59 protein-coding genes (1 of these 59 only partly in view) are annotated in these 54,349 nt (G+C 61.3%); 27 read left to right on the top strand and 32 right to left on the bottom strand.

Going from position 1 to position 54,349, the window contains the following annotated elements; translation table 11 throughout:
• The 12 genes from napA to ubiT all read right to left on the bottom strand — a co-directional run.
• A protein-coding gene (gene napA / locus ACQZ5N_RS14905) for a periplasmic nitrate reductase subunit alpha (RefSeq protein ID WP_448733330.1) crosses the window boundary here: on the bottom strand, positions 1 to 1,317 show its 5' portion. The gene continues 1,188 nt to the left of window position 1, outside the view; only the first 1,317 of its 2,505 coding nucleotides appear in the window; it begins with the start codon at positions 1,315 to 1,317; the stop codon falls past the left edge of the window.
• Positions 1,292 to 1,579, bottom strand: a complete 288-nt coding sequence (locus tag ACQZ5N_RS14900; RefSeq protein WP_060724395.1) for a chaperone NapD — start codon at positions 1,577 to 1,579, stop codon at positions 1,292 to 1,294. Before ACQZ5N_RS14900 ends, napA begins: the two co-directional genes overlap by 26 nt.
• Entirely contained in the window at positions 1,572 to 2,072 is a 501-nt protein-coding gene (locus ACQZ5N_RS14895; RefSeq protein ID WP_448733329.1) for a ferredoxin-type protein NapF, read from the bottom strand. The genes ACQZ5N_RS14900 and ACQZ5N_RS14895 overlap by 8 nt, the downstream gene beginning before the upstream one ends.
• A gap of 7 nt (positions 2,073 to 2,079) precedes the next feature.
• Positions 2,080 to 2,265: a periplasmic nitrate reductase, NapE protein gene (gene napE, locus ACQZ5N_RS14890; protein WP_031234042.1), complete on the bottom strand. Its 186-nt coding sequence runs from the start codon at positions 2,263 to 2,265 to the stop codon at positions 2,080 to 2,082.
• 201 nt (positions 2,266 to 2,466) lie between these two features.
• Positions 2,467 to 3,654 (bottom strand): NnrS family protein, encoded by a 1,188-nt coding sequence (locus ACQZ5N_RS14885; protein ID WP_448733328.1) that lies wholly within the window; start codon positions 3,652 to 3,654, stop codon positions 2,467 to 2,469.
• Complete coding sequence (locus ACQZ5N_RS14880) at positions 3,651 to 4,403, bottom strand: ATP-binding cassette domain-containing protein (protein ID WP_448733327.1); 753 nt, start codon at positions 4,401 to 4,403, stop codon at positions 3,651 to 3,653. The genes ACQZ5N_RS14885 and ACQZ5N_RS14880 overlap by 4 nt, the downstream gene beginning before the upstream one ends.
• A complete protein-coding gene (locus ACQZ5N_RS14875) occupies positions 4,400 to 5,209 on the bottom strand; it encodes an ABC transporter permease (RefSeq protein WP_448733326.1) in 810 nt (269 codons plus the stop codon). Before ACQZ5N_RS14875 ends, ACQZ5N_RS14880 begins: the two co-directional genes overlap by 4 nt.
• Positions 5,210 to 5,214: 5 nt before the next feature.
• Positions 5,215 to 6,198 carry an ABC transporter substrate-binding protein gene (locus tag ACQZ5N_RS14870; RefSeq protein ID WP_448733325.1) on the bottom strand — a complete coding sequence of 328 codons (984 nt, stop codon included), beginning with the start codon at positions 6,196 to 6,198 and terminating at the stop codon, positions 5,215 to 5,217.
• A gap of 148 nt (positions 6,199 to 6,346) precedes the next feature.
• Entirely contained in the window at positions 6,347 to 6,703 is a 357-nt protein-coding gene (locus ACQZ5N_RS14865; protein ID WP_448733324.1) for a hypothetical protein, read from the bottom strand.
• Positions 6,704 to 6,726: 23 nt separating this feature from the next.
• Positions 6,727 to 7,665 (bottom strand): ubiquinone anaerobic biosynthesis protein UbiV, encoded by a 939-nt coding sequence (ubiV, locus tag ACQZ5N_RS14860; protein ID WP_448733323.1) that lies wholly within the window; start codon positions 7,663 to 7,665, stop codon positions 6,727 to 6,729.
• Between the two features lie 5 nt (positions 7,666 to 7,670).
• Entirely contained in the window at positions 7,671 to 8,648 is a 978-nt protein-coding gene (ubiU, locus tag ACQZ5N_RS14855) for a ubiquinone anaerobic biosynthesis protein UbiU (RefSeq protein ID WP_448733322.1), read from the bottom strand.
• Positions 8,639 to 9,154, bottom strand: a complete 516-nt coding sequence (ubiT, locus tag ACQZ5N_RS14850; protein ID WP_448733321.1) for a ubiquinone anaerobic biosynthesis accessory factor UbiT — start codon at positions 9,152 to 9,154, stop codon at positions 8,639 to 8,641. The genes ubiU and ubiT overlap by 10 nt, the downstream gene beginning before the upstream one ends.
• Before the next feature lie 149 nt (positions 9,155 to 9,303).
• Between ubiT and ACQZ5N_RS14845 the strand changes: the two genes are divergently transcribed.
• The 3 genes from ACQZ5N_RS14845 to ACQZ5N_RS14835 are packed head-to-tail and all read left to right on the top strand — an operon-like array spanning position 9,304 to position 11,811.
• Entirely contained in the window at positions 9,304 to 9,654 is a 351-nt protein-coding gene (locus ACQZ5N_RS14845; RefSeq protein WP_003520958.1) for a DUF488 domain-containing protein, read from the top strand.
• Positions 9,655 to 9,709: 55 nt separating this feature from the next.
• Positions 9,710 to 11,224 (top strand): UbiD family decarboxylase, encoded by a 1,515-nt coding sequence (locus ACQZ5N_RS14840; RefSeq protein ID WP_448733320.1) that lies wholly within the window; start codon positions 9,710 to 9,712, stop codon positions 11,222 to 11,224.
• Positions 11,221 to 11,811: a UbiX family flavin prenyltransferase gene (locus tag ACQZ5N_RS14835; RefSeq protein ID WP_448733319.1), complete on the top strand. Its 591-nt coding sequence runs from the start codon at positions 11,221 to 11,223 to the stop codon at positions 11,809 to 11,811. The genes ACQZ5N_RS14840 and ACQZ5N_RS14835 overlap by 4 nt, the downstream gene beginning before the upstream one ends.
• A gap of 4 nt (positions 11,812 to 11,815) precedes the next feature.
• Here ACQZ5N_RS14835 and ACQZ5N_RS14830 read toward each other — a convergent pair whose 3' ends face one another.
• Both ACQZ5N_RS14830 and ACQZ5N_RS14825 read right to left on the bottom strand, forming a co-directional pair.
• Positions 11,816 to 12,493: an NnrU family protein gene (locus tag ACQZ5N_RS14830; RefSeq protein WP_448733318.1), complete on the bottom strand. Its 678-nt coding sequence runs from the start codon at positions 12,491 to 12,493 to the stop codon at positions 11,816 to 11,818.
• Positions 12,494 to 12,505: 12 nt separating this feature from the next.
• A complete protein-coding gene (locus ACQZ5N_RS14825) occupies positions 12,506 to 12,661 on the bottom strand; it encodes a hypothetical protein (RefSeq protein ID WP_003504656.1) in 156 nt (51 codons plus the stop codon).
• A gap of 137 nt (positions 12,662 to 12,798) precedes the next feature.
• Here ACQZ5N_RS14825 and ACQZ5N_RS14820 point away from each other — a divergent pair, with 137 nt between their 5' ends.
• The 8 genes from ACQZ5N_RS14820 (at position 12,799) to ACQZ5N_RS14785 (ending at position 19,524) form a co-directional block, all read left to right on the top strand.
• A complete protein-coding gene (locus ACQZ5N_RS14820; RefSeq protein ID WP_338808718.1) occupies positions 12,799 to 13,332 on the top strand; it encodes a cytochrome c oxidase subunit 3 in 534 nt (177 codons plus the stop codon).
• Between the two features lie 4 nt (positions 13,333 to 13,336).
• Positions 13,337 to 13,627, top strand: a complete 291-nt coding sequence (locus tag ACQZ5N_RS14815; protein ID WP_448733317.1) for a hypothetical protein — start codon at positions 13,337 to 13,339, stop codon at positions 13,625 to 13,627.
• A gap of 166 nt (positions 13,628 to 13,793) precedes the next feature.
• Positions 13,794 to 14,246 carry a c-type cytochrome gene (locus ACQZ5N_RS14810; RefSeq protein ID WP_035263673.1) on the top strand — a complete coding sequence of 151 codons (453 nt, stop codon included), beginning with the start codon at positions 13,794 to 13,796 and terminating at the stop codon, positions 14,244 to 14,246.
• A 24-nt stretch (positions 14,247 to 14,270) separates the two neighbouring features.
• Positions 14,271 to 15,617, top strand: coding sequence for a nitric-oxide reductase large subunit (locus ACQZ5N_RS14805; protein WP_020811069.1), 1,347 nt, complete (start codon positions 14,271 to 14,273; stop codon positions 15,615 to 15,617).
• 64 nt (positions 15,618 to 15,681) lie between these two features.
• Complete coding sequence (locus ACQZ5N_RS14800) at positions 15,682 to 16,494, top strand: CbbQ/NirQ/NorQ/GpvN family protein (RefSeq protein ID WP_174058660.1); 813 nt, start codon at positions 15,682 to 15,684, stop codon at positions 16,492 to 16,494.
• Between the two features lie 70 nt (positions 16,495 to 16,564).
• A complete protein-coding gene (locus ACQZ5N_RS14795) occupies positions 16,565 to 18,463 on the top strand; it encodes a VWA domain-containing protein (RefSeq protein ID WP_448733316.1) in 1,899 nt (632 codons plus the stop codon).
• A 143-nt stretch (positions 18,464 to 18,606) separates the two neighbouring features.
• On the top strand, positions 18,607 to 18,912 hold the full coding sequence (locus tag ACQZ5N_RS14790; RefSeq protein ID WP_448733315.1) for a DUF2249 domain-containing protein: 306 nt from the start codon (positions 18,607 to 18,609) through the stop codon (positions 18,910 to 18,912).
• Between the two features lie 78 nt (positions 18,913 to 18,990).
• Positions 18,991 to 19,524, top strand: coding sequence for a DUF2249 domain-containing protein (locus tag ACQZ5N_RS14785; RefSeq protein ID WP_448733314.1), 534 nt, complete (start codon positions 18,991 to 18,993; stop codon positions 19,522 to 19,524).
• 84 nt (positions 19,525 to 19,608) lie between these two features.
• Here the strand turns inward: ACQZ5N_RS14785 and ACQZ5N_RS14780 are convergent, their stop codons facing one another.
• A complete protein-coding gene (locus ACQZ5N_RS14780) occupies positions 19,609 to 20,841 on the bottom strand; it encodes an NnrS family protein (protein WP_448733313.1) in 1,233 nt (410 codons plus the stop codon).
• 236 nt (positions 20,842 to 21,077) lie between these two features.
• Between ACQZ5N_RS14780 and nirK the strand changes: the two genes are divergently transcribed.
• From nirK to ACQZ5N_RS14765, 3 genes are all read left to right on the top strand, one after another.
• Complete coding sequence (gene nirK / locus ACQZ5N_RS14775; RefSeq protein ID WP_448733312.1) at positions 21,078 to 22,220, top strand: copper-containing nitrite reductase; 1,143 nt, start codon at positions 21,078 to 21,080, stop codon at positions 22,218 to 22,220.
• Between the two features lie 109 nt (positions 22,221 to 22,329).
• Positions 22,330 to 23,247: an SUMF1/EgtB/PvdO family nonheme iron enzyme gene (locus ACQZ5N_RS14770; RefSeq protein WP_448733311.1), complete on the top strand. Its 918-nt coding sequence runs from the start codon at positions 22,330 to 22,332 to the stop codon at positions 23,245 to 23,247.
• A 149-nt stretch (positions 23,248 to 23,396) separates the two neighbouring features.
• Entirely contained in the window at positions 23,397 to 24,098 is a 702-nt protein-coding gene (locus ACQZ5N_RS14765; RefSeq protein WP_448733310.1) for a Crp/Fnr family transcriptional regulator, read from the top strand.
• A 58-nt stretch (positions 24,099 to 24,156) separates the two neighbouring features.
• Here ACQZ5N_RS14765 and ACQZ5N_RS14760 read toward each other — a convergent pair whose 3' ends face one another.
• The 11 genes from ACQZ5N_RS14760 to ACQZ5N_RS14710 all read right to left on the bottom strand — a co-directional run bounded on the left by ACQZ5N_RS14760 (position 24,157) and on the right by ACQZ5N_RS14710 (position 35,822).
• Positions 24,157 to 24,552: a c-type cytochrome gene (locus ACQZ5N_RS14760; RefSeq protein ID WP_026363635.1), complete on the bottom strand. Its 396-nt coding sequence runs from the start codon at positions 24,550 to 24,552 to the stop codon at positions 24,157 to 24,159.
• Between the two features lie 70 nt (positions 24,553 to 24,622).
• Entirely contained in the window at positions 24,623 to 25,183 is a 561-nt protein-coding gene (locus tag ACQZ5N_RS14755; protein WP_448733309.1) for a gluconate 2-dehydrogenase subunit 3 family protein, read from the bottom strand.
• On the bottom strand, positions 25,183 to 26,868 hold the full coding sequence (locus ACQZ5N_RS14750; protein WP_448733308.1) for a GMC oxidoreductase: 1,686 nt from the start codon (positions 26,866 to 26,868) through the stop codon (positions 25,183 to 25,185). Before ACQZ5N_RS14750 ends, ACQZ5N_RS14755 begins: the two co-directional genes overlap by 1 nt.
• A gap of 149 nt (positions 26,869 to 27,017) precedes the next feature.
• Positions 27,018 to 27,872: a sugar phosphate isomerase/epimerase family protein gene (locus tag ACQZ5N_RS14745; RefSeq protein ID WP_448733307.1), complete on the bottom strand. Its 855-nt coding sequence runs from the start codon at positions 27,870 to 27,872 to the stop codon at positions 27,018 to 27,020.
• A gap of 129 nt (positions 27,873 to 28,001) precedes the next feature.
• The gene (locus tag ACQZ5N_RS14740; protein ID WP_448733306.1) at positions 28,002 to 29,171 is read right to left on the bottom strand and encodes a Gfo/Idh/MocA family protein; all 1,170 of its coding nucleotides are present in this window, start codon (positions 29,169 to 29,171) and stop codon (positions 28,002 to 28,004) included.
• Positions 29,172 to 29,182: 11 nt separating this feature from the next.
• Positions 29,183 to 30,232 (bottom strand): sugar phosphate isomerase/epimerase family protein, encoded by a 1,050-nt coding sequence (locus tag ACQZ5N_RS14735; protein ID WP_448733305.1) that lies wholly within the window; start codon positions 30,230 to 30,232, stop codon positions 29,183 to 29,185.
• Positions 30,233 to 30,265: 33 nt separating this feature from the next.
• On the bottom strand, positions 30,266 to 31,288 hold the full coding sequence (locus ACQZ5N_RS14730; protein WP_448733304.1) for a LacI family DNA-binding transcriptional regulator: 1,023 nt from the start codon (positions 31,286 to 31,288) through the stop codon (positions 30,266 to 30,268).
• A 3-nt stretch (positions 31,289 to 31,291) separates the two neighbouring features.
• Positions 31,292 to 32,260: an ABC transporter permease gene (locus tag ACQZ5N_RS14725; RefSeq protein WP_137087700.1), complete on the bottom strand. Its 969-nt coding sequence runs from the start codon at positions 32,258 to 32,260 to the stop codon at positions 31,292 to 31,294.
• A 1-nt stretch (position 32,261) separates the two neighbouring features.
• Positions 32,262 to 33,206: an ABC transporter permease gene (locus ACQZ5N_RS14720; protein ID WP_448733303.1), complete on the bottom strand. Its 945-nt coding sequence runs from the start codon at positions 33,204 to 33,206 to the stop codon at positions 32,262 to 32,264.
• Positions 33,203 to 34,696: a sugar ABC transporter ATP-binding protein gene (locus tag ACQZ5N_RS14715; protein ID WP_448733302.1), complete on the bottom strand. Its 1,494-nt coding sequence runs from the start codon at positions 34,694 to 34,696 to the stop codon at positions 33,203 to 33,205. The genes ACQZ5N_RS14720 and ACQZ5N_RS14715 overlap by 4 nt, the downstream gene beginning before the upstream one ends.
• A 103-nt stretch (positions 34,697 to 34,799) precedes the next feature.
• Positions 34,800 to 35,822 (bottom strand): substrate-binding domain-containing protein, encoded by a 1,023-nt coding sequence (locus ACQZ5N_RS14710; protein ID WP_003522041.1) that lies wholly within the window; start codon positions 35,820 to 35,822, stop codon positions 34,800 to 34,802.
• Positions 35,823 to 36,126: 304 nt separating this feature from the next.
• Here ACQZ5N_RS14710 and ACQZ5N_RS14705 point away from each other — a divergent pair, with 304 nt between their 5' ends.
• Both ACQZ5N_RS14705 and ACQZ5N_RS14700 read left to right on the top strand, forming a co-directional pair.
• The gene (locus ACQZ5N_RS14705) at positions 36,127 to 36,522 is read left to right on the top strand and encodes a (R)-mandelonitrile lyase (RefSeq protein WP_448733301.1); all 396 of its coding nucleotides are present in this window, start codon (positions 36,127 to 36,129) and stop codon (positions 36,520 to 36,522) included.
• 157 nt (positions 36,523 to 36,679) lie between these two features.
• Complete coding sequence (locus ACQZ5N_RS14700) at positions 36,680 to 37,639, top strand: LysR family transcriptional regulator (protein WP_020811089.1); 960 nt, start codon at positions 36,680 to 36,682, stop codon at positions 37,637 to 37,639.
• A 143-nt stretch (positions 37,640 to 37,782) separates the two neighbouring features.
• Here the strand turns inward: ACQZ5N_RS14700 and ACQZ5N_RS14695 are convergent, their stop codons facing one another.
• Positions 37,783 to 39,033: a Zn-dependent hydrolase gene (locus ACQZ5N_RS14695; RefSeq protein WP_448733300.1), complete on the bottom strand. Its 1,251-nt coding sequence runs from the start codon at positions 39,031 to 39,033 to the stop codon at positions 37,783 to 37,785.
• Between the two features lie 547 nt (positions 39,034 to 39,580).
• On the opposite strand from ACQZ5N_RS14695, the gene ACQZ5N_RS14690 reads away from it, so the two are divergent.
• Both ACQZ5N_RS14690 and ACQZ5N_RS14685 read left to right on the top strand, forming a co-directional pair.
• Positions 39,581 to 40,897, top strand: coding sequence for an MFS transporter (locus tag ACQZ5N_RS14690; RefSeq protein ID WP_233283611.1), 1,317 nt, complete (start codon positions 39,581 to 39,583; stop codon positions 40,895 to 40,897).
• A 61-nt stretch (positions 40,898 to 40,958) separates the two neighbouring features.
• Positions 40,959 to 41,597 carry an RraA family protein gene (locus ACQZ5N_RS14685; protein WP_448733299.1) on the top strand — a complete coding sequence of 213 codons (639 nt, stop codon included), beginning with the start codon at positions 40,959 to 40,961 and terminating at the stop codon, positions 41,595 to 41,597.
• 88 nt (positions 41,598 to 41,685) lie between these two features.
• Here ACQZ5N_RS14685 and ACQZ5N_RS14680 read toward each other — a convergent pair whose 3' ends face one another.
• The 3 genes from ACQZ5N_RS14680 to ACQZ5N_RS14670 form a co-directional block, all read right to left on the bottom strand.
• The gene (locus ACQZ5N_RS14680; RefSeq protein ID WP_448733298.1) at positions 41,686 to 42,090 is read right to left on the bottom strand and encodes a RidA family protein; all 405 of its coding nucleotides are present in this window, start codon (positions 42,088 to 42,090) and stop codon (positions 41,686 to 41,688) included.
• Positions 42,087 to 43,049 carry a bifunctional Delta(1)-pyrroline-2-carboxylate/Delta(1)-piperideine-2-carboxylate reductase gene (gene lhpI / locus ACQZ5N_RS14675; protein WP_448733297.1) on the bottom strand — a complete coding sequence of 321 codons (963 nt, stop codon included), beginning with the start codon at positions 43,047 to 43,049 and terminating at the stop codon, positions 42,087 to 42,089. The genes ACQZ5N_RS14680 and lhpI overlap by 4 nt, the downstream gene beginning before the upstream one ends.
• A 119-nt stretch (positions 43,050 to 43,168) precedes the next feature.
• Positions 43,169 to 44,068, bottom strand: coding sequence for a LysR family transcriptional regulator (locus ACQZ5N_RS14670; RefSeq protein ID WP_448733296.1), 900 nt, complete (start codon positions 44,066 to 44,068; stop codon positions 43,169 to 43,171).
• Positions 44,069 to 44,204: 136 nt separating this feature from the next.
• Between ACQZ5N_RS14670 and ACQZ5N_RS14665 the strand changes: the two genes are divergently transcribed.
• Both ACQZ5N_RS14665 and ACQZ5N_RS14660 read left to right on the top strand, forming a co-directional pair.
• The gene (locus ACQZ5N_RS14665) at positions 44,205 to 44,978 is read left to right on the top strand and encodes an SDR family oxidoreductase (RefSeq protein WP_020811096.1); all 774 of its coding nucleotides are present in this window, start codon (positions 44,205 to 44,207) and stop codon (positions 44,976 to 44,978) included.
• 164 nt (positions 44,979 to 45,142) lie between these two features.
• Positions 45,143 to 46,021 carry a hypothetical protein gene (locus ACQZ5N_RS14660; protein ID WP_448733295.1) on the top strand — a complete coding sequence of 293 codons (879 nt, stop codon included), beginning with the start codon at positions 45,143 to 45,145 and terminating at the stop codon, positions 46,019 to 46,021.
• Positions 46,022 to 46,040: 19 nt separating this feature from the next.
• Here the strand turns inward: ACQZ5N_RS14660 and ACQZ5N_RS14655 are convergent, their stop codons facing one another.
• On the bottom strand, positions 46,041 to 47,075 hold the full coding sequence (locus tag ACQZ5N_RS14655; protein ID WP_059761019.1) for a LacI family DNA-binding transcriptional regulator: 1,035 nt from the start codon (positions 47,073 to 47,075) through the stop codon (positions 46,041 to 46,043).
• Between the two features lie 139 nt (positions 47,076 to 47,214).
• Here ACQZ5N_RS14655 and ACQZ5N_RS14650 point away from each other — a divergent pair, with 139 nt between their 5' ends.
• From ACQZ5N_RS14650 to ACQZ5N_RS14620, 7 genes are all read left to right on the top strand, one after another.
• Positions 47,215 to 48,249, top strand: coding sequence for a Gfo/Idh/MocA family protein (locus ACQZ5N_RS14650; protein WP_174022340.1), 1,035 nt, complete (start codon positions 47,215 to 47,217; stop codon positions 48,247 to 48,249).
• Positions 48,250 to 48,261: 12 nt separating this feature from the next.
• Entirely contained in the window at positions 48,262 to 49,164 is a 903-nt protein-coding gene (locus ACQZ5N_RS14645; protein ID WP_080820441.1) for a sugar phosphate isomerase/epimerase family protein, read from the top strand.
• A gap of 62 nt (positions 49,165 to 49,226) precedes the next feature.
• A complete protein-coding gene (locus tag ACQZ5N_RS14640; protein ID WP_078053305.1) occupies positions 49,227 to 50,459 on the top strand; it encodes an ABC transporter substrate-binding protein in 1,233 nt (410 codons plus the stop codon).
• 115 nt (positions 50,460 to 50,574) lie between these two features.
• The gene (locus ACQZ5N_RS14635; RefSeq protein ID WP_020811101.1) at positions 50,575 to 51,477 is read left to right on the top strand and encodes a carbohydrate ABC transporter permease; all 903 of its coding nucleotides are present in this window, start codon (positions 50,575 to 50,577) and stop codon (positions 51,475 to 51,477) included.
• A complete protein-coding gene (locus ACQZ5N_RS14630; RefSeq protein ID WP_065655228.1) occupies positions 51,474 to 52,301 on the top strand; it encodes a carbohydrate ABC transporter permease in 828 nt (275 codons plus the stop codon). The genes ACQZ5N_RS14635 and ACQZ5N_RS14630 overlap by 4 nt, the downstream gene beginning before the upstream one ends.
• Positions 52,298 to 53,383: an ABC transporter ATP-binding protein gene (locus tag ACQZ5N_RS14625; protein ID WP_448733294.1), complete on the top strand. Its 1,086-nt coding sequence runs from the start codon at positions 52,298 to 52,300 to the stop codon at positions 53,381 to 53,383. The genes ACQZ5N_RS14630 and ACQZ5N_RS14625 overlap by 4 nt, the downstream gene beginning before the upstream one ends.
• A gap of 60 nt (positions 53,384 to 53,443) precedes the next feature.
• Positions 53,444 to 53,659: a hypothetical protein gene (locus ACQZ5N_RS14620; RefSeq protein ID WP_448733293.1), complete on the top strand. Its 216-nt coding sequence runs from the start codon at positions 53,444 to 53,446 to the stop codon at positions 53,657 to 53,659.
• A 19-nt stretch (positions 53,660 to 53,678) separates the two neighbouring features.
• Here the strand turns inward: ACQZ5N_RS14620 and ACQZ5N_RS14615 are convergent, their stop codons facing one another.
• Positions 53,679 to 54,305: a dual specificity protein phosphatase family protein gene (locus ACQZ5N_RS14615; RefSeq protein WP_020811105.1), complete on the bottom strand. Its 627-nt coding sequence runs from the start codon at positions 54,303 to 54,305 to the stop codon at positions 53,679 to 53,681.
• Positions 54,306 to 54,349 lie beyond the last annotated feature (44 nt).

The following is a 54,349-nucleotide window of genomic DNA, read 5'->3' as shown; positions in this document are numbered from 1 at the left end:
GGTCACCGTCATGTCGGCCGGCAGGCGATGGGCGAAGGTGCCCACCTCGCGCGCCGTGCCGCAGGCCGATGGCTGGCCGGTGAGCGAGAACGGGCTATTGCCCGGCTCGGAAATCTTTCCGGTCAAAAGATGGATGTTGTAGACCATCTGGTTGGCCCAGACGCCGCGCACATGCTGGTTGAACCCCATGGTCCACAGCGACATGACCTTGCGGTTCGGGTCCGCATAAAGCTCGGCCAGCTCCTCCAGGAAACCGGCCTCCACGCCGGTCATGGCGGCGGTCTTTTCCAGCGTATATTCGGAGACGAATTCCTTGAAGGTCTCGAAATCGATCGCTTCGGTCTTGGTCGGATCGGCGGAATTGGCGGCATTCATCTCCGCCGGATTGTCGGGCCGCAGGCCATAACCGATATCGGTGACACCGCGCACGAATTTCGTGTGGTTCTTCACGAAGTCTTCGTTGACGCGCCCGGTCTTGATGATGTGGTTGGCGATATAATTGAGGATGACGAGATCCGTGCCCGGCTTGAAGACCATCGGAATATCGGCAAGGTCCATGCTGCGATGGGTGAAGGTCGAAAGCACCGCCACCTTCACATGGTCGAAGCCCAGACGCCGGTCGGCAATGCGCGTCCACAGAATGGGATGCATCTCCGCCATATTCGAACCCCAGAGCACGAAGGCATCGGCATGTTCGAAATCATCGTAACAGCCCATCGGCTCGTCCATGCCGAAGGTGCGCATGAAGGCGTAAGCGGCGGACGCCATGCAGTGGCGAGCATTGGGATCGAGATTGTTGGAGCGGAAGCCGGCGCGCATCAGCTTGGTCGCCGCATAGCCCTCGAAGATCGTCCACTGGCCGGAGCCGAACATGCCGACGGCGGTCGGTCCCTTCTCCCTCAGCACCCGCTTGCACTGCTGCGCCATCACGTCGAAGGCCTCATCCCAGCTCACCGGCTCGAACTCGCCGTCCTTGGCGTAGACACCGCCTTTTTTGCGCAGAAGCGGGGTTTGCAGGCGGTCCTTGCCATACATGATCTTGGAGAGGAAATAGCCCTTGATGCAGTTGAGGCCGCGATTGACCTCCGCCTGCATGTCGCCATGGGTGGCGACGACCTTGCCTTCCTTGACGCCGACCATGACACCGCAGCCCGTGCCGCAGAAACGACAGGGCGCCTTGGACCACTTGATCTGCAATGCGGAAACACCACCCGGCACCGGCTGGGCGACGGCCGGCAGCGCAATGCCCGCCGTTGCCGCCGCAATGCCGGCGGCATGGGCCTTCAATAGATCACGCCGCGTCAGTTCGCTGCTCATCGCCGCTTGTCTCCTCTGTGTCGACGTGTTCGAAAACCATGTTGGCGGCAATCACACCGTCGAGTGTCGAAATATAAGTGAGCGTATCGCCCAGCATGCCGGTGCTCGTGCCGTCTATGACGATGACGATCTTGCCGTTGCCCTCGCCGTGGACCTCGACATTGTCGAGCGTTAAAAGCGTTGCCAGCACGGCGTCCCGCATCTGCGGCATCACCGCCACCACGGCGCTTGAAACATGATACCGGCCTGTATTTTCAGGCATATTGCATCTCCGTGGCTCTCTCTTTGATCTCGATCACACTGGCGGGACAGACGGACACGCAGGCCCCGCAACCGGTGCAGGCATCTTCCAGCAGTTCCGGAACGAAGGGGCCGCCACGGCGGGGCCGAAACCGGATGGCCTCGGTCGGACAGGCATCGCGGCAGGCCTGACAATCGATATTGCCGAAGGCGAGACACCCCTCACCGATCGCCATGACATGACCGAAGCGCTGCGCCGCGGGGGCGGCAAAGACAGGCTCGGGACAGGCCTCCGCACATTTGCCGCAAAAGGTGCATTCCCCGGCGGAGAAATCCACGGAAGGCAAACCGTCCGCCATGGCGATTATGCCGGTGGGACAGGCCTCGACGCATTTTGCGCAACCGCTGCACGCGGCGAGGTCGCTCAACGCGACCCCGGGGGGACAGATGCGTGGTCTATTTTTTTGCCCGCCGCGCAAAAAATCGCGCCGGCTGAGAGAGACTTCCATCATCATCTCGCCCTCAATGGCCGGGCGGCCCCGGCGGGCCGTAAATGATCTGGAACATCCAGACGATAAAGCCATAGGCTCCGACAAATCCGACCGCCAGAATGGGCCAGATTCCGAAGGCCAGAACGGCGAAGGTCACAAGTTCCTTCGTCCGGCTCGGCTTTTCATCTGCGTGTTGAGGCGCGACTATTTTAGGCATATTCGCGTTTCCCTATTCGGTTGGAGTGATAATCGACCAAAAAGAAAATATGTTCAACCATTTGATTTTATTGATTATTTATCAAAACTAACATTCATCAATATCCCTCCTCTAAGCCACTGATTTCACATTGTGCTTTTGCCGAAAAAATAAACAAACTCGTCGGAACAGTGATGTCGTCGCGGCTGGACAAGGTCTCCATCATCCGCATGCCCCCGCCTCATCGATGCCAGGCGCGCGCATGAAAGGCAGAAAGCCCTGCAACCAGACCCCGAAGCTCGCCGCCCACAAAGCGGCGCTGAGGCCATGGTGATAGGGCGATAATGTCGCGGCAAAATCGAATTCCGGCAGGATGCGGACCAGACCGGCCATCACCATCAGAAGGGCGGCCGCATGCGCCTGCCATGGCAGATGCGTCAGATTGCGGCCCGTGTGCCGCAGCCCGGCAATGATGAAAACGGCCATGACGGCGCATCCCAACGCCCCGACCGACAGCAGATGCAGCCCTGCGGCGGGCGTGACGGGAAAACCGAGCCGTGTCGCGCCGAGCGCCAGAAAACCCGCGCCTGCAAAGGCGTTGCCGAGGCCAAGCAACAGCACCTCGGTCTTGAAGACGGCACGCCCGATGAACCATTCGGCCAGTCGGTCGAAAAAGGCGGCGCCGGCCGCGAGCGAAAGCCAGACGCAGACATCGCTCTGCGGAAAGAAAAGTTTCGCCGCCATGTAAAGCGTCACCATGGCGCCTGCCATATGCTGGCGGCCGGGATGCGGCCGGTAAGGCGTGGTCTCGCCACCCGGATCGAGCGCCAGATTGATGACGACCACATTGATACGTGCGGCGGAAAGTGAAAACAGCACGGTGAAAATGCACAGCGCCGCTTCCAGAAAGCGGGATGCAAGTTCGAGATCGCCGCTCCACCAGGCATAACGCACACCCGCTTCAGCCGCCGTAAACAGAAGAAGCCAGATAAGGAATGCCAGGTGCTTCGCCGTGCGCCGCGCCAGCATCGCCCTGCCGATGAGAACGCAGAGCGCGAGCAGAAAGGCGAGATCGAAAAAACCTGCAAACAGGTTCCATGCCTCCATCCCGAGAAAGCCGATAAGGCGGCCCGGCAGCCAGAGACCGGCGAGATGAAGCAACGTTCGTCCCTGCGCCGGCTTCGTATTCGTCCATTCCGGCACCGCCGAGCCAAGGAAACCGGCAAGCGCCATGCCATACGTGCCGAAGATCATTTCATGGGCGTGCCATTGCGATGCAGGCACTGCATCGGCGAAAGGCAGGGCATAACCACCGATGACGATCCACAGGAAGGGCCAGCCTGCGCCATGCAGGGCGGCCAGAGGGAAAAACAGCCGCAGGGCTTCGGAAAGGATGGGGGGCTGCCTCATCGCACCCGCTCCTTTGCCGAAAACAGTTCGGCGAAGGCCGGGCTCCCGGACAGGCGTTCCGCTTCGTCGAAAACCGCACGCGCCATGCGCCGGCCCGGCGAACCTGCGGGCTTATGCCCGGCAATGACACGGCCATCGACGCCGGAGAGCACGATCAGCCTGTCGGCCACCAGCAACGCCTCATGAAGATCATGGGTGACGAGAAGGGTAGAAAAACCGCGCCGGCGGGCGGCGCTCACCAGAAGCTCCTGCAAATGACGGCGCAGGCCGACATCGACGGCGCTGAAGGGCTCATCCAGAAACAGCATGTCCGGTTCCACGGCGAGCGCCCGCGCCACGCCGGCGCGCTGGCGCATGCCGCCGGAGAGTTCCACCGGATATTTGCCGAAATCCGCCGCCTCCAGACCGACCTCCAGCGCAAAACGGCCCGCCCTTTCGCGCCGTTCCCGTTTCGGCATGCCGGCCGCCGCAAGGCCGTAGGCGATGTTGTCGATAAGCGTCATCCACGGCAGCAGCCTCGGCTCCTGAAACACCAGCCCCTGCCGGCGATAATGGCGGTGCACGCGGCCGCGAACAGGATCGATGATACCAGCCGCGATCTGCAAAATCGTCGTCTTGCCGCTGCCGGAGGGGCCGAGCAGCGCCACGGTTTCCCCGGGCGCTATGCCGAGATCGAAATTCTCGAACAGGCTGCGGCCGAGAAAGGCATGGCCGACATGTTCGAAACGCAGGATGGAACGGTCGCTCATCGTTTGACACCCCATGGCAACCCGGCGGCGCGCCAGCGTTCCAGCGCCTCGCGCAGCAGATGCAGCAGGCCGTAATCGGTCAGCAGCGCCAGCGCGAGGGTGATGGTGAGCCAGGCGCTGACCTGTGCGATGTCGAACAGCGCGCGTGCGGTGGCCAGTTCGCCGCCAATGCCGCCGGAATTCGAAAGGAGCTCGGCCATGACGGTTACTTTCCACGCGCTTCCCGCCGTCGTCGTCCAGGCCGGGAAGAGGTAGGAGAGCACATGCGGCATGGTTACGGTGCGCAGCCGGTAAATCCATGGAGCACCGAAGGCCTGCGCCATCACCTCCAGCTGACGGTCCCGCTTGGCGACACCTTCCAGCGCACCGGCGAAAGACACGGGAGCTGAGGCGATGATGACGGTCATGACAGCCGTGCCCCCCGACGAGCCGAACCAGATGAGCGCAAGGACGATCCAGCCGATGGGCGGCACGCCGAGCAGAACGGTAACGACAGGCTTCATCAACCGCATGGCCGCGAAGGAATAACCCGCCAGCACGCCCGCCACCGTGCCGATGCCGGCGGCGATGGCAAAGCCGGTCAGGGCCCTGACGACGCTCTGCGACAGGATGGCGAAGAAATCCGGCCGCGCCGCCAGAAGCCCCATTGCCGCGAAGGTCTCCCCCGGCGAAGGCAGGATGAAGGAGCCATAAATCTCATGCCCGGCCTGCCAGGCGGCGAGAAAACAGAAAATGCCTGAAAGCCCGGCCCAGCCCGCCCACAGATAGCGACCCATCCAGCCAAGACTTTCGAGAATGCGGTTCATGCCTGCTACACCAGATAAAACCCGTCATCCGGCCGCCGGCCGCCGATGATTGCCGGGTCGGCCCTGGCAAGCTCATCGTAAAACGCCTCGAGATCGGCGCGCGCAGCGCTCGCCTTCAGGGCGCACAGATGACTTGTCGGAAAGGAGGCGGCGATGATTTCCGGCGGGAAACCCAAGGCATCGGCGGCCGCATCGGCCGCCATCTTCGGATCGGCTACGGCGCTGGCGAGCGCCGTCTCCATGGCGTTCTGCAAAGCCTCGATGCCGGCCCTGCCGAGTTTTTGCTGGACCGGCGATGTCAAGGCGAGGCCGGCCTGTGGAATTTCAGCCTTGCCGGCCACCTTCGCCCATTCCCGCTGGATATCGATGGTGCGATGGACGGTCATGAAAAACGACTTCGCCTTGATGAGCACGGCGGTCGCGGCCGGCTCGCTCAGCAGGGCGGCATCCACCCGTCCCGTCAGCAGCAATTGCACGGCTTCCGGCGGCGAAGCGGCATATTCCAGCTTGATGTCGCCGGGCTTGAGGCCGTTTTCGGCAACAAGGCGGCGCAGCACGAGATCGGGCATGTCGTTCTTGAACGGCAAAGCGAGGGTCTTGCCGGAAAGGCTTTGCAGGGAGTTCAGCGTCTCGTCTTTCGAAACGATATAGAGCAGACCCGTGGTCAGCACGTTCAACAGCCCGAGGCCGAGACCGCGATTGTGGAGATTGGCGACGCCGTAGCTCGGCATCACCACCGCCCCCATGGAGCCGGAGGCGACGGCGGCGCGCATTTCATCCGGCGTTTTCCAGGCTTTGAAGACGGCCCCGGGTGCGACATCCTTCAGGAACCCGCCCTTTACCGCATGGGCCAGCACGGCGGAGGGCGCAGCCGGAGGGCCATAAAAGGTGAGCGGCGTTTCCGCCTTCGCAACATGCGGTGCGGCAAGTGTCGCGACCGTCAATCCCGAAAGGGCAGAAAGAGCCTGACGACGGGTGAGATGGGCCATGGTCCTGATCCTTTCGCGCCGGAAGCGCCCTGATGCGCGTGACGCCCGCTCAGACCTGTCTTCCGGTCCCGGCGCGTCACCAACCCGGAAATGACATTTTGCAAGCGCCCGCTCTTTGCGCAGGATCAAACAGGGCCGAAAACAGGGATTATTCGCCCTTCTTGAGTGAGAGCGCGTCCCGCAGGAGCCGCGAGCCCTCCTGAGCGGCGGCGGCGATATCGAGAAACATCAGGCTTGCGGTTTCAACCACGCCTTGATCCACCGTGTCGTCTTCGGCAAAATCGCAGAGCATCTCGGTCAGGAGCGCGATCTTGCGACGCTCCTCGCGGGCGGCGGCCAGAAGCTTGACGATATTGCGCCGGCGCTCGAAATCCTCGAGTTCGCGCAGCGCCTCGTGCACCCTGTCGCGGCAGCCGCAATCAAGCGCGCTCTGCAAGACAATATCGCGCACCAGATGGATTGCCGCCGCGATATCCGCTCCGCCCGGCGCCGCTGCGGGCAGCATTTGCTCACTTTGCCCGTTCGTCGTCATGCATTCACCCCATGCGCCGTGTTGCGGGCGCGGGCGATCCAGACCGCCCCTTCCTGCCCGTGGTGAAAACCATTGGAAAAGGGCACGTCCGGATAGATTTGCCCGAGACGTGCAAGACCGTCCTCCGCCTCCCGCCTGCCGGCCAGAATATCGTCATGGATTTGCGCCACCGCAACCATGTCGCAGTCCTGCGGCGACAGCCGGAAGCGGGAAATGCCGGCGGCGGCCAGATCCTGCAATTCGCCAAGCAGCGACTGGCAGGTGTGCGACACCGTCTGCACGCCGTTCAGCGCCAGAAACGACTGCCGGTCGAGCGTGCGTACCGGCAATCCATCCGGATCGTCGCCGCAGACGAACTGGCAATTATCCTTGATATTGCCCTTGGCGCGGGCATGGGCGCAACGCGCCGAAATGGCGAGCGGCAGGCGGCCGAAGGCGAAGATTTCGAAGTCCACATCAGGCGTCTCCGCCACGATGCGCTCCACCGAGGTCATCGGCAGTTCCGGCGGCAGGCATATGGCGCTCGCGCCGCGAGACGACAGCAACCGCGCGGTCGCGGCATTATAGACATTCACCATCGGCCCGACGACATGCGGCGTGCCGTGCAGCATGCCGAGAGCAGAAAGATCGTTCGCCTCGACCGGATAGGGACTATCAGCGATCAGGCCGCGCAGGTGGCGGCTTTCCCGCTCCAGCGTCACCAGCGAAAGCGTCGAGAGGATCACTTGTTTTCCCGCACTCTCCAGCCGCTCGATCACGTCGGCCAGATGCGGCTCGGTGAAATGAAACCGTTTGGAGCAGACGGTTTCACCGAGATAGACATGGCTGACGGGCGCTTCATCGGCGATGCGGAAATAGAAATCGCGCCATTTCTCGCTCTGCCAGAGATAGAGAACCGGGCCGAGCGCCAATGTGGCTTTTGCGGGTTTTGCCATCGCCGTCATCTCCAGCGTTTCTCATAAGCACCGAAGGTGGTGCGCTGGCCTTCGCTCAGGAGCCGGAGGCGGGAAAGCAGCCTGCCGCGCTCCTCAGCACCGGCGGCAAGCGCCCGGTGCAGGGTGGAAACCACTTCCGCCACATAGGCCTTGCCGCGCTGGCGGCCCTCGATCTTAAGTGCGCTGACGCCCGCCTCGCGCAAGGCATCGATCTGGTCCATCACATCAAGCGACACCGGATCCTCGAAGGCATAGGACCTGTCATCGGCAATCTCGAAACGGCCCTTGCACAGCGTTGGGTAACCCGCCGCCTCGCCGGCCGGAAAACGGTTGATGGTATAATCGCCAAGTTCCGACACCAGCTCCTGCCCATCCTGCCGGTAGCGGACGTGGCTTGCCGGTGAGCAGACGCCGTTCATGTTGGGTGACTTGCCTGTGGCGTAGGAGGATAGCGAGCAGCGCCCCTCCGCCATGACGCAGAGACCGCCGAACACGAAGATTTCGATCTCGCAGCGGATTTGCCGCGCCAGCCGGGCGATGTCGGGGATAGTCAGGGTGCGCGGCAAAACCACGCGTTTCGCGCCGAAGGCATCGACGAGGAAATTCACCGCGTCCGCATTGGAGGCGGAGGCCTGCACGGAGACGTGGATCCGCTGCTGCGGATGATGTTCCGCCACATGCGCCATCAGGCCGAAATCGGCAAGGATAAGCGCGTCCGCTCCCGCCTTCACGGCATCGGCCGCACCGCGATACCAGATATCCTCATGCCCGGCGCGCATGAAGGTATTGAGCGCCACGAAGGTCTGGACACCGCGCTTTTTCGCGTAAACGATGGCCTCGGCGAGTTCCTCGCGGGAAAAATTGAGGCCGGGGAAATTGCGGGCATTGGTTTCATCGCGAAACCCGCAATAGACGGCGTCGGCCCCGGCATCCACGGCCTCGCGAAAGGCGGCGGGCGTTCCCGCAGGACAGATCAGTTCCATGCCTCACCTCCCCGCGTTTCGGATAGAACATGGCCGCGCAGGCGGTTCGCAAGGCCCGTTACCATCGGCGCGAAAGGTCCGGCAAATGCACCGAGATCGCGCGGCAGATCGATGCCGCTATCATCGAGCGCATTGCGCAGCGCCAGCATCGCCTCCATATCGCCGGTGACGCCGAGATCGCGCGCGAAGAACAACGCATCGGCATCCTGCCGCCCCTCCATCAGCGCAAGCAGCATGAAAAGCGGTCCCTCGACCGTCGCATCCGCCTTCGGCAAGCGGGCCTTACGGCTGACGGTGATGGCGGGACCTGCCGGCTCGACCGTGAAGGCAAAGGGGAGATCGACGGGCAGAAAGGCGTAGCGCTTGCCACGATGTTCACCGAGCCGGACGAACATATCCGGATGCCGCTTCATGATCTGCGCCAGCATCGCCGCCGTCGCTCGCTGCACCACGGCAATGGGCAGAAAATTCATGGGGCGGGCGATGACGGCGGGAAAAGGTCTCATGAAAGGTCCTGTCGGCTCAGTTGCGGGCGGCAACCTAACCGCAGCGCACGGGTGGCGGTTTGAGCGAACGCAAAGACAGGGAAATTTTCGGGTGCGCCCTCACAAAAGCCGCTATAAATCATTCACTTGCCAAGCGAAGGAGGCCGCCCGTGTCCGATTTAAGGGTCAAACGGATTTACGAACCCGCCAGCGACGATGACGGCGCGCGCATTCTGGTGGACAGGCTGTGGCCGCGCGGCATGAGCAAGGAAAACGCAAAGCTTTCCCTATGGATGAAGGAAATCGCTCCCAGCAACGAATTGCGCAAGAACTTCTCCCATATGCCGTCTCGCTTTGAGGAATTCACCCGGCATTATCATGAAGAGCTTTCCGCCAATCCCGATGCCGTGGCGCACATGAAGGAGCTGATGGCAAAGGGCCGGGTCACGCTGCTTTATGCCGCCCACGATACCGAACACAACCACGCCCTGGTTCTCGCCGACTATCTTCGTTCTCACTGAGCCGCATTTGCGGCAGCGCAAGGACATGCCGCACTGGCGCCTGCAAACAGGCGGCATGAGAGACGAAGCAACAGAAACGAGACCCATCCGCATCGCCGATCTGCGCAGTTTCATCCGGCTGCTGGAAGAACGTGGGCAGCTGCGGCGAATTCGCCAGCCGGTTTCGCTGGTGCACGAGATCACCGAAATCCACCGCCGCGTGCTCGCAGATGGCGGACCCGCGCTGCTGTTCGAGCGACCTGTCGACCATGAGGGCAAGGTGCGGGACATGCCGCTGCTTGCCAATCTGTTCGGCACGCGGCAGCGCATCGAATGGGGGTTGGGGCTGGAGACCGGCGGCCTGCCTGCACTTGGACAAAAGCTCGCCGAACTGCGCGAGCCGCAGCCGCCGAAATCCATAGCCGAGGCATGGGGTAAGCTGCCTTTGCTGAAAGCCGCACTTTCCATGCGGCCACGCAACGTCTCGCGCACGCCGGTGCAGGAAAAGGTACTGACGGGTGATGCGGTCGATCTTGCCTGCCTGCCGGTGCAATGGTGCTGGCCGGGCGAGCCGGCCCCGCTCATCACCTGGCCGCTGGTCATCACCCGTTCGCCTGACGATCCCGACGATATCAATGTCGGCATCTACCGCATGCAGCTATTGGGGCCGGACAGGGTGATCATGCGCTGGCTGGCGCATCGCGGCGGCGCGCATCACCACCGGTTGTGGCGGGCGCGCGGGCTGGATATGCCTGTTACCGTCGCCATTGGGGCCGATCCTGCCACCATTCTCGCCGCCGTGATGCCGCTTCCCGACCATATCAGCGAGCTTGGCTTCTCCGGCCTGCTGCGCGGCTCGAAAAGCCGCATCGCAAAGGCATTGACGGTGCCGATGCCGGTGCCCGCCAATGCCGAAATCGTGCTGGAAGGCACCGTATCTGCAACGGAAACGGCACCCGAAGGCCCCTATGGCGACCATACCGGCTATTATAATTCGGTCGAATCCTTCCCGGTCATGACGCTGTCGGCAATCACAATGCGCCGCGATCCGATCTATCTTTCCACCTATACCGGCCGGCCACCGGATGAACCCTCGGTTCTCGGCGAAGCCATGCTCGAGATTTTTCTGCCGCTCGTGAAAAAGCAGTTTGCGGAAATCGTCGATCTGTGGATGCCGCCGGAGGCCTGTTCCTACCGCGTCATGGTCGCCTCCATCGACAAGCGTTACCCGGGACAGGCAAAGCGAGTGATGATGGGCCTCTGGTCGATGTTGCCGCAGCTCAGCTATGTGAAGCTCATCATTCTGGTCGATCCCGACATTGATGTGCGCAACTGGGCGGATGTCATCTGGGCGCTCTCCACCCGTTTCGATGCTTCGCGCGATACGACGATCATCGACGATACGCCAATCGACTATCTCGACTTCGCCTCTCCTAAAGCCGGTCTCGGCGGCAAGATGGGACTGGACGCCACCCGCAAGCTACCGCCGGAGACGGAGCGCGAATGGGGCCGCGTGCTATCCATGACGCCTGACGTGATCGCGAAAGTGGATCTGATGTGGCGCGATCTCGGCCTTGGAGAACGGCCATGACTGCGTGCCGCGTCGTGGTCGGCGTCACCGGCGCTTCGGGCGCCGGCATCGCCCTGCGTATTATCGAGCGCCTTGCCGGGATGAAAAGCGTCGAAATCCATCTCGTCCTTTCGCAATCCGCCAGACGCACCGTGTTGCATGAGGAAGGGGCGCAAGTCATGGGACGGATGCTCTCGCTCGCCGGCGTCAATCATGCCGTCGACGATATCGGCGCGGCGATTGCCAGCGGCTCTTTCCCGACGGCCGGCATGATCGTCGCCCCCTGCTCCATGCGCACACTTGCCGCCATTGCAACCGGGCTTTCGGACAATCTCCTTACCCGCGCCGCCGATGTGCATCTAAAGGAACGCCGGAAACTTGTGCTGATGACGCGCGAGACGCCGCTGCATCTCATCCATCTGCGCAACATGTGCACGGTGACGGAGGCTGGCGCCATCGTCATGCCGCCGGTGCCGGCCTTTTACAACAGGCCGCAAAGCGTCGACGATATTGTCGACCAGCTTGCCGCCCGCGCCATCGATCAGCTCGGCATCGCCTCCGCGCCACAGGCGCCGATATGGCAGCCGCATATGGTGAAGGCGCCCTAAGCGATCAGAGATAGGCCATGGGGTCCGCGCCAAAAAGCATGGCATGGCCGCCGGCCAGCAGCCACCACACCGTCAAGCCCGTCAGCGCTGCGGCAAGCAGCATCGGCCCATCGACGGCGATGCGGGTTTTGCCTGTGAGAGCCGACGCGAAGGGAATCGTAGCGCTTCCGGCAGCCGCCACGTTCCACGCATTACCCAGTCTTTTCCGCGCACGTTTTTCGGTCATGGCCATTCCGCCCATCGAGAACAGTGCAAAGCCGCCGAACAGGATGACGGAGCGCAGATCGCCATTCGGAACGACATGCCCCAACGACCAGAACAGAAAGCCGACGAGTACCGGGTGCCGCGTGATGCGCACGATTGCCCCGGGCTCCTGCCCCTGCCGGACGGAAATGGAGAGCGGATTGACGCTGAAGAGGCCTGCCAGCACGAAAAACAGGCCAATTGGGGCAGCGAGAAACGTGACATGCGCCTGCCAGGGCGCGACGTCCCAGAGCGGAATATAATCGACCGACAGCGCGGCATAAAATACCCAGCCCAGCGTCAGAAGCGAGACGACGGAATAAGTCCCGAAATAGGCGGGCCTGCCGATGGCCGCGATCAGCCGGCCGCGCACGGCAGGTACGGCGGGAATGGAATGCAGCGCCACGAAAAGCGAAAAAGCGGCGACAAGTTCAAGCATGCGACTGTCTTCTCACTGGTTCAGGAACAGCACCGAAGCAATGGCCACGGAGGCAAGCACGGCGGAAACCGCGCCCATGCGCTGCAGCACTCCCATACGGTACAACAGCACCGCAAAGCCAATGATAACGGGGGTTGCGACAATCAGCCCGACCTGTGCGTCGTTCATTGGAAGCTCCATTTTCCAGAGTTGCGCTTTGTCATGACAATAGGACTTTGCGCGCTCGCTTCTTTGACCGACCGCAAAGAAGCGGGGTTTGAGGACGCCTAAGCGTGGCTTGCTGTTTTACAATTACGGACAAGACCATGGCGATAAATACGGAAGAGGAAAGCGGAAACCTGCTCCTGTGGATTCTGGTCTGGAGCGAACTTGCCGCTTTCGGCGCGCTGACCGGCGCATTCATCATCGCCTTCGCCCTCAATCCCGAGGCCTTCACTGCCGCGCGTCAGCATCTGCAACCGCAACTTGCCGGTCTCAATACGCTGATTTTGCTGGCGAGCGGCTGGCAGGCGGCCGTTGCGGCCAGCCGCCACACCGCGCTGCCGGGCAAAAGGCGGGCACTTGTGCTTGCCGGCCTGCTGGGTTTCGCTTTCGTCGGCGTAAAACTCTATGAATACTCCACCGAAATCGCCTTCGCCTCCGATCCAGCCTATGGCGCTTTCTTCGAGCTCTATTTCCTGCTCACCGGCTTCCACCTGCTACATGTCGTCTTCGTGGCCGTGCTGCTGTTTCTCGTCGCAGTCTTCCCGAAAAACGAGAACGTCACGCTGGTGACGACGCTGTGGCATGTGATCGATCTCGTCTGGATCGTCATTTTCCCCGTTATTTATCTGGTTTGACATCATGATCCACCGCACCTCCCGCCAGCTTGCAAGAAGTTTTGCAGCACTCGCCATTCTCGTTCTCGCCGGTACGGCCGTCGTGACATCTTGGAAAGCGGCGCTTCTGCCGCCGGTCGCTGCCGCCTGCCTGATGCTGCTTTTCGCGCTCCTGAAATCCAGACGCGTCATCGACGATTTTCTCGGCTTTCGCGAAGAGCGTGGCCTGCTGCGCAGCGCACTTCTGGCATGGCCGGCTATCTTTGCCGCCGCATCCCTTTTGCGGGCGTTCCTGCAGGGCATTTTGTCGCTCTGAAAAAGCGGACCACACCACCTCTCCACTTGTTTGCCAAATGGCAAAGAACGCCGGCGGCCAACGACTAGAAGGGGGTGAGACCCGAAGCCTGCTGGCAAATCCCGGCAAGAGGGTTCGATCAAGCCAGTCCGCATAAGCGGTCTTCCGGATGGAAAGGACCATTGGCATGGCAGAACGCCTGACCAAAACAGGAGCGCGAAACGTCTTTTACGGCGGCTCCATCTTCTTCTTCGCCATATTCGTCGGGCTGACGGCCCATAGCCATTATTACATGCGCACCACCTCGACGGATGAAAGCACGCTGACCGAAAGCGTCGCGCGCGGCAAGCATGTGTGGGAGAAAAATTCCTGCATCAACTGTCACACGCTGCTCGGCGAAGGCGCGTATTTCGCGCCCGAACTCGGCAATGTCTGGAAGCGCTATGGCGGCGTGGAAGACAAGGAAACGGCGCGCGATTCCATCAAGGCCTGGATGGCCGCCCAGCCCACCGGCATCGCAGGCCGCCGCCAGATGCCGCAGTTCAATCTCACCGAACAGGAACTCGATGATCTCGTCGATTTCCTCGAATGGACGAGCCGGATCAAGACGCAGAACTGGCCGCCGAACGATGCGGGTTGAGGTTGACGGCAAGGAGATGACGAGATGAAATACCAGACGCAAAAAGTCGCCATGCTGTATTTTTACGGCGCAATCGGGCTGTTCGTGGCGCAGATCTTGTTCGGCGTCGTCGCCGCGACGATCTACGTGCTGCCCAATACGCTTTCCGAGCTTCTGCCCTTCAACATCGTGCGCATGATCCACACCAACGCCCTTGTGGTATGGCTGCTGATGGGCTTCATGGGCTCGACCTTCTATCTTCTGCCGGAAGAAACGGAAACGGAGCTTTACAGCCCCAAACTCGCCATCGCGCAGTTCTGGATCTTCCTGGTGGCCGCCGCCGTCGCCGTGGTCGGATATATGTTCCGCATCCACGAGGGCCGCGAATTCCTCGAACAGCCCTTCGCCATCAAGGTCGGTATCGTCCTCGTTGTGCTGATGTTCCTGTTCAACATCACCATGACGGCGTTGAAGGGCCGCAAGACCACGGTTATCAACATCCTGCTCTTCGGTCTCTGGGGTCTGGCGATCTTCTTCCTCTTCGCCTTCTATAACCCCATGAACCTCGCGCTCGACAAGATGTACTGGTGGTACGTCATCCATCTGTGGGTGGAAGGTGTGTGGGAACTGATCATGGCCTCGATCCTCGCCTTCCTGATGATCAAGCTCAACGGCATCGACCGCGAGGTGGTGGAAAAATGGCTCTATGTCATCGTCGGCCTTGCCCTGTTCTCAGGCATCCTCGGCACCGGCCACCACTATTACTGGATCGGCGCGCCGGGTTACTGGCAGTGGATCGGCTCGCTCTTCTCGACGCTGGAGGTGGCCCCCTTCTTCACCATGGTCATCTTCACCTTCGTCATGACCTGGAAGGCCGGCCGCAAGCATGAGAACCGCGCGGCATTGCTCTGGTCGATCGGCTGCTCGGTCATGGCCTTCTTCGGCGCCGGCGTCTGGGGTTTCCTGCACACGCTGTCTTCGGTGAACTATTACAGCCACGGCACGCAGCTCACTGCCGCCCACGGCCACCTCGCCTTCTTCGGCGCCTATGTGATGCTGAACCTCGCCATGATGGCCTATGCCGTGCCGGAAATGAAGAAACGCGCGCCCTACAACCAGTGGCTTTCGATGACGAGCTTCTGGGTCATGTGCACGGCCATGTCGGTGATGACCTTCGCGCTGACCTTCGCCGGCGTGGTGCAGATCCAGCTTCAGCGCGTCATGGGCGAAAGCTTCATGGATGTGCAGGACCAGCTGGCGATCTTCTACTGGATCCGCCTCGGCTCCGGTTTCGCAGTTCTCATTTCGGCAATCATGTTCATCTGGGCAGTCCTGGTGCCGGGCAAGCAGAAACAGGGTGACGTCGCCCGCCTCGTGCAGCCCGCCGAATGAGAAACGGACCGGCTCTCCTTTTCCCCCGGAGAGCCGGCCCTTACCATCAACCATGGAGATGACCATGAATACGATTTTCCGCCCCGCGCCGCAGCCTTTGCCGGACGCACCTTTTTACACCCCGCTCGGCAATGAATGCACGCTGTTCGAAAGCGCCTGGGTGCGGCAATTGCCGCTTCTGCTGAAAGGCCCGACAGGTTGCGGCAAGACCCGTTTCGTCAGCCATATGGCGGCGAAACTCGGCCTGCCGCTTTCCACCGTTTCATGCCACGACGACCTCGCCGCCGCCGACCTGACCGGCCGTTACCTGCTGAAAGGCGGCGAAACCGTGTGGATGGACGGCCCGCTGACGCGATCCGTGCGCCAGGGCGGCATATGTTACCTCGATGAGATTGTGGAAGCGCGCAAGGATGTGGCCGTCGTGCTGCATCCGCTCACCGACGACCGCCGTATCCTGCCGCTGGAGCGCACCGGCGAGGTTCTGGAAGCGCCCTCCGGCTTCATGCTCGTCGTGTCCTATAACCCCGGCTACCAGAACCTTTTAAAGAGCCTGAAACCCAGCACCCGCCAGCGCTTCGTCGCCATCGAATTCGACTTTCTGCCCAAGGAGCAGGAAATCGCCGTCGTTTCGCATGAAAGCGGGCTGGATGCGCGCGATGTGGAGCCGCTCGTCGATCTTGCCCACCGCCTGCGCGGCCTGAAGGGCCACGATCTGGAAGAAGGCGTTTCCACCCGCCTGCTCGTTTATTGCGCCAGCCTCATCGATACCGGCCTTCCCGCTCGCCAGGCCGTGCGCGCGGCGATGATCGAACCGCTGACCGACGAGCCGGATGTGAAGGCCGCGCTGCATGAAGTGGCGGATGCGATCATCCGATAGGCGTTTTTATATCCATACCGGGTTGTGCGGTTGCCCCGCGCATTCCGGTCCGATGCCATGAGGATAAACCATGCTGGACTTTCTGGAACTGGAAGAAACCGTCGGCCGCGCCTGGCACAGGCTGATCGGCGAAACCGGCACATGGCTGCGCTTCCCGGATCATGCCGTGAAGCTGGAGGATATGCAGGCTGTACTGGCCATCTGTTTCCGCGGTTTTGGCGGTGAACATGCGGTGCAGATCGCCCCGGCCCGCGCCCGCACCTCCACGCACCGGCTGAGGCTGCGCCAGCGCATGGGCCTTGGCGAAGAGAAGCTCGCCCAGCCCGGACGCGATCACGCCACGCTGATGCTGCCGCCGGTGCTCGATCTATTTCCCGACCGCCGCCTCAACCGCGATCTCTATCTCTGGCTCGCCGCCGCCATGGCGATGATGCCGCTTGAACCAGTGGCGGCGGCCGACCCGTTGGGCAACGATCTTGCCCGGCTCGACCGCGCCGCAGAACTGGCAAAAGCCGTCATCCATGCCTTCCCCGGAATGAAGACCCGTTATCGCCGGCTTTGCGCCGCCATGCTCGCGGTGCGCCAGAAACGGCCGCTGCCCCAGACGGAACAGCAGGTGGAACAACGGGTGCTTTCCATGCTGGCGGAAGCGGCAGGGATCGAAGGCTATCTGCCGCCCGTCGGTCTTCCGGAAAAAGCGCCGCCGCGCTACCTGCCGATGCTGCCGGTGCCGCTGTGGCCAGACACGCTGCTGCGCGAAACATCCGAGGCCAGGCAAAGCGAAGACCAGCCCGCCGCGAGCGCCGCGCCGCAGGGGGCGGAGGCCGCCCGTCATATCGCCGTACGCGAAAAGACGGAGAACCGGCAGACCGAACGCAGCCCCTTCATCCTCAACCGTTTCGAAAAAATCCTCGCCATGGCCGAGATGGTCAATGTCGACCGGCCGGGTGACGACAGCGACGATACCGACGGCAGCGCGGCGGACGAGCTTGACGATATGACGCTGGGTGAAAGAAAGGGGCGGCCTTCCGCCCGCTTCCGCTTCGATCTCGACCTGCCGCCTGAAGCACTGAACCATACCCCGCTGACAGCGGAGCTGACCTATCCCGAATGGGATTATCGCAGCGGTACCTATCTCGCCGATCATTGCCGGGTCATCGCCGGTCCGGCGAAAGACGCCGAGACGGCACCGGAACCCGCCCCGGACACCAGAAGCCTCATCCGCCGGGTCAGGCGGCAATTCGAGGTGCTGCGGCCGCGCCACGAGATGCTGCGCGCCCAGCTTGACGGCAATGATCTCGATCTTGACGCCGTGGTTCGCGCCAGAAGCGATATTGCCGCCGGTGGACAGGGCAGCGACCGCATTCATATGGCAAGCCGCCCGCAGGCGCATGATCTTGCCGTAACGATCCTCGTCGATGTGTCGCTATCGACCGATGCCTGGTTCGACAATCGCCGGGTTCTCGATGTGGAAAAGGAAGCGCTGCTGGTGCTTGCCCTCGGGCTTTCCGCCTGCGGCGACAGTCACTCCATCCTGACCTTCACCTCCCGCCGCCGTTCCTGGGTGCGGGTGGAGACGGTGAAGGATTTCGATGAGCCGATGGGCCACACTATCGAGCGTCGCATCGCGGCGCTGAAGCCCGGTTTCTACACCCGCATCGGCCCCGCCATCCGCCACGCCAGCGCCAAGCTGCACGAGAGGCCGGAACGCCGCAAGCTACTTCTGCTGCTGACGGACGGCAAGCCGAACGATGTCGATCACTACGAAGGCCGCTTCGCCATCGAGGACAGCCGCCGCGCGGTTTCCGAAGCCAGGCGTTCGGGCGTCAGCGTTTTCGGCGTGACCGTCGACAGCAAGGCACAATCCTATATTCCGGCCATGTTCGGCCAGAACGGTTATGCCATCGTCAGCAGGATCGCCAAGCTGCCATCGGCGCTGCCTGCGATCTATCGCAACCTTGCCGGCTGATTGTCTCGTAGACGGACCTGACAAATCTCAGGTTTGTTTGCGCGGCGACAATGTCTCCAGACCGCCCGGCGGATAGGTTTTTCCAGTCCGCCGGCCGGCCGCACCGCCGGACATAGTTTCATCCGCGGCCGTGGAGCCAGCTTATGTCCGAAGCCCAGACCGCAACCAATATCGATGTGCGCATCATTCCGCACCGCGAACGCCATCCGCGTATTTTCGGTGCGCTCAGCGCATTGAATGAGGGGCAATCGCTGCAGATCACCAGCGATCACGATCCCCGTCCGCTGCTTTACCAGCTCGCCACCAATTTCCCCGGTGAATTCGGCTGGGAATATCTCGAACAGGGTCCGGAAGTCTGGCGTCTCGATATCGGCCGGCTTGAAGAACAGGCCGAAGGTTCCGAGGACGATATGTCCGGCTGCGAATGCTGCTGCGGTTCCGAGCATTGACCTCAGCGCCAGCGGCATGGTGAAAAGACCTCTGGCGGATGGCCCTTGCCGCCGCCAGCCGACAGATGAGGTGATGCAATGACGGAAACGATCAGGGAACTCGATGTCCGGCCGCTTTTGCTGAGCGGCGGCGAACCCTTTCCGGCCATCATGGAAGCCGTGGCCGGGCTTGCGCCCGGTGAGGCGCTGCGCCTATACGCCACCTTCCGGCCCGTCCCGCTGTTCAAGGTGATGGCCGAGCGTGGTTTCGACCATCAGGTCCGGGAAATCGGCGGCGGCGACTGGGAAGTGCTGTTTACGCCGCAATCCACTGAAGCGGAGCAGATTTCCGTTTCACCGGCGCTTGCGGGCAATGCCGAGGAGCCGCAGATATGGCCCGATCCGGTCATCTATCTCAATCTCAGCGACGAGACGACCGAAGGCCAGGCGACCCGTACGCTTACAGCACTCGACCGTCTTCCGCCGGGCGCCGTGATCTTCGTGCTGATGCCGCAGGAGCCGACTTTCCTTTACCCGGACCTTCTGGCCCGGGGCCATCAATGGGCCGGCAATTTCGACGAGGCGCGCACGGCTTTTCGCATCTTCATCCGCGCCGGTGCCGGCGCGCATTAAGCCGGATACAAAATCCCTCGATAACGAAACGCCCCGGAAATTGCTTCCGGGGCGTTTCGTTTTGGCGGTTTAGCAACGACTCGACTACGCTTTCAGCGGTTTGCGCTCACGCGTCAGGATCGGCCCATATTCAACGCAGAAGAGACCGAAACCCACGATCCAGAAGAGCGCCGAGCAAGCGTAGAGATGCATCATCGCGCCGGGGAAGAACTCGGCTGCCGGTCTCAGCAGCGCGCAGGCGATCAGCGCCACGTACGCGGCGATGGTGACCCTGCTGGCCGCGAGCTTGCGCCCGGTATGGCCAAGGCTCGCTCTAGTCATGACAGCAAGCATCATGCAGCCGATAACGCCGACGGTGAAGACATGCAGGACGGAACGCGTGTCCATCACGTCAAGCGCCGCCAGCGCTATGGTGATGAAACCGGCGGGAATGAAGGCATAGGCCATATGCAGCACCACCAGCACCTGCTCCGGCCAGGTCGTCCAGCCGCGCCAGCGGATAAGACGCACGGCGTGCATGAATGCCGCCAGAAGCGCCGTTGGCACGGCCACAATGCTCTCGGGCTCTATTGTCCAGACGGCCAGTGCCGCGATACCGGTCAGGATAGCGGCTGTATCGAAGCCGTTGTAGGGGACGGGAAAATCCGTGCGGCCGAAACGGTTCAGCCAGTTGCGGGTAAAACTCGGCACGATGCGGCCGCCGACGATGATGACGAGCACGGTATAGGCCGAGACGGCAAGGCGGGTCGCGATCTGGCTGAGGTCGCCTTCGATCGCCGCCACATGGAACACGATGTTGGCGATGGAAAGCGCCAGTAGCCCGCCCAGCACTTTCAGGTCTTTCCATTTGCGCCCGGCAATGACCTCGCGCGCGCAGATCGCCAGAAGTGCCGGCAGGAAAAGCCCGTCCACGGCTGCGGCGGTGACCACGCCCACCGTGTCCGGCACAAGCAGAAAAAGCCGGCCGGCACACCAGAGCGCAAACAGCCACACCAAAGGTTTGCCCGACACCGGCAACCGCCCCGTCCAGTTCGGCACGGCCGTTAGAAGAAAGCCCGCCAGCACCGCCGAAGCGAAACCGAACAGCATCTCATGGGCATGCCAGTTCGGCGCGCCATAATCCCCGCCAAGGTCGATGAAGCCGGAAAGGGCTGCGATCCACAACACCATCGCCACGATGGCCCAGAGGGCGCCGCCGAGGAAAAACGGCCGGAAGCCGTAAGAAAAGATAACCGGGCCGGTGCGCGCCAGCCCTCGTGGAATGCCGCCCTTCGGCCGGCTGCGCCCTTCGGTGAGAACGGTTTGGCTGCCACTCATTATAATGCTCCTTGCTTGGTCTTGACATATGTCTAGACCCAAGCCCGTCCGGCTTCTTTGCGAACAGGCAAAGAGGCGGCGCGACGCTTCCTCACCGGCCTTCAGCCACCTGCCAAAATGTCGCAGGGCGCCGAAAGCGAAGTTTGCTCCATCTCAAATTGTATTTCTGCCCCTCCGCTACAAATGCTGTGACAGAGCGAAACATGCTCTGCCCCAAGAGGGATAGGAGAAAAATGATGACGGAAACCTTCCACATCACACGGCGTAATATTCTCGCAGGCGCAGCATTTGCAGGGGCTATAGCTCCCGTCATCATGCCATCGGCAGCGAGCGCGGCAGAGGAAAAGAAGGCCGCAGCCAAGCCATTGACGAGCGCGGAGATTGCAGCGCTGCCTCGCGTAAAGGTTGATCTCGTCAAGCCGCCCTTCGTGCACGCCCACACGCAGAAAGCCGAAGGCGGACCGAAGATCGTCGAGTTCACGCTGACGATCAAAGAGCAGAAGATGATCCTCGACGACAAGGGCACCGAGGTCCACGCCATGACCTTCAACGGGTCGGTTCCCGGCCCCTTGATGGTGGTGCATCAGGACGACTATGTCGAACTGACCCTCATCAACCCCGATAGCAACGAGCTGCAGCACAATATCGATTTCCACTCGGCCACCGGCGCGCTCGGCGGCGGCGGGCTCACCATCGTCAACCCCGGTGAAAAGGCGATCCTGCGGTTCAAGGCCACCAAGGCCGGCGTCTTCGTCTATCACTGCGCACCTCCCGGCATGGTGCCGTGGCACGTTACCTCGGGCATGAACGGCGCGATCATGGTGCTGCCGCGCGAGGGCCTGACGGACGGCCACGGCAAGGAGCTTGTTTATGACAAGGTCTATTATGTCGGCGAGCAGGACTTCTACATTCCCCGCGACGAGAACGGCATTTTCAAGAAATATGAAAGCGCTGGCGACGCCATGGCCGACACGCTGGAAGTGATGCGCAAGCTGACGCCGAGCCACATCGTCTTCAACGGCGCAGTCGGCGCGCTGACGGGGGAACACGCCCTTCAGGCCGCCGTTGGCGAGAAGGTGCTGATCGTCCATTCGCAGGCGAACCGTGATACCCGCCCGCACCTCATCGGCGGCCACGGCGATTATGTCTGGGCGACAGGCAAGTTCCGCAACCCGCCGGATCTCGACCAGGAAACCTGGTTCATTCCCGGCGGCACGGCGGGCGCGGCCTTCTATACCTTCGAACAGCCCGGCATCTATGCCTATGTCAACCACAACCTCATCGAAGCTTTCGAGCTGGGTGCAGCCGCTCACTTCAAGGTGACCGGTGAGTGGAACAACAGCCTGATGCAGGCGGTGCTCGCCCCCTCGAGCATCTGACACAAACGGGAGCGCGCCGCCGCCAGCGGTCGCGGCGCGCTCCCCCTTCTGCTATGCGGCCTGAAAGCAGGCCCGAACTTTGGCGTCTTCTTGACGCAGGCAGGTTTCCATGGGCATTCCCGGCCACAACCATTTCCCAAATGCCGTCTCGCTTCTTTTGCCGCTTTCGCTTGCCACGCTGCTGGCAACGGCCATCGGTTTCCAGTCCGGGATCATCCGCAGCGGCGCCGATCCACGCGCCGCCATAATCGCTCCGCAGGTCGTTACAGTGCCCGCGGGACATTTCACCTATCGGGCGGAGGGAGAATATTTCCGCAATGGTTATGCCGTCGATGGCCCGATGGTTGACGTGACGATGCGGCAAAATCTGACGATCATGAAATATCAGGTATCGAGCGCGGATTATGCACGCTGCGTGGCGGAAGGCGGCTGCCAGCAGCCGGAACCCGGCTTTGCAGCGCCGGTCGGCGGCGAGATACCGGCAACCGGCATCAGCCAGGATGACGCCCGCGCCTATGCGGCGTGGCTGAGCGACCGGACAGGCGCTGTCTGGCGCCTGCCGAGCGATGCCGAACTTGCTTTTGCCGCCGGGTCGCTTTTCCCGGATGAGACGCTCGGTGTGGCTGCGGATAGTAAAAACCCCGCTTTGCGCTGGCTGGCGGATTACGAGCGGCAGACCAGCCGCAAGGCCTCGGGCAATCCCGTTCCGCAATCCTATGGCAGCTTCGGCGAAAACGAATATGGCCTTGCCGATTTCGGCGGCAATGTCTGGGAATGGACCTCCAGCTGCAGCCACCGCGTGACACTCGGCACGGATGGCGAGGTAGTCGATACCGCCGCCTCCTGCGGCATTCCCGTCGCTTCGGGAAAACACCGGGCGGCGATGAGCGCCTTCGTCAAAAACCCGAAAAGCGGCGGCTGCGCCGTTGGCGTGCCGCCGGACAATCTCGGCTTCCGGCTGGTGAGGGATACGCGCTGGTATGCGCCGCTTCTCGAAAAGCTTGGCACAGCCGCTCTGTTTTCTTGATAATCGTCAATAAAAACAATTGGTTGATTCATATCATTTGATCTTCTTCGGCCCGTGATAGTGCTGTATTGTGAGGATACAGAAGAGGCCGACACCCGGGTGCCCATTGCGGGAACCAAGGCGGCGGCCAATCACCGGAGAGGGTGCAAGTGAAGATTGACCGAAGCGTCATCCGGTCGCTGGCCTTGTTTGCCAAGATGGCCGACGATGAGCTGGACGGACTGCTGACCCACGCCACATCCCGGCTGGTGCCGCCGGGCGAAGCCATTTTCGAGCAGGGGCAGCCGGCCACGCATTTCTTCCTGCTCATCCACGGCCGCCTGAAGGTGACGCAGGTGACCCATGATGGCCAGCAGATCATCGTGCGGGTGGTGCATCCCGGCGATCTCTTCGGTTTTGCCCGGGCGCTGCAACGGTCGGATTATCCCGGCACCGCCACGACAGCTGCCGAAAGCGTCATCCTGTCCTGGCAGACGGACCTCTGGCCGCAATTCGTCGAACAGAACCCGCATCTCGCCGTTTCCGCCATGCAGACCATCGGCCAGCGTCTCGAGGAAGCCCATACACGCATCCGCGAAATGTCGACGCAGGAAGTGGAGCGCCGGGTGGCCCATGCCGTGCTGCGCCTTTCGCAGCAGGCGGGACGTAAAGAGGTGGACGGCATCCGCATCGACTTTCCGATCTCGCGACAGGATATAGCCGAAATGACCGGCACGACACTGCACACCGTTTCCCGCATCCTCAGCAGTTGGGAGAGCAAGGGGCTGGTGCAGGGCGGGCGGCAGAAGCTTCTGGTCTGCAATCTGCCAGGCCTTGCCCAGCTGGCGGAAGGCGAAGTGAGCCAGGTGTAGCGCGCAGGCGCCTGACCTTCGCCAGGAGCTTTACTTCCACCGGGCAGCCGTGCTGCTCTCACTCAGCCGGCTTCGAAGCGGCGCTTTCGATATAGGCGATGAGATTGTCCAGATCTTCCGGCTTGCTGATGCCGGCCAGCGCCATCTTGTTGCCGGGTATTTTCTTTTTGGGCGCGCTCAGGAAATCCCGCAATTCTTCCGGTGTCCAGACGAGACCGTCCTCGCCCGCTTTTTTCATCGCAGCCGAATAAGTATAGTCAGGCACGCCGCCTGCCGCCCGGCCGATGATGCCGTTAAGCTGCGGGCCGACCCTGTTTTTCGCGCCCTCGCCTATGGCGTGACAGGCGGAACAGCGCTTGAACACCGCCTCCCCCTTGGCAACATCGCCCTCAGAAAGAGCGGGAACGGTGCTTGCGGTCAGCATAGCCGCCGCGATGATGAGTGTCTTGCGCATCATGTCATCCTTGTCTTGCCGCATGAATGCGGCCCGCCCGCAAATGCGGACGGACCGGACCGTTCTCTCGTCAGGTCGTGCCCCAAGCGGGCGTGCCCTTCTTGTATGGAACGCGGTCTTCGAAACCGCCGGGAATCTCGTCGTAAACGAGAACTTCCGTGGCGCCGATCTTCGAGGTGAAGAAGCCGAGCAGCGTCAACTGCTTGACCAGCGTGAAGGCGTGCGGCTTTGCCGGCGTCTGTTCCGCCTTGGCCTGCTTGTCCAGCGCGGCAAGCAGAGCCTGCCGCTGTTCCGGCGTCAGCTCCAGAAAGGCCTTTTTGTGTTCAGCCTGACTGCGCTTCTCGATGTCGGAAATCGCCGAAAGGAAAAGTGTCCGCTGTTCGTCGGTATAACAATCGGCCGCATAGACGGCCATGAATGCACCCACTTCGGCATCCTTCGCCCCCGGCGTGGAGGTGCGGGGAATGATGGTTTCCGCCACCTCATCCAGAAAGCGGATTTCCTCCGGGGTGAAGACGTGGGCAGCGCCGGCGGGCTTGGCGGCGTTTTCAGCAGCCGTGAGGACATCCGCGCCAATCAGCGGAAGGCCGGTGGCAATGGCTATGAGTTTCAGCAGTTCGCGTCTGTTCATCACAGGTTCCCCTTCTTGCGTTCGGAAACGGCAAAATCGGCGGCACGCGCCGTCAGCGCCATATAGGTCAAGGACGGGTTGACGCAGGAGGCCGAGGTCATGCAGGCGCCGTCAGTCACGAAGACGTTCTGCGCATCCCAGACCTGGTTGTTGCCGTTGAGGACGGATGTTTTCGGGTCGCGCCCCATGCGGGCCGTTCCCATTTCGTGGATGCCCATGCCGGGGGCGTAACTGCCCCGCGAGGGCTTGACGTTCTTGATGCCGACCGCCTCGAACATTTCGACGGCGTCATTGACCATGTCTTCGCGCATGTCGAGTTCGTTCTGCTTCATCTCGACATTCATGGAGAGGACTGGAAGGCCCCATTTGTCCTTTTTGTCATGATCGAGCTTCACGCGGTTGTCGTGATAGGGCAGCATTTCGCCGAAGGCGGTCATGCCGATGGTCCAGCCGCCCGGCTCGGTCAGGGCCTCCTTGTAATCGGCGCCGATATTGAGTTCGGCGATCTCCCGCTCCCAGCGCGAACGGCTGGCAGAACCCTGATATCCGAAACCGCGCAGATATTTGCGCTTGTCGTCGCCGGTATTGCGGAAACGCGGAATGTAGAAGCCCGCCGGGCGGCGGCCCTTGAAATAGAAGTCCTCGAAGCCTTCCACCTGGCCGGTCGCGCCCATGCGGAAATGGTGGTCCATCACGTTGTGGCCGAGCTCGCCGGAGCTGCTGCCGAGGCCGCCTTCCCAGACATCGGTGGCCGAGTTCATCAGCACCCATGTCGAGTTCAGCGTCGAGGCGTTGAGGAAGATGATGTCGGCGGTATATTCATAGGTCAGGTTGGTTTCTGCATCGATGATCTCGACGCCCCGCGCCTTCTTTTTGTCCTTGTCGTACAAGATTTCCTTGACGATGGAGAAAGGCCTGAGCGTCAGATTGCCGGTGGCGACCGCCGCAGGCAGGGTCGAGGCCTGCGTGCTGAAATAGCCGCCGAAGGGACAGCCCAGCCGACACTTGTTGCGGAACTGACAGCGCGTCCGGTCCTGATCGGGAAGTTCCTGGGTAATGTTGGCGCAACGCGAATTGATGAGGTGGCGCGTACCATTGAACGCCTTCTTCAACCGGCTGGCCACATCCTGCTCCACGAAATTGAGCGGAATAGGCGGCAGGAATTCACCATCGGGGAGAATATCCAGCCCCTCGCGGCTGCCGGAAATGCCGGCAAAGCGTTCGACATAGTCATACCAGGGGGAGACGTCTTCATAGCGGATCGGCCAGTCGACCGCGATACCGTCTTTCGCATTGGCCTCGAAATCGGTCTGCGACCAGCGATAGGTCTGGCGGCCCCAAAGCAACGAGCGACCGCCGACATGGTAACCACGGAACCAGTCGAAGCGCTTTTCCTCGACATAGGGCGTTTCCTGCTCATCGGCCCACATGCCGAGCGTCGCCTCTTCCAGCAGGTAATCGCGGCTGAGAACGGGGTATTTCGCCTTCATCTCCTGCGTGGCACGGTTGCGATGGGGATAATCCCAGGCTTCCTTGTCGGCATTCTGATAGTCGGTGACGTGCTCGATGTTGCGGCCGCGCTCCAGCATCAGGACCTTCAGGCCCTTTTGCGTGAGTTCCTTTGCGGCCCAGCCTCCACTGATGCCCGAGCCGACAACAATCGCATCATAATGATTGTTTGCCATGATAACTCCTCCGATGTGAGCTTGGAAAAAACGACAGGACAAAGCGCTTCCCGTCGCGGCGCGGCGGAAAATGGATATGCGTCTGTCGAACCTCATGCTCCCCGCCGAAACCGGCCGCCGGGGAGCGGTTCTGGTTTTACTGGCAGTGTTTACTGAATGGTCGGAAGGCGTTCATTGAGGAACGCGTTGCCCTTGGTCACGACCGCTTCGGCATCGAGCGGAAGGTCGTGCTCAAGGATGAACCATTTTGCGCCGGCATGTTTGGCCGCCGGCAGGATCGTTTTCCAGTCGAGAACGCCGGTGCCGAGCGTCGCAAAGCCGCGCTCATTTTCCGCCGTGCCCGCAGGCGCGTTGTCCTTGGCGTGGATGGCAAAAACCTTGCCCTTCAAGGTGCCGAGGAATTCGGCCGGATCATTGCCGCTGCGCGCCACCCAGGCGACATCGACTTCGGCCTGCAGTTTCGGGCCTGCCGCGTCGAGCAGCAGTTCCAGCGCCGTCTTGCCGTCGAATTTGACCATCTCGAAGTCGTGGTTGTGATAGGCCATGGAGAGGCCCGCCGCCGAAAGCTTGTCCGCGTAACCGCCAAGCTCCTTGCCGAAGGCGGTCCAGCCGGCGGCGTCCTTCGGGCGGTCTTCCGGCTTCAGGAAAGGCACGGTCACGACGGGGTTGCCGACGGCCTTCTGCTCGATGATGACCGCATCGAGATTGCCGCGCAGCTTGTCGATCGGCACATGCGAGGAAATGACCTTGATCTTGTGCTTTTCCAGCAATGTGTTCAGTTCGCCGGCGCTGACCTTCTGCATATCCACCGTTTCCACGGCGGAGACGCCGGCGCGGTTGAGGATGGCAAGCTGTTCTTCCAGCGTTCCGGAATTGCGCAGGGTGTACATCTGCGCGGCAATCGGCAGCACCTTGCTGTCATCGGCAAAAACCGGATTTGCGAAACCGGCCGCCAGTCCAACGACGAATGCCATGCCAGCGAATTTTGACTTGAACGTTTTCAAACGCGTAACTCCCTTTCCGTTTGATCAATGTGACGACACGCATGCCCTCGCCTTTCCCGGCCGTCTGGCCGGGTCATGCCGGGCACCGCCTCCTGTGCCCTGCGTCGTCCGTCCCCGATATTGGGTGAGCTAGATGTCGATCCCGACCCAGGACGAGGTCCGACTGGACCGGACGGCCGCATCAATGAATGCGAGACCCGCAAGGCCGTCCTCTATGCCGGGATAAACCACATCCCCGGCGGCCGTTTTTCCCTCCCTTTTTGCGATGATTGCATCTGCGGCTTCGCGGTAGATCGTCGCAAAACCCTCGAGATATCCCTCCGGGTGCCCCGATGGCACGCGGCTGACACGGTTGGCGGCATCGCCTGCACCCGCACCATTGCGGGTGATCAGCCGCTTCGGCTCGCCGTAAGGCGTGAACCACAGCTCATCCGGCACGCGGTGGTGCCATTCCAGCCCGCCCTTGTCGCCATAGACCCGGAGCGACAGGGCGTTTTCATTGCCAATGGCGATCTGGCTCGCCCAGAGCATGCCTTTCGCGCCGCTTGCATAACGCAGCAGAATATTGGCGCTGTCATCCAGCTGCCGGCCCGGAACGAACGAAGTCAGATCGGCATAGAGGCTTGTTGGGATTTCGCCCGTCACAAAGGCGGCGGCGTTGAAAGCGTGCGTGCCGATATCGCCGATTGCGCCACCAGCGCCGGAACGGCTGGGGTCGGTGCGCCATTCAGCACCCTTCGCGCCGGTCTTTTCAACGGCTTCGGTCAGCCAGTCCTGCGCATATTCGGCCTGAACATGGCGCAACTTGCCGATGTCGCCACTCGCCACCATTTCCCGCATCTGCCGTAGCATGGCGTAGCCGGTGTAATTATGCGTCAGGACGAACAGGCTGTCGGATGCCCTGACAATCTCGGCCAGCGCCTTCGCTTCCTCCAGCGTCGCGGTAACCGGCTTGTCGCAGATGACGTGGATGCCGGCGTCAAGAAAGGCCTTGGAGGGGGCGAAATGCAGGTGGTTGGGGGTGACGATGGCGACTGCCTCGATACCGTCCTCGCGTCCAGCCTCGGCCGCCGCCATGTCCTCGAAAGAGGCATAGGAGCGCTCCGGTGCAATCCCGAGCAGGGTTGCCGAAGCGGCTGCACGTGCGGAATCGGAGGAAAGCGCGCCGGCCACCAGTTCGTAACGGTCATCCAGCCGGGCCGCGATGCGATGCACCGCCCCGATGAAGGCGCCCTGACCGCCACCCACCATGCCGAGACGAATACGGCGGCTGTCGAATTTTGCTGTCGTAGAGGACATGAAGTTTCCTTTCAGAGACCGAGAAGGCGACGGTTGGCGGCATCATCGACACCGCTTTTGGCGAAATCGTCGAAAGCCCGTTCGGTCACGCGGATGATATGGTTTTCAATGAAGCCGGCGCCTTCGCGCGCTCCGTCTTCCGGATGCTTCAGCGCGCATTCCCACTCCAGCACCGCCCAGCCATCGAAGTCATATTGGGTAAGCTTGGAAAACACCGCGCCGAAATCGACATGCCCGTCGCCGAGCGAGCGGAAACGTCCCGGCCGGTCGACCCAGCCTTGATAGCCGCCATAAACGCCGGAACGGCCGGTCGGATTGAACTCGGCATCCTTGACGTGAAAGGCGCGGATACGCTCGTGGTAGATGTCGATGAAATCGAGATAATCCATCGCCTGAAGGACGAAGTGGGAGGGATCGTAGAGGATGTTGGCGCGCGGGTGATTGCCGGTAGCCTCGAGGAAACGCTCGAAGGTGATGCCGTCATGCAGATCTTCGCCCGGATGCAGTTCGTAGCAGAGATCGACGCCATTCTCCTCGAATGTATCGAGAATAGGTGTCCAGCGCTTGCCCAGCTCCGCAAAGGCCATTTCGACAAGACCCGCCGGGCGCTGCGGCCACGGGTAAACGAAGGGCCAGGCGAGTGCGCCGGAGAAGGTGGCGTGGCTTTTGAGGCCAAGATGCTGCGAGGCTTTCGCCGCATATTTAAGCTGGTTGACCGCCCATTCCTGCCGCGCGTGAGGTTTGCCGCGCAGTTCAGCGGGTGCAAAACCGTCGAACATTTCGTCATAGGTCGGGTGAACGGCGACGAGCTGGCCCTGAATATGGGTCGAAAGCTCGGTGATCTCTATACCCATTTCCGCCAGACGACCCTTGATATCGTCGCAATAGGTCTTGGATGCAGCGGCCTTTTCCAGATCGAAGAGTTTGGGATCGGTCGGCACCTGAATGCCCTTGTAACCGAGCGAAGCCGCCCATTGGCCGAGATTGTCGAGCGTGTCGAAAGGGGCCTCGTCTCCGGCGAATTGCGCGAGGAAAATCGCCGGGCCTTTGATCGTCTTCATGTCCTTACACTCCTTGCATTCACAGTCTGGCCGCTATCGATGCGGCGGGCGGCAGGGCGCGACCGAGCCGCGCACCACCAGTTCCGTATCCAGCACGATGGTTTCAGCCGTGCGTTTGCCGTTCAGCCGGTCCACCATCAGCGCCATGGCCCTGCGGCCCATTTCCTGCCGGGGCTGACGTACCGTGGTCAGCGGTGGTTCGAAAGCATTGGCAAAAATGATGTCGTCAAAGCCGATGACGGAGACATCGGCCGGAACCGAAACGCCACGCGCACGCAACTCGCTGATCGCACCAATCGCCATCTGGTCGCTTGAGGCGAAGATCGCGGTGAAGGCAATGCCGCCTTCGAGAAGGCCGCCAATTGCCTGACGGCCGGCCTCGATGCTGTAATCGCCCGTCACCACCAGTTCGTCGGCATAGGCGATGCCGGCTTCGGCAAGTGCCGCGCGATAACCATCGAAACGCTCCTGCGCCAGGCTTTCCGGGACCGGACCGGCCAGATGCACAATCCTTTGATGTCCCGCCTCGATGAGGTGGCGCATGGCGTTTTTGGAGGCGGCGCGGTTGTCCACCTTGACGGTCGGCAGAGCGAGGCCGGGCACCGTTTCCGACGCGATCACAATCGGCGGCAACGCGTCGCCCTGATCGAGAAGCTCGGCGGGAAACTGGCCGGTCATCAGGATCAGGCCGTCGGCATGTTTCTGGCGCACCATGTCAATATGGGTCGCCACGCGGTTCTCGTCGTTGCGGGCATCGCCCATCAGCACCTTGAAGCCCGCTTCGCCCGCCGCTTCCTCAACGCCCTTGTAGATTTCGAGATAAAACGGGTTGCCGATATCGCGAACGAGAAGGATGACGGTGTTATTGGACTGACGCCGGAAGCTTGCCGCCTGCGCATTGGGAACGAAGTTCGCCTGCCGCACGGCATCGAAAACCTTCTTGCGGGTTTCCGGGCGAACCTTGTCGGGTTGCTGCAGCGCCCGCGATACGGTCGCAATCGAAACGCCCGCGAGAGCTGCCACTTCCCTGATATTCGAACCTTGGTCTTTGCTCATCTGTCACACACGCAACTGCTTTTGGCGGCCATAAAGCAGCATCAGCGCTAGCAACGTGACACCGAATATGATCTGCCGTGCCCATACATCGAGGTTGAGCGTTATCAGTACGCTTTGCAGAATGGTGAGCGCAACTGCCCCGGCCATGGTTCCGACATATCCGCCCGCGCCGCCGGCAAGCGAGGTGCCGCCGATGACGACCGCGATGATCGACGGAAGCACATATTGGTCGCCGACGGAGATGAAGGAGGTGCCGGTATAACCGATGACGCACACCCCGGTCAGCCCGGCAAACAGGCCGGAAAGCCCGTAAAGCAGCGTGCGGATCAGGGAGACCGGCAATCCGGTGAGCGTCGCCGCCCGCTCGTTCGAGCCGATGGCGTAGATGGCGAAACCGAAGGCGGTGCGGCGCAGCACGAAGAGCATGATCGCGGCGATGCCAAGCCAGACGAAGAGTACGCCGGGAATGCCGAAGATGAGCGGACGGTTGATGAAACCTGCCAGCAGGGGTGCTGCCGCGCCTGACGGAACGCCCTGCGAATAGACGACCAGCCCGCCCTGAATAACCGCCGTCATGCCAAGCGTCATGACCAGCGGCGGAATGCGCACGAAGGTAATGCCGAGGCCATTGATCAGGCCGATCAGGAAGGGAATGCCGCCGGCAACCAGAATGGCGAGCGGAATGCCGGCATTCTGGCCGTTCATCATATTGCCGGCAAGGACCGCGCCGAGCGAGATCATCGCGCCGACGGAAAGATCGATGCCTTCGCGCCCGCCAAGGATGACGAGGTTCTGGCCCGCCGCGACGATGCCGAGAATGGCGGCAATCGTCAGCAGCCGCACGATCTGCGAGCCCTGTGCGAAGCCGGGGGAGAGCAATTCGCCGACCAGAAGCAGAAAGACCGATGCACCAATGGCGATGGTCAGGGGATCGGTGACGATGGATTTGATTTGCAAGCCGGGATTGGTCATATCAACGCCTCGTCACCAGAACACCGCCGGCCAGCGCCGTCAGCACGATCAAACCCTGCACCAGTGTCTGGTACTCGAAGGGCAGGCCCGCAAAGAAAATCACATTACCGATCATGCCGAGCACCAGCGCGCCGGCAATCGACCCTGTCGAGCTGCCGAAACCGCCCGAAAGTGCGGTGCCGCCCAGAACTACGGCCGAGATGGAGGAAAGCGCCAGACTTGCACCCAGCAGCGGGTCGCCGGAGGCGGTCTCACCGGTGAGGCAGAGCGCCGCCAGCGCCGAGAACAGGCCGGAGATCATATATGCGCCGATGCGGATGCCCGAAAGGCGCAGGCCCGTCTGGAAGGCCCCGGTGCGATTGCCGCCGACGGCCAACAGGTGCGTATGAAACGGAATACGCGACACGATGAGGGTGAAGGCGATGCCCCCAATCAGCACCCACAGCACGAAGGGCAAGCCGATGAAGCTGCCGGAATAGGTCTGCCAATAGGCCTCCGGCACCGGAAGACCCGCCTGCGGCAGCACCCAGATTGCCAGCCCGGCGAAGATGATGCCGGTTGCGAAGGTGGTGACGATTGGCTGGAAGCGCAGGCCGGAGATGAAGAGGCCATTGACCAGTCCGCAGAGCAGCCCGACAGCCGCACCCGCCGTCATGCCGGCGAAAACGGCGCCCGTCGTGCCGCCAAGTGCTGCGATGACGCTGACGGTAACGACATTGGCGAGCGCCACGATGCTGCCGACTGACAGATCGATATCGCCCGCCAGAATGACATAGGTCTGGCCGATGGCCACCAGGATCAGTGGCAGAAACGTCGTCAGGTTCGATTGCAGCACGGAGGGCTGAACGAAGGAGGGTTGCAGAAACGTGTTCACGGCGATGAGAAGCGCCAGTACGACGAGGGTGATGACCCATGGCTGCCTGCGCAGAAAACCGGAGGCGCTCATGCGGCATCTCCATAGGCGGCGCGGGTCATGTTTACGGATGTCATGTCGGCTCCGGTCAGTTCCGCAGAAATGCGTCCACCGTTGAACACAAGAATGCGGTCGGCATATTCGAGGATTTCCGCATCCTCCGAGGAATAAAGAAGGATGGTCGCGCCGGCATCGGCCTGCTGCCGCATCAGGGCGAAGAGATCGGCCTTCGCGCCAAGATCGATGCCCTTGGTCGGATCGTCGAGCAGCAGCAGTTTCGGTGCGGTGGCGAGCCAGCGGGAGATGAAGATTTTCTGCTGGTTGCCGCCCGAAAGCGTGCCTATCGGCATATCCAGGCCGGCGAATTTCGTCTTCATGTCGTCCGCGACCTTCTGCACACGCGGCTTCAGCGTCACGGGACGGACCAGCCGCATCTTTTCGCGCACCATCAGCGCCGCGACGAGATTTTCGAAGATCGACCGACCCTGAAGGGAAGCGTCACGGCCACGATCGCCAGAGACATAGGCAAAACCACTATGAACCGCCTGCGACGGCTTGCCGATGGTGATTTCACGACCCTCAAACCGGATTTGGCCGGTAGCAAATGGGTTGGCACCGAAAAGACCCTTCAGCAAGGCCGACTGGCCCTGACCCTGCAGGCCGGCCAGACCGACGATTTCGCCCGGATAGGCTTCGAGAGTGACATCGCGAACGCCTTCACCTGCAACATCCGCCAGCTTCAGGCTCGGCGCAGCAGCCGAACGCCCGTTCTGACGGGCAGGAGCGGCCCGGACATCGCCGACCATGTCATGCACAACGGCTTCTCGCGTGGTTGCCGCCGTATCGAGTTCTGAAATCGTCGCGCCGTTCCGCATCACGGTGATACGGTCGCAGACCGCGAAAACCTCATCGAGACGATGGGAAATCATGATGGTGGAGACACCGTCGGCCTTCTTGGCCCGGAGAATCTCGAAAAAGCGCTGGGACTGACGGCCATCGAGCGCCGCCGTCGCCTCGTCCATGATCATCAGGCTGGCATTCTGGGCGAAGACCTTGAGGATTTCGACGAGCTGGCGCTGATCGGGCGGCAGATTGCCGACAATCGCATCCGGCTCCAGCCCTTCGCCAGCCACGCCGTCAAACAGCGCGATCAGCCTCGCCGCTTCCGCCTTCAGCGCCTTGCCGTCGACAAAGATGCCCCGTTTCGGCTCGCGGCCGAGAAAGATATTATCGGCGACCGAAAGCTGCGGAACGAGGCTGAGCTCCTGATAAAACAGCGCAATACCGGCATTTTCGGCGTCCCGCGGGCTTTTGAAGCGCACGTCTTCGCCGTTGAACTTGATCGCACCACTGGTCGGCGCAACAGCACCCGCAACGATCTTGCAGAGCGTGCTCTTGCCGCAGCCATTGGCGCCCAGAAGCGCGTGAATTTCACCGCGACCGACGGTCAGCCTGCCGTCGGAAAGCGCACGCACGGCGCCAAAATTCTTCGTTATGCCGGCCGCTTCCAAAGCGTTCGCCATCGCATGTCCCCGAATAATGCTTGTCACAGGCGGCCGGCCAAGGCCCGGTCCGCACTCGAAATTCTGGTTCGGGCCGGCGCTTGTCGCCGACCCGAAACGGCTCTTACTTGAAGAACTCGCCGGCCTGCTCCGGCGTCACGGTCGCCGTGACGGACCAGTAGCCCGGCTTGCCATCGGCGGCCTTGATGTTGTCGGCAAGGTTGTCATTGCTGACGAAGGGGATCGGAATATAGATGGCGTTACCATAGGTGCCGCCGAAAATGCCGTCCTTGAATTCCTTACCCTGAAGCTTCAGGACAGCGACGTTGAGCGCGCTGGCCATGACGCCCGGAGGATTGACCGAAGCGCCGGAATTGAACTTTTCCTTTTCCCAGCGGGTCATGAAGTCCTTGCGGATTTCACCGGTCGCGGCAATGTCCTTGGTCTTGCCGGCGGCTTCGATGGCGCGCCATGCGCCGTCCGCCATGCCGTCCTGCACCCACACACCGCTGATATCGGGATAGGTGGCGAGCAGGTTCTGCATGGCCTGCTGGCCCTGCGCCTGATCCCAGCTCGCATTGGCTTCGTTCAGCACCTTGATGTCAGGATATTTCTTGAACACTTCGCGATAACCGGCAACGCGGGCTTCGTTGGCGGGGTTGCCGGCGATGCCGTTAATGGCGACGACGCTTCCCTTGCCCTTCAGCGCATCCGCAAGCCATTGCGCGGATTGCGCCGCCCATGCCTTCTGGTCGATGCCGACATAGAGCGCATCCTTCGAGGACACTTCGGCGTCGGTTGCGATGACGAGAATATTGCGCGCCTTGGCCTGCGCGAAGATCGGATCGAAGGCCGTCGGGCTGCCGGGATTGATGAGGATTGCATCAACGCCCTGGTTCATGAAATTGCGGATATGGCCGATCTGCCCCTGCACATCGACGTTGCCGCTCTGAACGACAACCTCAACCTTGACGCCCTTTTCGCCCCACGCTTTGGCGGCAGCCTGAGCCTCTTCGATCATCTGCGTGCGCCATTCGCTGCCGACGAAAGAATTGGAAAGACCGATCTTGAAGCTCTGCTCCTGGGCATGCGCCGACGTGCCCGCCGCCAGCACCATAGCGGCAGCAGCCATCAAATGTCTAAACATGAAATTTGCTCCTCCAAGCACGGTTTTTAACTAATGAAACCGTTTACATGCGCAAATGTAACCGTTTTCATAAATGAGTCAATCCCGAGAATGATTTTTATCCAAGGGCGTGAAACGGCGGCGGATGAGCGGTTCCGACCTGCGGAAAAGGCTTGAAAAATCGAGACATGGGCCGGAACCGGCGCGGCACGGAGCTTCGGAAAACGTCCTTGGCCGGCAGATCATATCGGTTTTCATTTCACTGTGGACAATGGGAGTATTCCCGCTTCAAATCGCCTCGAGTCAGCCATCAGGAGAACGACCAATGGAAATATTGCGCGCAGGAACACGGGCATCGGCGAAAGGTCCCGAGGCATGGTTCACGGGGCAGGTCCGCATCGATCCCCTCTTCAACCCCTTTGATGCCGAGCGGGTTCAGGGCGCTCAGGTCACCTTCGAACCCGGCGCCCGCACCGCCTGGCACACCCATCCCCTCGGCCAGACCCTGATTGTGGTTTCCGGCCTCGGACGGGCGCAGCGCGAAGGCGGCCCGGTGGAGGAAATCCGTCCCGGCGATACCGTCTGGTTCGCACCGGGAGAAAGGCACTGGCACGGGGCCGCACCCGATGTCGCCATGACCCATATTGCACTTCAGGAGGTCAAGGATGGCAAGGTGGTGGACTGGATGGAACAGGTGACGGATGACCAATATCGCGGCTGACGCAGCCGCGCCGACGTGGCGGGCCGCTTTCCGCAGGCCCGCCGGAGAATAAAATCGCGTCCCCGGCCAAAAGCGCCACTCTTTGCAGCCGGTGGACGTTTTTCGCCGGCAAAAATAGCTATAAGATGCAACCGCAATTCATTCGAGGAACGCATCGTTGTCACGTTATGCCCCCCGCATCCAGCATCTAAACTGGAACCTGCTGCGGACCTTTCTGGTCATTGTCGAGGAAGGCAGCATCACGCGGGCGGCCAACCGGCTTTTCGTGCGCCAGCCCTCGGTAACCGCCGCGCTGCAAAAGCTGGAGGAAACGCTGGGGTGCCAGTTGATACAGCGCGACAGCCGCCGTTTCGTGCTGACGGTTCAGGGCGAAATGCTTCGTCAGGAATGTGCTGAAATTTTCCTGCGTGTCGAGCGTATCGGTGAAAAACTGTCGACCGAGGCGGATGACCTCACGGGTCAGGTGCGTGTCCTCATCGTCACCAATCTCGTGCTGCCACAGCTCGATCAGGCGCTGCGCCAGTTGCGGCGGCGTCATCCATCCGTGACCATCCGTATCGATGTCGCCAATACGCAGGATATCGTTCGCGCCATCGGCCAGAAACAGGCCCCATTCGGCATTTGCCTGCTGCCGAAACCGCTTGCCGGAATGGACTGCAAATTCCTGCTCAGGGAAACATTCGGGATTTATTGCGGTGCTTCCCATCCCTTTTACGGTCGTGGCGACATCACCATGGAGGAATTACGGCAGGAAGCCTTCGTGGCCTTCACCTGCAGCCAGGAAGGCGGCGCGCTGGAACCGATGATCGCCCTTCGCGACGGCGTGGGGCTCGGCAAATGGACCGTCGGCTCCAGCCCGCATATGGAAGAAGTCCGGCGAATGATCATCGCCGGCATCGGCGTGGGAATCCTGCCGCTGGATGCGGCGCGCGGCTTTGAGGAAGATGAGCTTTGGCAGATCCCGCTGCTTCAGGATTCGCTCGGAGCCGACGCCTATTTTCTTCGCAACCCCGATATGGACCTCGGCGGCGCCGAGCGGGCATTCCTGACTATTTTCGAAAACGAGCTTTTCGATGCGCAGGCGGCGGCAGCCCTTGTGGAAACGGGGAGCGAATAGGAAAACGGCGAAAAGCGGTCGCACTTTTCGCCGTTCCCTCTAAATCCAGCAAAAGCGGACCCCGGCGCTGCCGGCCGGGAATACGCTAAAACAGAGGGCTGGAGCCTTTTCGCGCTTCGCAGAAAAGCGAAAGCGCTCCAGCTTCAGTCCGCGCGGTTCGCGCGCTCCAGAACGGCTTGAACCAGCACGTTAACACCGGGTTCGATGTCGGCAATCGTGACGTTTTCCGCCTCGTTATGGGAAAGACCGCCCTCGCACGGCGTGAAGATCATCGCCGTCGGCAGATACTCGGCGACATGCATGGCGTCATGCCCGGCCTCGGTAAGGAGGTCCATCGAGGAATAACCAAAAGCACCGGTGGCATTGCGGATGAGTTCGATGCAGCCGGCGTCGAAATGCATGCCGCCATAGGCCCAGCCTTCCTTGACGACGATCTTGCAGCGCGAGCGCTCTTCCAGCTCGGGAAGTCTCGCCTTGAAGGCCTCGAACATGGTGCTGACAACGGCATCGTCGGGGTGGCGCATGTCGCAGGTCATTTCCACGAAATTCGGCAGCGCACCGAGGAGATTGGGTTCGGCCCTGATGCGCATCGTCGTGGACTTGCCGCCGGTCTCGTGATTGGCCCAGCCGATCTCATTGATCGCCAGCGTCACCTCAGCGGCACCCACCAGCGCATTCTTGCGCGCCGGCATCGGCGTCGGGCCGACATGGCCAGTCTCGCCGTGCACTTCCACCACGAAACCGCGCACGCCGAAAGCGCCGGTAACGATGCCGAGTTGTTTGGCCGCTGCCTCCAAGCGTGGCCCCTGTTCGATATGCAGCTCGAACAGACTGTCGAAAGCCTCCGCCGAAATCGCGTATTTACCCTTGAAGCCGATGCGCTCCAACTCGCCGCCAAGCGTAAAGCCATCGCGATCCCTGCGGGAATAGGCGAATTCCGCCGCCTTGGCGCCGGTAAAAACCGCCGAGCCAATCATCGGCGGCTCGAAACGCGCGCCCTCCTCATTGGTCCAGTTCACAAGGGTGATCGGCCGGCGTGTGGCAATCGCATGGTCGTTCAGCGTGCGCACGAGTTCCAGCCCGGCCAGCACACCAAGAATACCGTCGAAGCGGCCGCCATGAACCTGCGTGTCGAGATGGCTGCCGACCAGCACGGGCTTCGCATCCGCATCGGTTCCTGCCCGTTCGGCGAAGATATTGCCCACCGCGTCGATCCTGACCGTCAGGCCCGCCTCCTCGCACCAGTGAATGAACTGGTGCCGCATCGCCGCATCCTCGTCGGAAAGCGCCAGCCGCTTCAGGCCGCCCTTTTCGGTCGCGCCGATTTCGGCGGAACGCATCAGCGTCGCCCACAGGCGTGACATGTCCGGCCGGATATTGCTCAATCTCTTCATTTCGGTCCCCTGTTATGGTCGCGCGGCAGCAATGCCCCGGCGTAGCCGGCAGCCCGCAGACGACCTCTTTTCACTCCGTGGAATGACAAAGGGGATAAGACCAAACCGGAAAATTCAAAAATAGATAGATTCGATACTTAGAATAAGAGTGGCGGTCTTTGCGGCCGAAAAAGAAATTTCAGCCGGTCAAAAGACAGGCAGGGACTGCGCAGCCGAGCGGCAAAGAAAAACAGCGCCTGCGATATTTCCCTGATTTTATTATCTATTTCAAAATTCATAGGCGGCGCCGAGATGCCCGAAAATGCCCAGGATTTGGTCTATAGCGCGGCCCTATGGAAGAAATCTGCATTATCTATTTGTCGGGAGCCTCCCGCTTTCCCATCATTGCGCAAAACAGGGGAACATCGCAGCATGTCGGACTGACGGAGAGAACCGAAAACGGTTGCTCCGCCGGAAATGGCTATCGTCATCTCATGCCTTCGGCGTGAGGCCGCTCCGCTTCGTCGTTTCCCCGTTTTCCTTCACAGCAACATAAAGGGGAATGTTCATGCAAGGGGAAACCGCACTCGTGGGCTCCGTCGAGAAACAGCCGGTTGGCGTTCGGCGGATCGCCGTCGCAAGCGTCATCGGCACCACTGTCGAATGGTACGATCTTTTCGTCTTCGCCACCGCTTCGGCGCTGGTCTTCAACAAGGTCTTCTTTCCGAGTTTCGATGCGCTCGTCGGCACGCTTCTGGCCTTCGGCACCTTCGCCTCGGCCTATCTCGCCCGCATCGTCGGGGCAGCGCTTTTCGGCCATTTCGGCGACAGGATCGGCCGCAAGTCGATGCTGCTCGTCTCGCTGGTCATGATGGGTGTGGCAACCTTCGCCATCGGCCTTCTGCCGAATTACGAACAGATCGGCGTCTGGGCGCCCATCCTGCTTCTGGCGCTGCGCGTCGTGCAGGGTCTCGCGCTCGGCGGCGAATGGGGCGGCGCGGTGCTGATGGCGGTGGAACATGCGCCGCAGAACCGGCGCGGCCTTTATGGCTCCTGGGTGCAGATCGGCGTTCCGGCCGGCACATTGATCGCCAACCTCGCTTTCCTTGCCATCGGTTTCACCATGGCGCCCGAGGACCTGATTTCCTGGGGCTGGCGCATTCCGTTCCTCGTCAGCATTCTTCTGGTCGCCGTCGGCGCCTATGTTCGGCTCAACACCGCCGAAACGCCGTCCTTCGCCAAGGTGAAGACGGAAGAGGCGACCGTGCGCGTGCCCTTCTTCGAGCTGCTTTCCAAATCCTGGAAAACGGTTCTTCTCGGCGGCATCGCCACCATGTCCACCGGATCGTCCTTCAACCTCATCGTCGCCTTCGGCCTGAGCTATGGCACGCAGGCGCTCAACATCTCCCGCAACGAGATGCTGGTGATCGTACTGATTTCCTGCATGGCGTGTATTTTCCTTTTGCCGCTCTTTGGCCTGCTTTCTGACAAGGTCGGCCGCCGGCCGGTCATTCTCGGCGGCATTCTAGCCGAAGCGCTCGTCGCTTTCCCGATGTTCTGGCTGATGGATACCGCCACCTTTGCCGGCGCACTTGCGGGCTACCTGCTGATGATGACGGCCTTTGCCGCCAATTACGGCCCGATCGCCACCTTCCTCGCCGAACTTTTCGGCACCAAGGTCCGCTATTCCGGCCTGTCCATCGCCTATATGCTCTCAGGGGTTCTGGGCAGCGCGCTTACTCCCGTCATCACCACATGGCTGCTTTCCGCCACCGGCAGCGGCGCTTCCGTCGCTTGGTACATGATCGGCTCCGCCCTGCTCTCGGCCGTCGCCCTGCTGGCGCTGACCGAGACCGTGAAACGCGATCTGGCCAAGACCAACTGATCCATATTGCCATATCACAGACGCCGGCCCCCGCGCCGGCGTCTTTCTTTTGGAGACACCCATGGAAAGTCCCGACACAATCAACGAGGCGCTCGAACTGCTCCGGAGCGTCGAGACGGCAACGATCGGCCATTTCAGATCGGATGGATTCATGGATCCGGCGATGCAATGCGTGATCGACAGCGTTCGCATCGCCGGTCGCGCATTGACCGTCAGCCTGCCGGGAGACGACGGGACGGCGCTTCCGCATGCCCTTTCCCGCGCCATGCCCGGCGATATCCTCGTCATCGAGCGACTGAGCGACGACCGGCACGCCTGCTGGGGCGCGGTCATGACCGCCGCAGCGCTCGCGCGCGGTGTCACCGCCGTCATCCTCGATGGTTATGTCACCGATATCGGCTCGATCCGCAGCGCCGGCCTGCCGGTCTGGTGCCGGGGACGCTCGCCCATCACCACCAAGCTCGGAGGCCGGGGGAATGTCGCGGGGCCGGTCGTCTGCGGCGGGGTCAGGGTTCAGAACGGCGATATCGTGCTGGCCGACGAAAACGGCGTCTGCATTTTGCCACCCGAGGAAGCATTGGCAACGGCACGGCAGGCTCTCGCCATTCAGGAAAAGGAGCCCGGCATCATTGCTAGGCTCGAAAAGGGGGAAGATATCGTGGCGGTTTATGGACTTTCACCGCTGGAGCAGTCCACGTAAAACCGGCCCGTAATCTTGCGCCCCAAGAAATGCATGTGGGCGCGTCAGCCGATCCGGCCGACGCGCCGTTTTTCATGCCCGCCTGCCCTCAGAGGACAGCAAGGCACTCGATTTCGATATCGAAGGGCAAGGTCCAGGGTTTGATGGTTGCCGAGGTGCGCGCCGGAAAACCGGCTGCGAAATATTCGCGGTATATGTCGTTCACTGTGCCCATCAGCGCTGCATCGGTGACATAGACGGTGGTCTTGATCACATCTTCGAAGGTGGCGCCCGCTGCGGCCAGTGTCACCCGCAGGGCTTCCAGCGAGGCCCGGGTCTGGGCGGCGATATCGCCCCTGACGATGTCGCCCGTCTCAAGATCGACGGGCGGCATGCCGCAGGTGGCGACGATGTTGCCGGAGCGGACAAGCGCCGAGGTCGGCGCGCCCAGCCGACGGATCGCCTCTGAAACCACCGGCACTTCAAGGATTTCGCGTTTGGCCATGTCTGTCATCCTTTTCCGTTCAGCGTCGCGGCCTCATAGACCATGGTGGCCGCCGCAAGATCGGCGAGCGCGGTTCCGACAGCCTTATAGAGCGTGATCTCATCATCGTTACTGCGCGCAAACCGGTTTGCCCTGCAAAGTCCGGCAAGCGTCGACCTGACGTTTTCCTCCGAAAACAGGCCCGCTTCGATCGGCTGAACGAGATCGCCTGCTTCGTGCAGCGCTTCCTCCGTATCGATAAAGACCGAGGCGCGGCCTATGGCTTCGTCATCCGCCTCGCGCATGCCGGGCGTGAAGCCGCCGATGAGATCGACATGCGTGCCGGGGCGCAGCCACGCGCCCCTGATGAGCGGGGTGGTGGCGAGCGTCGCGGCGCTGACGATATCAGCCTGGGCAACCGCCCCTTCCAGATCATCGACCACCGTGGCCGCAAGCCCCGACGCCTCGATGCTTTTCGCCAGCCGCTCGGCATTGCCACGATCGATATCCCAGACTGCCACCTGCTCAAGCGGTCTGATGGCCCGATAGGCGTCGGGAATAAGGCTCGCGACACGGCCGGCGCCCAGCACCAGAAGCCGGCTGGCATCCTTGCGCGCAAGATAATCCGCTGCAAGCGCCGACGCCGCAACAGTCCGGCGGCCGGTGATGACATTACCGTCCAGCGTGGCCAGCTGAATGCCTGTCTGCGCATCGTAAAGCATATAGGTCGAGGTCAATCCCGGCAGGTTTCTGCCGGCGTTTCCGGGAAAGACGGTGACGATCTTGATCCCCAGATAACGGGTGGACTGCCGTGCGCCGTGCCAGGCCGGCATCAATAGCAGTGTCGCGGCGGCTTCATTTGGCACATCGATCGTGTGGTGGTGCCGCACAGGCATCTCACAGCCTTCCGCAAAGGCGGCGGCAAGTGCCTTGATAAGCCCGTCAAACGGCAAAAGCCCGGCTGTTTCCTGTGAATTGATCGTGAGCATATGCGCCTCCCTTCAGATTTCTGGCGGAGATCAAAATGGCGCAAGCGGCTGCACTTTATAACGCCGAATCTCGCTATGATAAAAATAGGCTGGAGCATCGCCACAGCAGGCATGTTGGGCTACAGAAGCCGTCGCCGCAGCAGCGCCTCCAGCCACTCCGCAAAGACCTGCAGCCGCCGCGACAGATGCTGTCGATGGGGATAAAGCAACGTCATCGGCATTGGCTCGGCCCGATGGGTCGGCATGACCTCGATGAGGTCGCCGCTCTCCAGATGCGGCCTGACGTCGTAAGCCGGTATCTGGATCAAGCCGAGACCGGCAAGACAACAGGCGATATAGGCTTCGGCATTGTTGACGGTGACGCGGCCGCGCATGGAAAGCGAATGCAGTGTCTCGCCTTCGATCCATTCCCAGTTTTCCACCCGCCCGCTGGAGGGCGACGCGTAATTGACCGCCCAGTGGCGGGAAAGACCGTGGGGCGTTTTCGGCGTTCCGTGGCGCGCCAGATAGGAGGGGCCTGCGACATTGATCAACGGTAGCTTGCCTATCGGCCGCGCGATCAGGCCGGAATCGCTGAGCGGTCCGACGCGCAGCACGCAATCGATATTGTCTTCCACCAGATCGACGGCGCGGTCGGTAACGCCGAGGGCTACGTCGATCTGCGGATAAAGTTCGAGAAATTCCGGGAGTGCCGGTGCGATGACCAGCCGCCCGATCCGGCCCGGCACGTCGATCCGCAACCGGCCCGAAGGCTGCGCCGCCGTCTGCCGGAAGAGATTTTCCGCATCTTCGACATCGGCGATCAGCCGCTGGCAGCGCTCGTAAAAGGCCGAACCATCCTCGGTTGGCGAGACCTTGCGCGTCGTGCGGTTCAGCAGCCGCGCACCGACACGCCCTTCCAGTTCCTGCACCGCCGCCGAAACCGAAGAGCGCGGTATGCCGAGCGTATCGGCGGCCCGCGTGAAACTCGCGCAGTCAACGACACGTGTGAAGATACGGAACAGGTCGATACGGTCCAACCGAAAACATCCCATTGTGCGGCTTTTCTGACAAGTAATGTCAGAATAAGCGCCTTTATCACGCAAAGCTAGACGATATCCTGCTGCAACGAAAGCGGCCGCCAGTTGGCCGAGCACGGCAAAAGGAGGCCGACCCATGACAGACCATTCCCTCAAGGGCAAAACCGTCATCATCGCCGGCGGCGCGAAAAATCTCGGTGGATTGATTGCCCGCGATTTTGCCGGCCAGGGCGCCCGCGCCATCGCCATCCATTATAACAGCGCCGCAACCAGGGCCGATGCCGAGGCAACCGTGGCCGCCGTGAAAGCGGCCGGCGCTGAGGCCGTCGCCCTTCAGGCCGATCTCACCACGGCAGGCGCGGTCGAAAAGCTGTTTGCCGATACCGTCGCCGCCATCGGCCGCCCGGATATTGCCATCAACACCGTCGGCAAGGTGCTGAAAAAGCCGATCCTCGACACGTCGGAAGCCGAATATGACGAAATGACTGCCGTTAACGCCAAGTCGGCCTTCTTTTTTCTCCAGCAGGCCGGACGCCACGTCAGCGATAACGGCAAGATCTGCACCCTCGTGACATCGCTCCTGGGCGCCTTCACGCCGTTTTACGCCAGCTATGCCGGCACCAAGGCCCCGGTGGAACACTTCACCCGCGCGGCGGCCAAGGAGTTTGGTGAACGCGGCATCTCGGTGACGGCAATCGGTCCCGGACCGATGGACACACCATTCTTCTACGGTCAGGAAACGCCGGAGGCGCAGGCCTATCACAAAAGCGCCGCCGCTCTTTCCGGCTTCTCGAAAACCGGTCTCACCGATATCGAGGACATCGTTCCCTATATCCGCTTCCTCGTCACGGATGGCTGGTGGATGACCGGCCAGACCATTCTGGTCAATGGCGGTTACACCACGAAATAGTTGCTGCCGGATGGCACACCGGATCAGGCCGGCGGCTGGATGCCGCCCGGCATGAGACGGGTCCCGGAACCGCAGTACCAAAAAATATCGAACATCATCTGGCCTGAATTACACGCACCGGTGTAAAACCCTGTCATCCTGTTGATGGAAGCCGGGGGTGTCGGATGAATTCAGAGCGTCGTGGAGTTCTCGCATTTCTGGGCGGCCTTGTGCTGGCAAGGCCGTCTCTCAGCGCGGCATCGAGCCAGCCCCCAGCCTTTGCCGCATCCCGCTCCAGTTACAAGCCACGACATGTCCTTTGTTTTCTCGGCGCGGAAAATGGCCTGGCGGCGCTCCAGAAGAGCGCAAGCGCCGCAGTCGATGATTTTGCGCCGGATTTCAGCCTGGATGAAGACTATTCACAGGATGAGCCGGACGACCGGATGGAACGCTCGTTCAATGTCTGCTGGGATCGCGTCGACCCCGATGCCTACCAGCCGGAGGATGAGGAAGCCGTCGCCGGGCACGGCTCGGTTCTTTATGTGCTCAGCCCGCCCATGGATGCCGAAACGGCTGTGAAGACATCCGCAAACGCCCTCAGATTCGTACAGCATATGCTCGATCACGGCGCTGTCGCCGTGAAGGGTGAAAGTGCGGGCGTCGCCCATGGCGCAAGGCGCTGGAAGCAGCGTTACGAGCAGTCGCGTGGCGAGGCGGCCGCCGATGACGGGATGGCGCTTGCCAGAACCTGCCGCCTGGCTTTCGCACGCCGCCCCATAGGAGACGATGCCGAAGGCATGATGAGCGTTGGGTTTCACCTGATCGGCTTGCCCGATGTGCAGATACGCTTCACCAAAAAAGACCAAGACCAGCCATCGACGAACGCCGAACAGCTGAAGATCGCTGCCTTGATAGACGATATCGCCGAGCAAATGGCGCGTGAAGGCGTTGAAGCCACCCTGAAGGACCGTCGCGCCACCCTCTCCGACGACGAACGGTATGAGGAAGACGAATATAAATTCAATCCTTTCGGCGTCGTAAGCGTTGACGGCTTCAAGCTTTGACGTTCCCGCACAGCGACGGCTATGGGGCGGGGGCCGGGTCGCTCTCGCCGGCCACCAGAAGCATGGGCCACACACAATGGCGGGCCTGATCGGGGTAAAAGGGCGCGTAGGCCGGCATGGTCGATAACAGCGTCTGGGCCACCGTCACGCCGAGATCATGCAGGGACATGCGGAAACTGGTCAGCCGAGGTTCCAGAAACTGGCCGCGCGGGCCATCGCGGAAGCCGATGACGGCGAGATCGCGCCCCGGTTTCAGCCCCACTTCCGCAAGCCGGCGATAAAGACCGACCGCCATCAGTTCGTAGATCAGCACGATCGCCGTTGGCCGGGGCCGCATCTGCAGCCATTCGCTGGCGGCGTGATAACCGCCCTGCTCGCTCGATTTCGCGCGGATGACCAGCGAGGAATCGTAGGCGATGCCATTGTCTTCCAGCGCGCGCCTGTATCCTTCGAGAAAAACATAACCGAGATTGATATCGCTGTCGGGCACCGCCACAGCAATCGAGCGATGCCCGGCAGCGGCAAGGCGGTCGACCGCGTTTTTCGCGACGCCCTCGAAATCGAGGTCGATCCAGGCGTGAGTGTCGCTGGAAGCGGTCCGGCCGAGCGCCACGAAAGGCAGCCGGGTCTGTTTCAGGAAATCCACACGTTTGTCGATCCGTCGCGTCGCGGAAATGATCATCGCATCCACCATGCGGCGCGCCACCATGCGCTTCAGATATTCATCCGGATCCTCTTCCCCCGGACAGGGCAGAACGATGAGATCGAGATTATGCCCGGAGAACACGCTTTGCAGACCGTCCGTCACACCGAGGAAGAAGTTGTCGGAGTTCTCCACGGTCTGCGCGTCGCTGCCGGTCATCAGGCCGATGACATTGGTGGTTCCCTGCCTGAGGCTGCGGCCGGACTGGTTAGCGACATAACCCAGCTTTTCCGCCGCTTCGAGAACACGCCGCCGTGTTTCTTCGTTCACATCCGGCTTGCCGTTCAGGGCACGGGAAACAGTGCCTATCGATATCTCCAGATAATCGGCAAGCTGACGAATTCCTTTCATGCACTCCCCTCCCAGGCCCGGCGCGCAATCGACGCGCCCCTTAACGGTCTTGACATATCTAACATCATCGGCATAGTCTCGTAAACGTTTACGACGCTCTGCGCAAAGAGGAGTTTGCGAAAGAGTCCGGGGAGATGAGATGACTTTCAATGCCGTTTTATGCGGGTGCGGAGCCATGGCCAAAGGCTGGTTGCGTGCCATTCAATCCACGCCGGAAATCGCCGGCGCGATCAGGATCGCCGGTCTCGTTGATCTGAACGAGAACACGGCCCGCGCGCTTGCCGAAGAATTCGCCCTCACCGACGCGGTTATCGGCACGGATCTGCGCGAGGTTCTCGCTAAAACGAAAGCCGACATCCTTTTTGATATCGTCATCCCGCAGGCGCGCTTCGCCGTGGTTGAGGCCGGTCTCGAGGCCGGGTGCCATGTGCTCAGCGAAAAACCGCTTGCCGCCTCGATGGAGGAAGCCGGCACGCTGGTTGAACTGGCGAAAAAAGCCGGAAAGATTCATGCCGTGGTGCAAAACCGGCGGTTTGTGGCCGGAATCCGGCGGCTGCGCCGTGCGCTGGAAGACGGCGTCATCGGCGATTTGACGGCCATCCACTGCGATTTTTTCCTTGGGCCGCATTTCGGCGGCTTCCGCGAGGAGATGAAGAACGTCCTGCTTCTCGACATGGCGATCCATACCTTCGATGCGGCCCGTTTCGTCGCCAATGAAAAACCCCTCTCCGTCTTCTGCGTGGAAAAGAACCCGGCCGGCTCATGGTATGCCCATGGCGCAAGCGCCAACGCCATTTTCGAGTTCTCGAATGATGTCGTCTTTACCTATCGCGGCTCCTGGTGCGCCGAAGGCGAGCGGACCAGCTGGGAAGCGCGCTGGCGGCTGATCGGCTCCAAGGGCATGATCCTCTGGGACGGGGAAGACAATTTCTCCGCCTCCGTGGCCGGCGACGAACAGGGGCTTCTGCGCGGCTTTAGGACCGTAAACGTTTCCGAAGCCATTTCCGAGAAGGATACGCGCGGCCATGCCAGCGTCATTCTCTCGTTCCTTCAATCCATCCGCACGGGTGAGATGCCGGAAACGGCCTCCTTCGACAACATCAACAGCCTTGCCATGGTGATCGGCGCGATTGAAAGCGCCCGCCTCGGCCAGCGTGTTTCCATTGCAGCATAAGGACTGAAAGACGTGAGTAATCCGGCAACATCCATCCGCATCGGCACCATGGTCAGCGCCACCAAGGGACAGGCGGCCGAACGCATCGGCCAGATCGCCGATCTCGGCTTTGAAAGCTTCGAGCCGTTCTTCTGGCAGACCACCAACGGTCAGGACCTTGCCGAACTCGGCAAGCGCTGCCGCGAGGCGATCGGTGAGCGCGACATCACCATCAGCACGCTCGGCATGTTCGGCAATCCACTGGAGGAAACCGACATCGACCTTGAGACATTGCAGGGCTGGAAAGACTGCATCGACAATGCCCACCATTTCGGCGCGACCTGCGTTGCGGGTTTCACCGGTCGGCTTCGTGGCAAACCGCTGCCGGAAAGCCTTCCCCGATACAGGCAAATCTGGAGCGAGCTTGCAAAACGCGCCGCCGACAAGGGCGTGAAGATCGCCTTTGAAAACTGCGCCATGGACGGCAACTGGCAGACCGGCGACTGGAATATCGCGCACAATCCCGACGCCTGGGAACTGATCTTCAACGAAACGCCGGACGAGCATATCGGCATCGAATGGGAACCCTGCCATCAGATGGTCTATCTGATCGACCCGCTGCCGCAGATCCGCAAATGGGCGGACAAGATTTTTCATGTGCACGGCAAGGACGCGACTATCCGCTGGGATGTCATTCGCGAGCACGGCATTTTCGGCAAGGAAAAATTCGTCTTCATGCGCACGCCGGGTTTTGGCGACAGCAACTGGACGGACATTATTTCCGAACTGCGCCTCGCCGGCTGGTCCGGCTCCATCGACATCGAAGGCTGGCATGACCCCGTCTATCGCGATGCGCTGGAAATGACGGGCCAGGTGCATGGCCTGAATTATCTGAAGAAATGCCGCGGCGGCGATTTCGTCGTCGATCCGACATAACGGAAACCTTTTGGGAGAAGGTTTTCGAAAATTGCAGAGACGATAACCAAGAGGAGGAGATTATGGGTATCGCGAAATGCATGATGGCCGGCGCATTTTTGCTGGCGGGCGTGTCCGCCGGCGCTATTGCGGCGCAGGCAGAAGATGTGACGTTGACCCTCTGGTCGCTGGATCGCGATATCCAGCCCGCGCCGAACCTTATCAAAGAGTTCAACGCACTCAATAACGGCATCAAGATCGAATACCGGCAATTGCAGTTCGATGATGTGGTAAGCGAATCCATGCGCGCCTATTCCACCGGCAATGCGCCCGACATCATCGCCATCGACAACCCCAACCACGCCATGTTCGCCGCACGCGGCGCCTTTCTCGATGTGACCGACATGATCGCCAAGTCGGATGTCATCAAGACGGAGAATTATTTTCCGGGACCGCTGAAATCGGTGATGTGGGACGGCAAATATTTCGGCGTGCCGAAGGCTACGAATACGATTGCGCTTTATTACAACAAGGACCTGTTCAAGGCCGCAGGGCTGGACGCGGCAAAACCGCCGCAGACCTGGGATGAGCTGGTGGAAGCGGCCCGCAAGCTGACCGACCCCTCGAAGAACATCTATGGCATCAGCTTCAGCGCCAAGGCGAATGAGGAAGGCACCTTCCAGTTCCTGCCCTGGGCGCAGATGGCGGGCGCGACCTACAAGAACATCAATACCGAGGGCGCCGTCAAAGCGCTCGAAACGTGGAAGCTGATGCTGGATGAAAAGCTGGCATCGCCGGATACGCTGACGCGCAGCCAGTGGGACTCCACCGCCACCTTCAACGCCGGCAACGCCGCCATGGTCATTTCCGGTCCATGGGAAATCGACCGCATGCTGAAGGACGCCAAATTCGACTGGGGTGTTGCTTTGCTGCCGGTGCCCACGCCCGACGCCCCCCGGTCTTCGGCCATGGGTGACTATAACTGGGCGATCTTCTCCAAGACGAAACATCCGGAAGAGGCCTTCAAGGCAATCGAGTTCTTCGCCTCTAAGGACAAGGACATGTTCAAGAACTTCGGCCAGTTGCCGGCGCGCTCGGATATTCCGGTTCCGCCGACCGGCAATGCGCTGAAGGATGAGGCGCTGAAGACCTTCGTGGAACAGCTGAAATATGCGCAGCCGCGCGGCCCCTCGCCCGAATGGCCGAAGATTTCCAAGGCGATTCAGGATGCCATTCAGGGTGCGCTTTCGGGACAGATGACGCCGAAAGCCGCGCTCGATCAGGCCGCTGAAAAGATAAAGCTGGTCGAAGGCTGATCTATCTGGGCGAACGGCCGGGTTTCTCCGGCCTCCACCCAAGGGGTTCCTCCCGGTGGGGCTGCCTGTCGCGACAAGCGGCGGCGGCCCCGACTGGAGCTTGCGAGGATGTTTCATGAAAAAACTGTTTTCCAGCCTCAGTGACGGTCGCGGTTTCGATATCGTCCTTGTCGCCTTTCCTTTGGGCTTCCTGTTCGTCATGGCAGGGCTGCCGCTGATCTACAACATCGTCATGAGCTTTCAGGAAGTCGACATGTTCAGTCTGGGCACCTTCGTGCGCCCCTTCGTCGGCTTCAAGAATTATATCGACCTGTTCCGGCAGCCGGAAACATTGCCGATCCTTTTCAACACCGTCACCTTTGTTGTGGCCTCGATTGCCGGGCAATTCGCCATCGGCTTCGGTCTGGCGCTGTTCTTCTGGGTCAATTTTCCCGGCGCCACCTGGCTGCGCGGCCTGTTTCTCGTGTCCTGGGTCATGCCCGGCCTCGTCGTGGGCGCAATCTGGAACTGGATTCTCTCGGGCGATTTCGGCGTGTTGAATTTCTTCCTGCGGGAAAGCGGCCTGATATCGGGCAATATCTTCTGGCGTTCGGATGCGAATTTTTCGCTCTGGGCGGTCGTCATTGCCAATATCTGGCTCGGCACCTCCTTCAACATGATCCTGCTTTCGGTCGGTCTCGCCTCCATCCCCGGCGATCTCTATGAAGCCGCGGAGTTGGACGGCGCCAATGCCTGGCAGCGCTTCTACACCATCACCCTGCCGATGATGCGCTCCACCATCGGTGCGATCGTCTCGCTCGGGCTGATCTTCACGCTGCAGCAATTCGATCTTTTCGCCGCCATTACCGATGGCGGACCGAACAACAGCTCCAACGTGGCGCAATATTGGGCCTGGGACCTGTCGTTCCGGCAATATGATTTCGGCAAGGGCGCTACGATCTCCGTCATCATGATCGTTTTCGTCATGCTGGCCTCCATCGTTTATGTGCGCTCCACACGGCATGAGGTGCGCGGATGAGCATCACGACCCGCAACCGCCTGATGCTGGCCATCGCCATCGTCCTCGCCATCATCTACCTCTTCCCGCTTTACTGGATGTATCTGACCTCGCTCAAAAGCGGCTCGGAAATGTTCGCCAATCCGCCCGCCTTCTGGCCCACGGACCCGCAATGGCAGACCTATGCCTATGTCTGGAACAGCCGCAACATGGGCCGATACCTGTGGAATTCGGTGCTGATCGCTTCGAGCGCGGTGCTGCTGATCACCATTCTCGGCGTCGGCTGCGCCTATGTGCTGGCGCGCTATCGCAATGTCTGGGTGGATATCGGCCTGTTCCTCATTCTCATGCTGCAGGTTCTGCCGGCATCGCTGATGATCACGCCGATCTTCGTCGGCTTCTCGCAATTCGGGCTTCTCGATTATCCGCGCCTGTCGGTCATCCTCGCCATTGCGGCGAAAAGCATGCCCTTCTTCGTGGTGCTTGTGCGCGCCACTTTCATGGCCGTGCCGCAGGAACTGGAAGAGGCGGCGCTGGTGGACGGTAATTCCCGGGTCGGTGCCTTCTTCAACATCGTGTTGCCGCTTGCCAGAAACGGCATTCTCGTCAGCGCCATCCTCATCTTCATGCAGGCCTTCGGTGAGTTCGTCTATTCGAAATCGATGATCCAGGCGGCCGAATTGCAGCCGGCGAGCGTCGGCCTCAATTCCTTCATGGGCCCCAATACCAGCGAATGGAACAACATCATGGCCTATGCGACCATGTATGTGACGCCCATTCTTGCCCTCTTCATTCTCTTGCAGCGCCGCATCGTATCCGGCCTGACATCGGGAGCGCTCAAATGACCCTTCAGATCGAACTTTCCGGCGTCAACAAATATTACGGCGCCTTCCATGCGCTGAAGAACATCAACCTTTCCATCGAGAAGGGCACTTTCGTCGCACTTGTCGGCCCGTCGGGCTGCGGCAAATCCACCCTTCTGCGCTCGCTCGCCGGGCTGGAGACCATATCGGCCGGCGACATGCGCATTGCCGGCACGCTCATGAACGGCGTGCCGCCGCGCAAGCGCGATGTGGCCATGGTGTTCCAGTCCTATGCGCTCTACCCGCATATGACCGTGGAGGAAAATCTCACCTATTCGCTGCGTATGCGCGGCGTGGCGAAGGCCGAGGCCCGCAAGGCGGCGGAAGAAGTCGCCGCCACAACAGGTCTTTCAAAGCTGATGAAGCGTTATCCGCGCGAACTCTCCGGCGGCCAGCGCCAGCGCGTGGCCATGAGCCGTGCGATCATCCGCAATCCGCAGGCCTTTCTGTTCGATGAGCCGCTTTCCAATCTCGATGCGGCGCTGCGCGTCCACATGCGCAAAGAAATCCGCGCGCTGCACGATCGCCTGCATGCCACTTCGGTCTATGTCACCCACGACCAGATCGAAGCGATGACCATGGCCGATCACGTCGTCGTCATGCGCGATGGCCTGATTGAGCAGCAGGGCACGCCGCTGGAACTATACGACCGCCCGGTCAATCGTTTCGTTGCGGGCTTCATCGGCTCGCCGGCCATGAATTTCATTCCGGCGACCGTCAGCCCGGATGGCGCATCCCTTCAGTTCAGCTTCGGCGAAGGCGAACCGCAGCAATCGATCGGGAATCCGGCCTCCCTGCCGCCCGGCAAAGATGTGATCGTCGGCATCAGGCCGGAACATATCCTCCCGGCCGCAGCAGCCGGAGCGGCATTGGTGCTGCCGGTTTCCGCCGTGGAAACGACCGGTTCGGCCACCTTTCTCACCACGGGAACCTCCACCGAACTGGTCATCGCGGTGCAGGGACGCAGCGCAGTCAAAGCCGGTGAAACGATCGGCCTCGACATCGACCCTTCCGATATGCATTTGTTCGATGCGGAAACAGGCGTCGGCCTCCTGACCCGCTGAACGGCGGTTTTGCCGGCTGTTTCCTGCGCCGGCAAACACGAAGCGTGGAGTCGAATGACCATGAACGGGAAAACGGCGTTCCTTATCGGCGCGGCCATCCTCATCGGTCTTGTCATCGTCCAGCTCAAGGATGTCCACATCGCCATCGGGGAACGCGCCATGGGAGGCTATGACGGTTCGAGCAACCCGGAAGCGGCCTCCCGCGCCGAGCGGGAAGCAAAGGAGGCCGCCGCGCGTGCCGAGGCCGCGGCAAACGCGCTGGAGCCGCAAAACTGACCAGACAGTCTTCCGCCTTTCAATGCGCGGCGTCGATCATGGCAATCCAGCCGGCGGCCCGGCGCGCAGCATCCGCAAGCACGGGTTTCGGCGCCTTATACCATTCGTTCTCCGGCAACTCGCGTTTCAGGCGAACGAAGCCGATGGCGTCATCCAGCGTCGGAAACTCCGTTGGCAACGTGAGATGCAGGAAAAGCGCAACGACGGCGACGGAACGCGAACGTCCGCCCCGGCAATTGATGAGCACGTTGCCACGCTCCCGCCGGGGATAGGAGGGCTTGTCGGGCAATATCTGCTCCAGCGCCGCTCGCAGGATATAATGGGCCGCAACCATCTGGGTATCGGGATTTCCGCTCCCGTCGATCAGGCCAATCTTGTAGTAGCGGATTTCGCCCGGCCCATAGACGCTGCCTTCGTGGTCGGAAACGACCTGTGACTGCTCCACGAAATTGAAATCCAGATTGACGGCGCAATTGACGACGGTGGTAATGCCGTTCTGGCGTAGAAGATTGAGGTCGCTCGCCCCCTCCTTGCCGGAAATGAAGAGATCGACGCCGTAAAGCGGATGCTGCTCATAGATGCGGCTGAGCTTCGGCAGCTCGCCTGTTTCTTGCTCTCGGAATGGGGTCGGTTGCGATTGCGGCATGTCATGTTCTCCATCGGCGCCTATACGGCCGCCGTCATCTATTG

Source organism: Agrobacterium sp. 22-221-1, assembly GCF_053522445.1.
This window is presented reverse-complemented; position numbering and strand designations above follow the sequence as displayed.

What these genes read in the sequence shown, in the direction of transcription:
- ACQZ5N_RS14900 (WP_060724395.1), bottom strand. Translation starts at nt 1,579, where the DNA reads ATGCCTGAAAATACAGGCCGGTATCATGTTTCAAGCGCCGTGGTGGCG.
- ACQZ5N_RS14895 (WP_448733329.1), bottom strand. Translation starts at nt 2,072, where the DNA reads ATGATGATGGAAGTCTCTCTCAGCCGGCGCGATTTTTTGCGCGGCGGG.
- napE (WP_031234042.1), bottom strand. Translation starts at nt 2,265, where the DNA reads ATGCCTAAAATAGTCGCGCCTCAACACGCAGATGAAAAGCCGAGCCGG.
- ACQZ5N_RS14885 (WP_448733328.1), bottom strand. Translation starts at nt 3,654, where the DNA reads ATGAGGCAGCCCCCCATCCTTTCCGAAGCCCTGCGGCTGTTTTTCCCT.
- ACQZ5N_RS14880 (WP_448733327.1), bottom strand. Translation starts at nt 4,403, where the DNA reads ATGAGCGACCGTTCCATCCTGCGTTTCGAACATGTCGGCCATGCCTTT.
- ACQZ5N_RS14875 (WP_448733326.1), bottom strand. Translation starts at nt 5,209, where the DNA reads ATGAACCGCATTCTCGAAAGTCTTGGCTGGATGGGTCGCTATCTGTGG.
- ACQZ5N_RS14870 (WP_448733325.1), bottom strand. Translation starts at nt 6,198, where the DNA reads ATGGCCCATCTCACCCGTCGTCAGGCTCTTTCTGCCCTTTCGGGATTG.
- ACQZ5N_RS14865 (WP_448733324.1), bottom strand. Translation starts at nt 6,703, where the DNA reads ATGCTGCCCGCAGCGGCGCCGGGCGGAGCGGATATCGCGGCGGCAATC.
- ubiV (WP_448733323.1), bottom strand. Translation starts at nt 7,665, where the DNA reads ATGGCAAAACCCGCAAAAGCCACATTGGCGCTCGGCCCGGTTCTCTAT.
- ubiU (WP_448733322.1), bottom strand. Translation starts at nt 8,648, where the DNA reads ATGGAACTGATCTGTCCTGCGGGAACGCCCGCCGCCTTTCGCGAGGCC.
- ubiT (WP_448733321.1), bottom strand. Translation starts at nt 9,154, where the DNA reads ATGAGACCTTTTCCCGCCGTCATCGCCCGCCCCATGAATTTTCTGCCC.
- ACQZ5N_RS14840 (WP_448733320.1), top strand. Translation starts at nt 9,710, where the DNA reads ATGAGAGACGAAGCAACAGAAACGAGACCCATCCGCATCGCCGATCTG.
- ACQZ5N_RS14835 (WP_448733319.1), top strand. Translation starts at nt 11,221, where the DNA reads ATGACTGCGTGCCGCGTCGTGGTCGGCGTCACCGGCGCTTCGGGCGCC.
- ACQZ5N_RS14830 (WP_448733318.1), bottom strand. Translation starts at nt 12,493, where the DNA reads ATGCTTGAACTTGTCGCCGCTTTTTCGCTTTTCGTGGCGCTGCATTCC.
- ACQZ5N_RS14825 (WP_003504656.1), bottom strand. Translation starts at nt 12,661, where the DNA reads ATGAACGACGCACAGGTCGGGCTGATTGTCGCAACCCCCGTTATCATT.
- ACQZ5N_RS14820 (WP_338808718.1), top strand. Translation starts at nt 12,799, where the DNA reads ATGGCGATAAATACGGAAGAGGAAAGCGGAAACCTGCTCCTGTGGATT.
- ACQZ5N_RS14815 (WP_448733317.1), top strand. Translation starts at nt 13,337, where the DNA reads ATGATCCACCGCACCTCCCGCCAGCTTGCAAGAAGTTTTGCAGCACTC.
- ACQZ5N_RS14810 (WP_035263673.1), top strand. Translation starts at nt 13,794, where the DNA reads ATGGCAGAACGCCTGACCAAAACAGGAGCGCGAAACGTCTTTTACGGC.
- ACQZ5N_RS14805 (WP_020811069.1), top strand. Translation starts at nt 14,271, where the DNA reads ATGAAATACCAGACGCAAAAAGTCGCCATGCTGTATTTTTACGGCGCA.
- ACQZ5N_RS14800 (WP_174058660.1), top strand. Translation starts at nt 15,682, where the DNA reads ATGAATACGATTTTCCGCCCCGCGCCGCAGCCTTTGCCGGACGCACCT.
- ACQZ5N_RS14795 (WP_448733316.1), top strand. Translation starts at nt 16,565, where the DNA reads ATGCTGGACTTTCTGGAACTGGAAGAAACCGTCGGCCGCGCCTGGCAC.
- ACQZ5N_RS14790 (WP_448733315.1), top strand. Translation starts at nt 18,607, where the DNA reads ATGTCCGAAGCCCAGACCGCAACCAATATCGATGTGCGCATCATTCCG.
- ACQZ5N_RS14785 (WP_448733314.1), top strand. Translation starts at nt 18,991, where the DNA reads ATGACGGAAACGATCAGGGAACTCGATGTCCGGCCGCTTTTGCTGAGC.
- ACQZ5N_RS14780 (WP_448733313.1), bottom strand. Translation starts at nt 20,841, where the DNA reads ATGAGTGGCAGCCAAACCGTTCTCACCGAAGGGCGCAGCCGGCCGAAG.
- nirK (WP_448733312.1), top strand. Translation starts at nt 21,078, where the DNA reads ATGACGGAAACCTTCCACATCACACGGCGTAATATTCTCGCAGGCGCA.
- ACQZ5N_RS14770 (WP_448733311.1), top strand. Translation starts at nt 22,330, where the DNA reads ATGGGCATTCCCGGCCACAACCATTTCCCAAATGCCGTCTCGCTTCTT.
- ACQZ5N_RS14760 (WP_026363635.1), bottom strand. Translation starts at nt 24,552, where the DNA reads ATGCGCAAGACACTCATCATCGCGGCGGCTATGCTGACCGCAAGCACC.
- ACQZ5N_RS14755 (WP_448733309.1), bottom strand. Translation starts at nt 25,183, where the DNA reads ATGAACAGACGCGAACTGCTGAAACTCATAGCCATTGCCACCGGCCTT.
- ACQZ5N_RS14750 (WP_448733308.1), bottom strand. Translation starts at nt 26,868, where the DNA reads ATGGCAAACAATCATTATGATGCGATTGTTGTCGGCTCGGGCATCAGT.
- ACQZ5N_RS14740 (WP_448733306.1), bottom strand. Translation starts at nt 29,171, where the DNA reads ATGTCCTCTACGACAGCAAAATTCGACAGCCGCCGTATTCGTCTCGGC.
- ACQZ5N_RS14735 (WP_448733305.1), bottom strand. Translation starts at nt 30,232, where the DNA reads ATGAAGACGATCAAAGGCCCGGCGATTTTCCTCGCGCAATTCGCCGGA.
- ACQZ5N_RS14730 (WP_448733304.1), bottom strand. Translation starts at nt 31,288, where the DNA reads ATGAGCAAAGACCAAGGTTCGAATATCAGGGAAGTGGCAGCTCTCGCG.
- ACQZ5N_RS14725 (WP_137087700.1), bottom strand. Translation starts at nt 32,260, where the DNA reads ATGACCAATCCCGGCTTGCAAATCAAATCCATCGTCACCGATCCCCTG.
- ACQZ5N_RS14720 (WP_448733303.1), bottom strand. Translation starts at nt 33,206, where the DNA reads ATGAGCGCCTCCGGTTTTCTGCGCAGGCAGCCATGGGTCATCACCCTC.
- ACQZ5N_RS14715 (WP_448733302.1), bottom strand. Translation starts at nt 34,696, where the DNA reads ATGGCGAACGCTTTGGAAGCGGCCGGCATAACGAAGAATTTTGGCGCC.
- ACQZ5N_RS14710 (WP_003522041.1), bottom strand. Translation starts at nt 35,822, where the DNA reads ATGTTTAGACATTTGATGGCTGCTGCCGCTATGGTGCTGGCGGCGGGC.
- ACQZ5N_RS14705 (WP_448733301.1), top strand. Translation starts at nt 36,127, where the DNA reads ATGGAAATATTGCGCGCAGGAACACGGGCATCGGCGAAAGGTCCCGAG.
- ACQZ5N_RS14695 (WP_448733300.1), bottom strand. Translation starts at nt 39,033, where the DNA reads ATGAAGAGATTGAGCAATATCCGGCCGGACATGTCACGCCTGTGGGCG.
- ACQZ5N_RS14690 (WP_233283611.1), top strand. Translation starts at nt 39,581, where the DNA reads ATGCAAGGGGAAACCGCACTCGTGGGCTCCGTCGAGAAACAGCCGGTT.
- ACQZ5N_RS14685 (WP_448733299.1), top strand. Translation starts at nt 40,959, where the DNA reads ATGGAAAGTCCCGACACAATCAACGAGGCGCTCGAACTGCTCCGGAGC.
- ACQZ5N_RS14680 (WP_448733298.1), bottom strand. Translation starts at nt 42,090, where the DNA reads ATGACAGACATGGCCAAACGCGAAATCCTTGAAGTGCCGGTGGTTTCA.
- lhpI (WP_448733297.1), bottom strand. Translation starts at nt 43,049, where the DNA reads ATGCTCACGATCAATTCACAGGAAACAGCCGGGCTTTTGCCGTTTGAC.
- ACQZ5N_RS14665 (WP_020811096.1), top strand. Translation starts at nt 44,205, where the DNA reads ATGACAGACCATTCCCTCAAGGGCAAAACCGTCATCATCGCCGGCGGC.
- ACQZ5N_RS14660 (WP_448733295.1), top strand. Translation starts at nt 45,143, where the DNA reads ATGAATTCAGAGCGTCGTGGAGTTCTCGCATTTCTGGGCGGCCTTGTG.
- ACQZ5N_RS14655 (WP_059761019.1), bottom strand. Translation starts at nt 47,075, where the DNA reads ATGAAAGGAATTCGTCAGCTTGCCGATTATCTGGAGATATCGATAGGC.
- ACQZ5N_RS14650 (WP_174022340.1), top strand. Translation starts at nt 47,215, where the DNA reads ATGACTTTCAATGCCGTTTTATGCGGGTGCGGAGCCATGGCCAAAGGC.
- ACQZ5N_RS14640 (WP_078053305.1), top strand. Translation starts at nt 49,227, where the DNA reads ATGGGTATCGCGAAATGCATGATGGCCGGCGCATTTTTGCTGGCGGGC.
- ACQZ5N_RS14635 (WP_020811101.1), top strand. Translation starts at nt 50,575, where the DNA reads ATGAAAAAACTGTTTTCCAGCCTCAGTGACGGTCGCGGTTTCGATATC.
- ACQZ5N_RS14630 (WP_065655228.1), top strand. Translation starts at nt 51,474, where the DNA reads ATGAGCATCACGACCCGCAACCGCCTGATGCTGGCCATCGCCATCGTC.
- ACQZ5N_RS14625 (WP_448733294.1), top strand. Translation starts at nt 52,298, where the DNA reads ATGACCCTTCAGATCGAACTTTCCGGCGTCAACAAATATTACGGCGCC.
- ACQZ5N_RS14620 (WP_448733293.1), top strand. Translation starts at nt 53,444, where the DNA reads ATGAACGGGAAAACGGCGTTCCTTATCGGCGCGGCCATCCTCATCGGT.
- ACQZ5N_RS14615 (WP_020811105.1), bottom strand. Translation starts at nt 54,305, where the DNA reads ATGCCGCAATCGCAACCGACCCCATTCCGAGAGCAAGAAACAGGCGAG.